The 57,296-nt window shown below is 64.1% G+C and carries 49 protein-coding genes and 1 pseudogene (1 of these 50 running past the window's edge); 36 read left to right on the forward strand and 14 right to left on the reverse strand.

The window, feature by feature from the left end; translation table 11 throughout:
• Window positions 1–427: 427 nt before the first annotated feature.
• On the reverse strand, window positions 428–3,364 hold the full coding sequence (locus U5A65_RS33450; protein WP_321948978.1) for a PAS domain S-box protein: 2,937 nt from the start codon (window positions 3,362–3,364) through the stop codon (window positions 428–430).
• Between the two features lie 515 nt (window positions 3,365–3,879).
• On the opposite strand from U5A65_RS33450, the gene U5A65_RS33455 reads away from it, so the two are divergent.
• Window positions 3,880–5,409 carry a methyl-accepting chemotaxis protein gene (locus tag U5A65_RS33455; protein WP_321913652.1) on the forward strand — a complete coding sequence of 510 codons (1,530 nt, stop codon included), beginning with the start codon at window positions 3,880–3,882 and terminating at the stop codon, window positions 5,407–5,409.
• A 184-nt stretch (window positions 5,410–5,593) separates the two neighbouring features.
• Complete coding sequence (locus tag U5A65_RS33460; RefSeq protein WP_415766074.1) at window positions 5,594–6,349, forward strand: helix-turn-helix domain-containing protein; 756 nt, start codon at window positions 5,594–5,596, stop codon at window positions 6,347–6,349.
• A gap of 71 nt (window positions 6,350–6,420) precedes the next feature.
• Here U5A65_RS33460 and U5A65_RS33465 read toward each other — a convergent pair whose 3' ends face one another.
• Window positions 6,421–8,070, reverse strand: coding sequence for an alkaline phosphatase family protein (locus U5A65_RS33465; RefSeq protein WP_321948979.1), 1,650 nt, complete (start codon window positions 8,068–8,070; stop codon window positions 6,421–6,423).
• A 285-nt stretch (window positions 8,071–8,355) separates the two neighbouring features.
• Between U5A65_RS33465 and U5A65_RS33470 the strand changes: the two genes are divergently transcribed.
• Entirely contained in the window at window positions 8,356–9,351 is a 996-nt protein-coding gene (locus U5A65_RS33470) for a Gfo/Idh/MocA family oxidoreductase (protein ID WP_321913649.1), read from the forward strand.
• Between the two features lie 22 nt (window positions 9,352–9,373).
• Here the strand turns inward: U5A65_RS33470 and U5A65_RS33475 are convergent, their stop codons facing one another.
• Window positions 9,374–10,309 (reverse strand): LysR family transcriptional regulator, encoded by a 936-nt coding sequence (locus U5A65_RS33475; RefSeq protein ID WP_321948980.1) that lies wholly within the window; start codon window positions 10,307–10,309, stop codon window positions 9,374–9,376.
• Window positions 10,310–10,396: 87 nt separating this feature from the next.
• Here U5A65_RS33475 and U5A65_RS33480 point away from each other — a divergent pair, with 87 nt between their 5' ends.
• From U5A65_RS33480 to U5A65_RS33520, 9 genes are all read left to right on the forward strand, one after another.
• Window positions 10,397–11,233 (forward strand): MFS transporter, encoded by an 837-nt coding sequence (locus U5A65_RS33480; RefSeq protein ID WP_321937981.1) that lies wholly within the window; start codon window positions 10,397–10,399, stop codon window positions 11,231–11,233.
• A 49-nt stretch (window positions 11,234–11,282) separates the two neighbouring features.
• The gene (locus U5A65_RS33485; RefSeq protein ID WP_321948981.1) at window positions 11,283–11,828 is read left to right on the forward strand and encodes a hypothetical protein; all 546 of its coding nucleotides are present in this window, start codon (window positions 11,283–11,285) and stop codon (window positions 11,826–11,828) included.
• 116 nt (window positions 11,829–11,944) lie between these two features.
• On the forward strand, window positions 11,945–12,373 hold the full coding sequence (locus tag U5A65_RS33490) for a YybH family protein (RefSeq protein ID WP_321948982.1): 429 nt from the start codon (window positions 11,945–11,947) through the stop codon (window positions 12,371–12,373).
• Between the two features lie 528 nt (window positions 12,374–12,901).
• Entirely contained in the window at window positions 12,902–13,870 is a 969-nt protein-coding gene (locus U5A65_RS33495) for an AraC family transcriptional regulator (protein WP_321948983.1), read from the forward strand.
• A 131-nt stretch (window positions 13,871–14,001) separates the two neighbouring features.
• Window positions 14,002–15,060 (forward strand): sugar ABC transporter substrate-binding protein, encoded by a 1,059-nt coding sequence (locus U5A65_RS33500; protein WP_321913643.1) that lies wholly within the window; start codon window positions 14,002–14,004, stop codon window positions 15,058–15,060.
• A gap of 60 nt (window positions 15,061–15,120) precedes the next feature.
• On the forward strand, window positions 15,121–15,951 hold the full coding sequence (locus U5A65_RS33505; RefSeq protein ID WP_321913642.1) for an ATP-binding cassette domain-containing protein: 831 nt from the start codon (window positions 15,121–15,123) through the stop codon (window positions 15,949–15,951).
• A gap of 11 nt (window positions 15,952–15,962) precedes the next feature.
• A complete protein-coding gene (locus U5A65_RS33510) occupies window positions 15,963–17,246 on the forward strand; it encodes an ABC transporter permease subunit (RefSeq protein ID WP_321948984.1) in 1,284 nt (427 codons plus the stop codon).
• 46 nt (window positions 17,247–17,292) lie between these two features.
• Window positions 17,293–18,021, forward strand: coding sequence for an SDR family oxidoreductase (locus tag U5A65_RS33515; RefSeq protein WP_321913640.1), 729 nt, complete (start codon window positions 17,293–17,295; stop codon window positions 18,019–18,021).
• Between the two features lie 18 nt (window positions 18,022–18,039).
• Entirely contained in the window at window positions 18,040–19,668 is a 1,629-nt protein-coding gene (locus U5A65_RS33520; protein ID WP_321948985.1) for an FGGY-family carbohydrate kinase, read from the forward strand.
• Window positions 19,669–19,684: 16 nt separating this feature from the next.
• On the opposite strand, the gene U5A65_RS33525 is transcribed toward U5A65_RS33520, so the two are convergent.
• Window positions 19,685–20,953: a multidrug effflux MFS transporter gene (locus U5A65_RS33525; RefSeq protein ID WP_321948986.1), complete on the reverse strand. Its 1,269-nt coding sequence runs from the start codon at window positions 20,951–20,953 to the stop codon at window positions 19,685–19,687.
• A 253-nt stretch (window positions 20,954–21,206) separates the two neighbouring features.
• On the opposite strand from U5A65_RS33525, the gene U5A65_RS33530 reads away from it, so the two are divergent.
• From U5A65_RS33530 to U5A65_RS33540, 3 genes and pseudogenes are all read left to right on the forward strand, one after another.
• On the forward strand, window positions 21,207–21,470 hold the full coding sequence (locus U5A65_RS33530) for a DUF6723 family protein (RefSeq protein ID WP_321948987.1): 264 nt from the start codon (window positions 21,207–21,209) through the stop codon (window positions 21,468–21,470).
• 210 nt (window positions 21,471–21,680) lie between these two features.
• A pseudogene (locus U5A65_RS33535) lies at window positions 21,681–22,850 on the forward strand (cysteine desulfurase family protein); the annotation flags it as partial.
• A gap of 52 nt (window positions 22,851–22,902) precedes the next feature.
• Window positions 22,903–23,709, forward strand: coding sequence for a sulfite exporter TauE/SafE family protein (locus U5A65_RS33540; protein WP_321948988.1), 807 nt, complete (start codon window positions 22,903–22,905; stop codon window positions 23,707–23,709).
• A gap of 18 nt (window positions 23,710–23,727) precedes the next feature.
• Here U5A65_RS33540 and gcvA read toward each other — a convergent pair whose 3' ends face one another.
• Complete coding sequence (gene gcvA, locus U5A65_RS33545) at window positions 23,728–24,636, reverse strand: transcriptional regulator GcvA (protein WP_321948989.1); 909 nt, start codon at window positions 24,634–24,636, stop codon at window positions 23,728–23,730.
• A 178-nt stretch (window positions 24,637–24,814) separates the two neighbouring features.
• Here gcvA and U5A65_RS33550 point away from each other — a divergent pair, with 178 nt between their 5' ends.
• From U5A65_RS33550 to U5A65_RS33605, 12 genes are all read left to right on the forward strand, one after another.
• Window positions 24,815–25,618, forward strand: coding sequence for a hypothetical protein (locus U5A65_RS33550; RefSeq protein ID WP_321948990.1), 804 nt, complete (start codon window positions 24,815–24,817; stop codon window positions 25,616–25,618).
• 158 nt (window positions 25,619–25,776) lie between these two features.
• Window positions 25,777–26,046, forward strand: coding sequence for a MoaD/ThiS family protein (locus tag U5A65_RS33555; RefSeq protein ID WP_321913633.1), 270 nt, complete (start codon window positions 25,777–25,779; stop codon window positions 26,044–26,046).
• A gap of 16 nt (window positions 26,047–26,062) precedes the next feature.
• Window positions 26,063–27,181, forward strand: a complete 1,119-nt coding sequence (locus U5A65_RS33560; protein ID WP_321948991.1) for an exo-alpha-sialidase — start codon at window positions 26,063–26,065, stop codon at window positions 27,179–27,181.
• Window positions 27,182–27,824: 643 nt separating this feature from the next.
• A complete protein-coding gene (locus U5A65_RS33565) occupies window positions 27,825–30,194 on the forward strand; it encodes a type VI secretion system tip protein VgrG (protein ID WP_321948992.1) in 2,370 nt (789 codons plus the stop codon).
• A 5-nt stretch (window positions 30,195–30,199) separates the two neighbouring features.
• A complete protein-coding gene (locus U5A65_RS33570) occupies window positions 30,200–32,503 on the forward strand; it encodes a peptidase M23 (RefSeq protein WP_321948993.1) in 2,304 nt (767 codons plus the stop codon).
• Window positions 32,500–32,976, forward strand: coding sequence for a hypothetical protein (locus tag U5A65_RS33575; RefSeq protein ID WP_321948994.1), 477 nt, complete (start codon window positions 32,500–32,502; stop codon window positions 32,974–32,976). Before U5A65_RS33570 ends, U5A65_RS33575 begins: the two co-directional genes overlap by 4 nt.
• 290 nt (window positions 32,977–33,266) lie before the next feature.
• Entirely contained in the window at window positions 33,267–33,530 is a 264-nt protein-coding gene (locus tag U5A65_RS33580; protein WP_321948995.1) for a PAAR domain-containing protein, read from the forward strand.
• Window positions 33,531–33,625: 95 nt separating this feature from the next.
• Window positions 33,626–34,858: a hypothetical protein gene (locus U5A65_RS33585; RefSeq protein WP_321948996.1), complete on the forward strand. Its 1,233-nt coding sequence runs from the start codon at window positions 33,626–33,628 to the stop codon at window positions 34,856–34,858.
• A complete protein-coding gene (locus U5A65_RS33590; protein WP_321948997.1) occupies window positions 34,824–38,429 on the forward strand; it encodes an ImcF-related family protein in 3,606 nt (1,201 codons plus the stop codon). The genes U5A65_RS33585 and U5A65_RS33590 overlap by 35 nt, the downstream gene beginning before the upstream one ends.
• Entirely contained in the window at window positions 38,426–40,285 is a 1,860-nt protein-coding gene (gene tssF, locus U5A65_RS33595) for a type VI secretion system baseplate subunit TssF (protein ID WP_321948998.1), read from the forward strand. The genes U5A65_RS33590 and tssF overlap by 4 nt, the downstream gene beginning before the upstream one ends.
• Window positions 40,285–40,803, forward strand: coding sequence for a type VI secretion system lipoprotein TssJ (tssJ, locus tag U5A65_RS33600; protein ID WP_321948999.1), 519 nt, complete (start codon window positions 40,285–40,287; stop codon window positions 40,801–40,803). Before tssF ends, tssJ begins: the two co-directional genes overlap by 1 nt.
• An 89-nt stretch (window positions 40,804–40,892) precedes the next feature.
• The gene (locus tag U5A65_RS33605) at window positions 40,893–41,180 is read left to right on the forward strand and encodes a PAAR domain-containing protein (RefSeq protein ID WP_321949000.1); all 288 of its coding nucleotides are present in this window, start codon (window positions 40,893–40,895) and stop codon (window positions 41,178–41,180) included.
• A gap of 50 nt (window positions 41,181–41,230) precedes the next feature.
• Here U5A65_RS33605 and U5A65_RS33610 read toward each other — a convergent pair whose 3' ends face one another.
• Entirely contained in the window at window positions 41,231–42,163 is a 933-nt protein-coding gene (locus U5A65_RS33610) for a LysR family transcriptional regulator (protein ID WP_321949001.1), read from the reverse strand.
• Between the two features lie 139 nt (window positions 42,164–42,302).
• On the opposite strand from U5A65_RS33610, the gene U5A65_RS33615 reads away from it, so the two are divergent.
• From U5A65_RS33615 to U5A65_RS33640, 6 genes are all read left to right on the forward strand, one after another.
• Window positions 42,303–43,592, forward strand: a complete 1,290-nt coding sequence (locus tag U5A65_RS33615; protein WP_321949002.1) for an MFS transporter — start codon at window positions 42,303–42,305, stop codon at window positions 43,590–43,592.
• Window positions 43,593–43,644: 52 nt separating this feature from the next.
• Entirely contained in the window at window positions 43,645–45,147 is a 1,503-nt protein-coding gene (locus U5A65_RS33620) for a M81 family metallopeptidase (RefSeq protein WP_321949003.1), read from the forward strand.
• Between the two features lie 220 nt (window positions 45,148–45,367).
• Window positions 45,368–45,688 carry a DUF4148 domain-containing protein gene (locus U5A65_RS33625; RefSeq protein WP_321949004.1) on the forward strand — a complete coding sequence of 107 codons (321 nt, stop codon included), beginning with the start codon at window positions 45,368–45,370 and terminating at the stop codon, window positions 45,686–45,688.
• A gap of 134 nt (window positions 45,689–45,822) precedes the next feature.
• Window positions 45,823–46,224, forward strand: coding sequence for a PPC domain-containing DNA-binding protein (locus tag U5A65_RS33630; RefSeq protein WP_321949005.1), 402 nt, complete (start codon window positions 45,823–45,825; stop codon window positions 46,222–46,224).
• A 175-nt stretch (window positions 46,225–46,399) separates the two neighbouring features.
• The gene (locus U5A65_RS33635) at window positions 46,400–46,843 is read left to right on the forward strand and encodes a hypothetical protein (RefSeq protein WP_321937951.1); all 444 of its coding nucleotides are present in this window, start codon (window positions 46,400–46,402) and stop codon (window positions 46,841–46,843) included.
• Window positions 46,844–46,932: 89 nt separating this feature from the next.
• On the forward strand, window positions 46,933–49,056 hold the full coding sequence (locus U5A65_RS33640) for a phosphocholine-specific phospholipase C (RefSeq protein WP_321949006.1): 2,124 nt from the start codon (window positions 46,933–46,935) through the stop codon (window positions 49,054–49,056).
• An 83-nt stretch (window positions 49,057–49,139) separates the two neighbouring features.
• On the opposite strand, the gene U5A65_RS33645 is transcribed toward U5A65_RS33640, so the two are convergent.
• Window positions 49,140–49,430 carry a hypothetical protein gene (locus U5A65_RS33645; RefSeq protein ID WP_321913624.1) on the reverse strand — a complete coding sequence of 97 codons (291 nt, stop codon included), beginning with the start codon at window positions 49,428–49,430 and terminating at the stop codon, window positions 49,140–49,142.
• 46 nt (window positions 49,431–49,476) lie between these two features.
• Window positions 49,477–49,959 (reverse strand): Spy/CpxP family protein refolding chaperone, encoded by a 483-nt coding sequence (locus U5A65_RS33650; RefSeq protein WP_321937946.1) that lies wholly within the window; start codon window positions 49,957–49,959, stop codon window positions 49,477–49,479.
• Between the two features lie 150 nt (window positions 49,960–50,109).
• On the opposite strand from U5A65_RS33650, the gene U5A65_RS33655 reads away from it, so the two are divergent.
• Complete coding sequence (locus U5A65_RS33655; protein WP_321949007.1) at window positions 50,110–51,498, forward strand: phospholipase A; 1,389 nt, start codon at window positions 50,110–50,112, stop codon at window positions 51,496–51,498.
• 43 nt (window positions 51,499–51,541) lie between these two features.
• Here the strand turns inward: U5A65_RS33655 and U5A65_RS33660 are convergent, their stop codons facing one another.
• Window positions 51,542–51,682 carry a hypothetical protein gene (locus U5A65_RS33660; protein WP_321937942.1) on the reverse strand — a complete coding sequence of 47 codons (141 nt, stop codon included), beginning with the start codon at window positions 51,680–51,682 and terminating at the stop codon, window positions 51,542–51,544.
• A 224-nt stretch (window positions 51,683–51,906) separates the two neighbouring features.
• Here U5A65_RS33660 and U5A65_RS33665 point away from each other — a divergent pair, with 224 nt between their 5' ends.
• Complete coding sequence (locus U5A65_RS33665) at window positions 51,907–52,167, forward strand: DUF2934 domain-containing protein (RefSeq protein WP_321913620.1); 261 nt, start codon at window positions 51,907–51,909, stop codon at window positions 52,165–52,167.
• A gap of 50 nt (window positions 52,168–52,217) precedes the next feature.
• Here U5A65_RS33665 and U5A65_RS33670 read toward each other — a convergent pair whose 3' ends face one another.
• Window positions 52,218–52,481 carry a hypothetical protein gene (locus U5A65_RS33670; RefSeq protein WP_321949008.1) on the reverse strand — a complete coding sequence of 88 codons (264 nt, stop codon included), beginning with the start codon at window positions 52,479–52,481 and terminating at the stop codon, window positions 52,218–52,220.
• Window positions 52,482–52,755: 274 nt separating this feature from the next.
• Between U5A65_RS33670 and U5A65_RS33675 the strand changes: the two genes are divergently transcribed.
• The gene (locus tag U5A65_RS33675; RefSeq protein ID WP_321913618.1) at window positions 52,756–53,544 is read left to right on the forward strand and encodes a hypothetical protein; all 789 of its coding nucleotides are present in this window, start codon (window positions 52,756–52,758) and stop codon (window positions 53,542–53,544) included.
• 33 nt (window positions 53,545–53,577) lie between these two features.
• On the opposite strand, the gene U5A65_RS33680 is transcribed toward U5A65_RS33675, so the two are convergent.
• The 4 genes from U5A65_RS33680 to U5A65_RS33695 all read right to left on the reverse strand — a co-directional run.
• Window positions 53,578–55,248, reverse strand: a complete 1,671-nt coding sequence (locus tag U5A65_RS33680; protein ID WP_321949009.1) for a tannase/feruloyl esterase family alpha/beta hydrolase — start codon at window positions 55,246–55,248, stop codon at window positions 53,578–53,580.
• Window positions 55,245–56,117 (reverse strand): OpgC domain-containing protein, encoded by an 873-nt coding sequence (gene opgC / locus U5A65_RS33685; RefSeq protein WP_321949037.1) that lies wholly within the window; start codon window positions 56,115–56,117, stop codon window positions 55,245–55,247. The genes U5A65_RS33680 and opgC overlap by 4 nt, the downstream gene beginning before the upstream one ends.
• A 53-nt stretch (window positions 56,118–56,170) precedes the next feature.
• Entirely contained in the window at window positions 56,171–56,647 is a 477-nt protein-coding gene (locus U5A65_RS33690; protein WP_321913616.1) for a VOC family protein, read from the reverse strand.
• 77 nt (window positions 56,648–56,724) lie between these two features.
• On the reverse strand, window positions 56,725–57,296 hold the 3' portion of the coding sequence (locus U5A65_RS33695) for an AraC family transcriptional regulator (RefSeq protein WP_321937991.1). The gene runs 346 nt beyond the window's last position; the window shows 572 of its 918 coding nt (coding positions 347–918); the start codon falls outside the window, past its right edge — the gene reads right to left on this strand; it ends in the stop codon at window positions 56,725–56,727.

Genomic DNA, 57,296 nt, shown 5'->3' on the forward strand with positions numbered 1-57,296 from the left:
GCGTCGTCGCGCCAGACCCGGGGCGTACGCGTCGAAGACTGTCGGGAAGAGAGGGTTCCGTCCCTGCCGTCGGGCCATCCCCATCGCGGCTTTCTGAGCGGGTAGGGCTTGATCCCGCTCGCTTGTTGACTCCAGACTGCGTCGCGGTACTGGCCACCCGGTACGAGCGTGCATTGCCACCCGTTCTCCAGTGGTACCTCGAGGGTGTTCCATCGTGGGAAAGGGATGGGCATGGCATGTCCGTCGTCCGTGTGGCACAAGGCCGGTATACGTAACACGCGTCCTGACGACTGACCTTGCGTCATGTCGACGGTTGCACGATGTTGAATTGGATGGCACTGAAGGTTATGCCCATCGTTGAATCAGACGGTCTCTCTCGTCAGCTACGGAACAGCCGGAAACATTCAGGAGAGGACCTCGGCGGTCTTCAGCGCGCCACCAGCAGCTCGATCAGCGTGCGGAAATCGACAGGCTTCGTGAGATGCGAGTCGATGCCGCTCATGCGCGAGCGCAGCCGGTCGGCGTGCTGGCCCCAACCCGTTAGCGCGATGATCTGCAGGCCCGCATAGCGCGGGCTTTGACGAATCTGCCGCGCGATTTCATAGCCGTCCATGCCAGGCATGCCGATGTCGAGCACGATTGCATGCGGCACCGACTGCTCCAGCGCGCCAAGTGCAGCGGCGCCGTCGTACACCACGCGCACCTGCGCGCCTTCGCCCGAAATCACCATGGCGAGCGAATCGGCGGCGTCGCGATTGTCGTCGACCACGAGAATGCGCTTGCCCGCGAGCGGCTTCGCGGCGCGCGCCGCGGCTGCGGGGGCCTCTCGTGCCTCGGCGCTCGTTTGCTGCGAGAGCGGCAGGCGCACTGTGAAAGTGCTGCCTTTGCCGGGGCCCGCGCTCGCAGCCTCGACCGTGCCGCCGTGCATGCGCACCAGATGCCGCACCATGGTGAGACCAATGCCCAGCCCGCCCTGGTTGCGCTCGGCCGGGCGGCTGCCCTGCGCAAACATTTCGAATACCTGATCAATCTGTCCAGCAGACATGCCAATGCCCGTATCGCTTAGCTTGACGACTGCGTTGTCGCCTTCGCGCGCAGCAAAGAGCCGGATCTGGCCGCCCGTGTCCGTGTAGCGCGCCGCGTTGTTGAGCATGTTCGCGAAGACCTGCGTGAGACGCACGCGATCGGCGTCGAGAACGAGCGGCGTGTCGGGCAGCGTGACGCTCAGTGCGTGGCGTGCCTGATCGATGGCGGGACGGCTTGTTTCAATGGCGTTGTCGATGATTTCCGCGAGCGCGACCGGCGCCTTCACGAGGCCGATCTTGCCGCGCGTGATGCGCGATACTTCCATCAGATCGTCGATCAGCCGCACCATGTGATGCACCTGTCGATCGAGCATGTCGAGTACCGGGGCGGACTCCGCCGGAAACCGGTTGCCCCGGACAAGATGCAGCGCATTGGCAATGGGCGCGAGCGGATTGCGCAGCTCGTGCGCGAGCGTCGCGAGGAATTCGTCCTTGCGGCGGTCGGCTTCCTTGAGCGCGTCTTCGGCGTTCACCGCTTCGGTCACGTCGATGGAGACACAGACGTGACCGCGAAACTCGCCGCTCGCGGAAAACCATGGTGCACAGCAGGTTTCGAACCAGTGCCAGCCAGCGTCCTTGAGCTTCACGCGCAAGCGGCTCTGGAACGCGCGATGATCATGCTGCGCGGTCTGTACACGCGTCAGGAAGCCGGGCAGGTCGCGCGGATGGATGGTGGTGTGCCAGCCGGTTTCAAGCAACTGGAGAGGCGTGAGGCCGATCGCCACGAGATAGCGCTGGTTCACATAAACCGTGTTGCCTTGCGGGTCGATTTGCCAGATCAACGCGGGTGACGCATCCGCTAGCGCGCGAAAGCGCGCCTCGCTTTCCCGCAGCGCTTCCTGGGCGACGCGGCGATCGTCCACGTCGATATTCATCCCCACCCACTTGCGCACGGTGCCGTCCGCATTCCAGATGGGCGCGGCGCGCACGTTCGTCCATCTCCAGCCGCCCGTGGCGACGTGCAGGCGGAATTCGGCGTTCACCACGCGTCGCGCCGCAATCGCGTCCTTCCATTGACGCAGCGCGTAGGCGCGGTCGTCGGGATGTACGGCGTTCGCCCAGCCTTCGCCGAGCCATTCTTTGCCGGACTGGCCGGTATAGTCCGACCAGCCCGGCGAAACCGAAGCGGCCTGGCCGTGCGCATCGGCTTCCCAAACGGCCTGCGCAAAGCCTTCCACCAATGCGCGAAAGCGCTCCTCGCTGTCCACGCATTCGGTTTCCACGCGCTTGCGTTCCGTAATGTCCAGCGCGAATTCGGCGCACTTCGAGGCCATGCCCGTGCCCGAAAGCCGGGTGGGCGCGAAAAGGCCCCACCAGCGCGTGCCGTCCTTGCGGATCAACTGCCGCTCGTAGGGCTGTGTGCGTCCCTTGGTGGCGAGGTCGGTGATCGCACGCGTCGTCACACCGAGAAATTCGAGCGGCACGAGCCGGTCCCAGTGCGTCGCGGCGCGCAGGTCCTCGCGGCTGTAGCCGCTCATCTGCTCGAATGCGCCGTTGGCGTCGGCCATGGTGCCGTCGAGGTCGAAGAACAGCACCCCCACCGTTTCGATGGAAATGGCGGCCTGCAGGCGTGTTTCGCTCTCGCGCAGCGCGTCTTCGACCTGCTTGCGCTGTGCGGCTTCGTGGTGGAGCTTCGTGTTGATGTTCTGCAGCGTGCGCGTACGTTCGGCGACCTGCTGCGCGAGATTGTGGCCCGCGTCCTGCGCGTCGGTCAGCGCGCAGGTCAACTGGTGCGCGGCACTCGCGCAGGAGGCGAGGCTTTGCAGAAGGCGCGCGTCCTCGGCGTCGAAATGTCTGTCCTGACTGTGTGTCACGGCCCAGACCGTGCCGACCACCGCGCCGTTGACGCGCCACGGCACGTGCAGCGCTTCGCGTATGGGCGGATCGATCGCGCGGTAGGAGGCAAAGCAGCGCGCGGGCTGGTCGAACAGGAGCATGGTGTTGCGCCCCTGCGTCACGCCGCAGGGGCAGTCGTCGCCGGGGAGCATCCGGTCCATGTCCGCAGCCAGCTCGCCGGCCAGCGCGCGCCAGCGAAACCGCGCCGTGGCGCCGTCGCGCTCGGGCACGCTCACGCCAGCCGACCCGGCGCGGCAAAGCGCGAGGGCGAGTCCCGCAAGCATCTGCAGTACACCTGATGGATTGCTCGCCATTTCCTGCGCGAGCGCAGCCAGTGCGCGGCTCTCGCCCTGGAAATCGGGCAGGCGGTTCGGGCGGTTCACCAGCGCCTCGGTGATCAGCGCTTCCTCGACCTTGAGCGCGGGTGCGCCGTTGTCTTGCATGCTGCCTCCACCGTAGTCGTCCGCTTCGTTAGCCGCGCCTTCATTCGCATCGTCGGTGCACGGTGCGAACACAGGCGGAGCCCGTTGTGTTCACAAGTGAGCATCGCGTATTCCCGTAGAGGAAATCCGCTGAATACATGTGAATTTTCTTGTGGCCCTTTGAGTGCCACGCAAGCGAGGGCGTGCCGCAAAGCTCGGCGGGCATTGTGTTTGCCTGAAAACTGCACGATGTGCAAGCCCGTCGGCGTCAAGTGAAAGCAAATTGTTGGATTCGCGAAATTTGTCAGGCAACAAGGCTTGACAGCGCAAGCTTGTCACACAAAAATTGCGCTCCATCCCTCAAGACGGGGCGCAATGCGCCGTTATCGGTGGGAGGAGAGACAGGCTGGCGCTCGCATCGCGCCAGCGAGCATCGGCGACACGTCAAGGCACGTTCAGGTTAGCCCCGGGGACAGGGCTGGCCGCGAGCGACGACGCGCGCAGCACATAAAACTGATAAGGCGTACGAACGTTTCATGCGAATTTCCACACGACTCCTTCTTCTGGTCATCACGGCGCTGATCGGTTTGATCGCCATTGGCGGCTATGGGCTCGTCAGCCTCAAGCGGGAAATGCTCGACGAAACGCGCGGCAAGATCACGAATCTGCTGCAAATGGCGGAGCATCTCGCCACCTTCTATCACGACCAGGAAGTCGCCGGGAAACTGACCCGCGAAGAGGCGCAGGCGGCCACGCGGCAAGCGCTCAACCAGCTCAACTATTCAGACCGAAGCTACTTCTGGGCGCGTCTGCCCGACGGCACCACGCTGGTTCACCGCAATCTGGCTTCGATCGGCAAGGTCAACGTGGGCAAGGCGCCGGACGGCCGCCCCGACACGGATCTCTACCGCGAAATGCTCGCGCGCGAGCACATTCCCGTCATGATGACGATGGCCAAACATCCCACCACGGGCCAGCTCACGGCGAAGATGAACGGCATCGTCGAGTTTGCGCCGTGGGGCTGGTGGATCGGCACAGGCTTCTTTCTCGACGATATCGACGCCACGTTCTGGCGCACCGGGCGTGTGTTGCTTGCGCTCATCATCGCGGCCGTGGCGGGTATCGGCGTGCTGTCGTGGCAGATCATCCGCAATCTCGTGGGCACGCTCGGGGGCGAGCCGCACTACGCGGTGGCCGTCACGCACCGTATCGCCACGGGTGATCTGACCGGCAACGTCGCGTTGCGGCCCGGCGACGAACGCAGCCTGCTGGCGTCGATTGCGCGCATGCAAACGAGCCTCGTCACGATGATCAGCGAGATCCGCGCGGGCGCGGAGTCCGTGACCACGGGCGCGGGCGAGATTGCCGCGGGCAATACGGACCTCTCTTCGCGCACCGAAGAGCAGGCTGCCTCGCTGCAGCAAACCGCGGCCAGCATGGAACAGCTCACCTCGACGGTGCAGAACAACGAGGCCAACGCCAACCAGGCTAGGCAGCTCGTTTCCACGGCCAGCACGGCGGCGGCCGATGGTGGCGCAGCGGTGGCGGCGGTGGTGAATACGATGTCGGCCATTCAGACCTCTTCGGAGAAGATGGTCGAGATCACGGGCGTGATCGAGGGCATTGCGTTCCAGACGAACATTCTCGCGCTCAACGCCGCCGTGGAAGCGGCGCGCGCCGGCGAGGAGGGACGCGGCTTCGCCGTGGTCGCCTCCGAAGTACGATCGCTCGCGCAGCGCAGCGCGAGCGCGGCGCGCGAAATCAAGGTGTTGATCGACGCATCGGTCGGGCAGGTTCGCGAAGGGGCGGAGCGCGTGCGCGCGGCTGGCGCGACGATGGACAGCATCGTGCGCTCGGTGGAGAACGTCACCGGGATCATCGCGGGCATTTCCGAGGCCTCGTCCGAGCAGCGCCTTGGCATCGAGCAGATCAGCCGCGCCGTGACGCAGATGGACGAGGTGACGCAGCAGAACGCCGCGCTCGTGGAAGAAGCCGCTGCCGCCGCCGATTCGCTCTCGGGGCAAGCCCACCGGCTTTCGCAGGCGGTGTCGATTTTCCGGACGTGATTCGGGCTTGCGCAGGTGTTGCTTTTCGGTCGCTTGCGCTTGCTCAATATCGCGTGAAACCGTTGCCTGACAAGGCTCAAAGGCCCGCGGTTCTGGTGCGCGGCATTTTGCCACCACATTGACGCACATGCATGGTGTGACAATGCGTCGAACTCTTAAAAAATGTTAAAGAAGGAGTGGTTCGATGCTGTCACCCGTCGCAGGATCCGCTATCGTCGTGCGCCAAAGCAGTCGTGCTCCTCAAGCTGGAACGCAGCCCAGTGCGCGCTGCTCGGGGTGCGCCATGCGCCATCTTTGCATGCCGCAAGGCCTGCCGGCCGAAGACCTGCCGAGGCTAGAGGCCCTGATCTGCGGGGCGCGCAAGGTGCGCCGCGGCGAGGCGCTCTATCGCTCGGGCGATCGCTTCGACAGCCTGTACGCCGTGCGTTCCGGCTCCCTCAAAACGCTCATTGTCAACCGCGACGGTCGCGAGCAGATCACGGGGCTGCGTCTCGCGGGCGACGCGCTGGGTCTGGACGGCATCGCCACCGACGTGCATGCCTTCAGCGCGGTCGCGCTCGAAGACAGTTCGATTTGCACGCTTCCTTACGCCGCGCTCAAGACCTTGTGCCGCGAAAGCGGCACGATGCAGGACCGGCTGCATCGGCTCATGGGCGACCAGTTCAATCAGGAAGCTTCGCAGATGATGGTGCTGGGTTCGCTCACCGCCGAAGAACGCGTGGCCGCTTTCCTGCTCGACGTGTCGTCGCGCAACTGGCAGCGCGGGTATTCGCAGGCGGAGTTCCGCCTGCGCATGTCGCGCGAAGACATGGGCAGCTACCTCGGCATCACGCTCGAAACCGTGAGCCGGATCTTGTCGCGCTTCCAGAAGCGTGGCCTCATCGACGCGCAAGGCAAGCTGATCCGCATCTGCGATATCGAAGGGCTGCAAACGGTTTGAGCGGGCCGCTGACGCGGCAGCCATCGAAGCCCCGATGACCGCCGCAGTCAGCCGCTCCTTACTGCTTCTTCTTACTTCTCGTCAAGCCCCAGCCCCGGCAGGCGGTGCGTTCCCTCGAGTTGAACCGCGTGCAGCAGATGCGGGTCCACGTCGAGCGCGCTCAGGATCGTCGGCGCGACCTGGGTCGTGAAGACGTAGTGGTCGTCCGTGCGTCCGGCGTGATGAATGCCGGGGAACGACACCACGAGACCCAGATGGCTGTCGTCGGGCGCGTTGCCGCCGTGCTCCTCATCCTTCGCCGTGCTCGACGTGTAGATCACGCCCGGATTCGGCTGCACGATGATGTCCGGCGTGCGGCCGTTCGACGGATTGCCGAACCAGTCGGCAAGGCGGTCGCCCGTGAGGATGTACGCTTGCGGGCCGTCGGCGCAAATGCCCGGCGCGTTACAGCTCAGGTTGGCCTGCAGCGTCTTCACCACGGCGTCCTTCTGGCTCTGATCGCGCAGCCAGATCAGGCCCACGTCGTCGGTCTGCACCATGCCGGTGCCCGAAAGGCCCGTGCCGTCGTTCAGGTTGCCCGACTTCGTATTGTTCTGGCCGAAGTTGCCGGTCGAGTCCAGATAGTTGTTGGCCTCGAGCAGCTTCGTGAGCGTGTCGCCGTTCTTCACGAGCTTCGAGTGATCGGTCGGCGACTGGCCGTGCTTGGCCGTCACGATGATGAGCGTAGTGGCGTAGAGGTTGCGCTGCTTCAACTCCTGCACGACGCGGCCAAGCGAGTTGTCCAGATACGTGATGGCGGCCGCGACCTGCGGGCCCGGCGTGAAGTCGGCGTCGAGATACCCGCCATGGTTTGCGACGGTCGACTTCTGCGCGACGCTGAGCGTCTGGAAGTTCGTGCCGAACATCGTGGGCACCGGCGCGCTCGTCTTGCCCGTCGAATCGAGGCCGTCGATTTCGTTGATCAGCGCCTGCACGTGGAGGTTGTCGAAGACTTCGGTATGTGTGTAGGTGTCCAGATAATTCGTGCCCGTCTTCGGGTCGATCGAATTGATCTCGGTGCGCGCCAGATCGTCCACGCCCTTGCCTGAAGGGCCGTTCACCCAGTCGTAGCCCCATGCATGCTTGTCGGCCCACGCGGTGCGCGAGCCGTGGATATTCTGCTTGATGACTTCGAAGACCGTGTTCGTCTTGATGTAGTTGTGCGGGTACACGGGCGTGCAAACACCGTTGACCTTCGCGTACGGAATGGCTTGCGGATTGAACGCGCCGCCGCCGTCGAGGTGGACCAGCGCGCCGCCGTTTTCCCCGTCGATGCCGGTCGTTTCGTCGAACACGACATTCCAGCCTTGCGCGCCCTTGCATTGCGAGTCGAGCGGGGCGTAGAGCGTACGGTCATATGACACGTCATAGAAGAGGCCCGCGCTCTTCGGCGAGCCGCCCGTCACCAGCGCCGTGAGACCCGGGAACGAGTCGGACAGATGCGGCGTGTGCGCATTCGTGTACGTCACGCCCGACTTCGCGAGCAGCGCGAGGTTGGGGCAGGCATTGCTGCCGATGCAACGCGCCACGTCCTGTTCGTGCAGGCCGTCGAAACTGATGAGGAGGACGTGCTTCACGTCCTTCATGTCGCCTGCATAAGCCGTTGCTTGCATGCCTGCGAGCGCCACGGCGCCCGCTCCAACGACTGCGCCTAAGCGCGACCACCGGGTCGTATTCTCCATATTTCACCTCGTTTTTCTATTGCGTTGTGGGGAACTGCGAGGGACCTGTGCACAGCCCGAGCAATGTGGAGGTGCAAGGCGAATCTCTCGTGACGTTGCGCTTTCAACTTGCCGTCAGTTGTAGTCAGTTGTTACGCGCGCCGATTGCGGGCGCAATGGAGAGGGTTATCGCGGGTGTAAACTCACGCAGTCGAGCACGCTGCAGTTCGGGTTTGCGGTTTTCTTGATAGTGAGTTGTATTCAGTCCATTGCAGGCATCACACAATCAAATTCAAAGGGAACGTCATGGCAAAGGATGAAATCGTCTGGGGCATCATGGGTACGTCGAAGATCAACGACAAGGTTGTCGTGCCCATCCACCACGCGCCGAAGTGCCGTGTAAAAGCGATTGCTTCGCGTTCAATTCAGAAGGCTCAGGCCGCCGCCGCGAAATACGGTCTCGCGCATGCATACGACAGTTACGAGGCGCTGCTGGCAGATCCTGAAATCGATGCGGTGTATATCCCGTTGCCCAATCACCTTCATGTGGAGTGGACGATCAAGGCGGTCGAGGCGGGCAAACACGTGTTATGCGAAAAGCCGATCGGACTCGATGCGCAGCAAGCCGAACGTTTGATCGCCGCACGCGACAAGAGCGGCCGGTATATCCAGGAAGCCTTCATGGTGCGCACGCATCCGCAGTGGCTCAAGGTGCGCGCGTTGATCGAAGAAGGCGCAATTGGCGAATTACGCGCGGTGACCGGCGGCTTTACTTACTACAACACCAACGCACATGACATTCGCAACCAGAGCGAACTGGGCGGCGGCGGCTTGCTGGATATCGGTTGTTATCCCATCACGACGTCGCGCCTCATTCTCGGGCGTGAGCCCAAACGCGTGGTCGCGCTCATGGAGCGCGACCCGTCGTTCGAGGTGGACCGCCTTGGCTCCGTGCTGATGGATTTCGACGGCGTGCAAGCGAGTTTCTTTTACTCCACCCAGGTTTATCCGTACCAGCGCATGCAGTTTCATGGCACTACGGGGCGAATAGAAGTCGAGATTCCGTTCAATGCGCCGAATGACCGTCCCACGCGTCTGCTGGTGAGCAAGCAAGGGGAGGCGGATCGCTGGCTGGAGCTTCCGGTGTGCGATCAATACGGCGTGGCAGCGGCGGTTTTCGCCGAGGCGATTTTGAGTGGAACGCCCCAGGCCATTCCACTGGAAGACGCGCGCGCGAACATGCGCGTGATCGACGCGGTGTTCCGCTCGGCCCGGTCGGGCGCCTGGGAGAACATGGCTTGATGTTGAAGCGCCGCGGGCGGGTTCAACGGCCCTTGGTCTGACCCGCGCCCGCCTTGCGGCTCTTCACATGGTCGATGAATGCGCGCAGCTTCGGCATGATCTGCCTGCGGCTGGGATAGCAGAGGAACACGCCGGGCAGCATGGGTGCATACGCGTCGAGCACGCGCACGAGTTTTCCCGCTTTCACTGCATCGGAAACCATCGGCTCGGGTAGCTGGGCGAGGCCTATGCCTTCCAGCGCCGCGCCCATCATGGTCGGAAAATCGCTCGCGATCAGCGGTCCGGAGACAGCGATCTCCAGGGAGTGGCCGTTGTCGTCGAATGACCATGAGGCCAGCGCGCCGGTGGAGCGGCGCCAGCGCAAGCAGGCGTGCTGACGCAGATCGTCCGTGTGGCGAGGCTTTTTTCTTCCGGAAAAATAGGCAGGGCTGCCGACCACAACGAGGCGAAACGGCGGTGTGAGCGGCACGGCCACCATGTCGGCGGCAACGAGCTGGCCTAGCCGGATGCCGGCGTCGAAGCCCTCCGCCGCGAGATCCACCACTTCCTTGCTCACGGCGATTTCCACCTCGACCTCGGGATAAGCCTGGCAGAACGAAGCGAGCAGGGGTTCCAGCAGCAGCGGGACGACCGCGCGCGGCACGGAAAGCCGCAATAAACCCGTGGGGCGCTGGCCGAGTTCGCGCGCCACTTCGCTTGCGGCGACCAGTTCTTCGAAGGCGGGCTTGGCGCGCGAAAGAAACCGTTCACCGGCCTCCGTCAGGCCGACGCTGCGGGTGGTGCGCACGAAAAGCGCCGCGCCAATGCGTTCTTCGAGTACGCGCACCGCCTGGCTGATGGCCGAAGGCGTCACCCCGAGGTCGGCCGCCGCCTTGCGAAAGCTGCGATGCCGGGCAACGCTCAGGAACGCCTCCACGCCATCGAGCGCACCCTGCCTGACTGTGAAGTTCTGCTTCATGGCGCATCAACATTGTGATGAATAGTCGCTCGCGGGAAACGATGGTACACCTAACGTGAAGCTCCCTCTTCATCTGGAGAACCGTTGATGAGTACACCCGCCGTTCCCGTTGGCATGACTCCACCGCGCCCGGCCTGGCGCAGCCTGCGCTGGATCGCACCGTTCACGCTCCTGTGGATTGCGGTGATTTACTGGTTGCCCGTGATCCCCGGTAGCGGCTTTCAAACCACCGCGCACCAGCTTGTCGCGCAACTGTTCATGGCGGTCGGCTTGTGGCTCGGACTCGAACGTACGGACCTGACGCTTCGTCAGCGCCGCGCGACCTGGCTGGCGATGCTCGGTACGCATGCGCTTTGGTTTGCAGTCGTCTGGAGCGCGGCGATCCACGGCGTATTTCGGCTGAGTGCCTCACCGCCGCCGTTGCCGTGGCTGCCGTTGGCGATCTTCCTTCCGGTGATCGCTGGCGCGCCGCTATTGCTGCTGTCGCGGCGGGTGGGGCTTGTGCTCGACGCGATGCCCGCCGCCTGGCTCATCGCGCTGCAGTTCTACCGCGTGTTCGGCAGCTGGGCGATCGCGGCGTGGCTGCACGGCGCGATGGCCGGCGTCGACGCGTTGCCCGCGGGAACGGGCGATTTGCTGACCGGCCTGTTCGCCGTTCCCGCGGCCATTGCAGTGGCGAGCGGCACGGCGCAGGGGCGCAAGGCCGCCATCGCCTGGAACGTTTTCGGGCTCGCCGATTTCGCCGTCGCGGTGACGTTGGGGATGATCACGGCGCCAGGCCGATTCCAGTTGATTGCTCCGGAGATGCCGAGCCTCAACGCAGGCACCTATCCCTATGTGCTGACGCCCGCGTTCGTCGTGCCCAGTTCGATCTTGCTGCACGCGTTGTCGCTGCGCCAGTTGTTCCGGCGTCGCGCCGGGTGAACGCTATTCATTCCATCCACACGTTGGAAAACACCTTGCAGGAGGCAACATGTCGCCGGAATCGATCTTCCGTTTGCATCTCGTTCTCGGGTATGTCGCGTGGCTTCTTTGTTTCACCGTGTACATCTGGCCCAGGCTCAAGGCGATGGACCCCTTCGACGCGCAACGCGCCATCGCCACGCTGCATAGCTTCCGCTTCTTCGGGCTGGTCTTCGTGCTGCCGGGCGTCGTGAGTCCCGACTTGCCCGCAAGTTTCGCCGTGCCTACGGCCTATGGCGACCTCGCCACCGGCGTGCTGGCCATGCTGGCGCTGCTCACAGCAAGAAAACGTCCGGTTTTCTGGTTCTTCGTCGTGGCGTTCAATCTCGTGGGCGCGGTGGACCTGGTTCTCGCCTACTACCACGCTATCCAGGCCGGCGTTCCCGTGCATGCGGGAGAACTGGGGGCGACGTACGTGATTCCCGTGATCTATGTGCCGCTATTGGCGATTACGCACGGCGCCGCTTTCTATCTGTTGCTGCGTGCGCAGCGCAAGGTTGCCGCGCATAGCGATCGTGCCGCGAGCGACGCATTGTTTCGAAGGAGCGCCCGCTAAACCTTCGTTCACCTGAAAGGCATTTCGGGGCAATTTCACTGGACAGGGGCCGAGAGACGTTGCTTTAATAAGCAGCCGTTCATCCGCCAACGCAACCTGATTCGGGAGACAACACAGTGGACAAAGCCGCCGATCCGATCCTGCAGGTCTTGCACGACTATCAAGCCGCGGTATATGCGAAAGACGTCGATGCATTCGTCGCGCTATACGCCCCGGACATATTGGCTTTCGACATGTGGGGCGCCTGGACGTACGAGGGCATTGCGTCCTGGCGCAACATGGTGGAGGGCTGGTTCGGATCGCTGGGCGCCGAGCGCGTGGTGGTCGAATTCAGCGAAGCGCAGACTGCCATGTCACAGGACCTTGCTGTGCTGCACGCCTTTGTGACGTACAAAGCGGTGACGGTGGACGGCGAGGAATTACGCTCGATGGACAATCGTATTACCGCAACGCTCAAACAAACGGGCGAGGGGTGGAAGATCTTCCACCAGCATTCTTCGTCGCCGATCGATCCTGCCACGACGAAGGTCATTTTCAAACGTTAGTCGCGGCAACGAAACATGAAGGGCCATCCAGGCCCTTCATGCCGTTACCGTTGGGCTTTCCCTGGCACCTGTTGCCCGCGCAACGAACATGCCATCGCGCTCGAGCGATCAAGTTGCTTCCGTCAATTTCCGGTTCCGACGTCATAGAACGCTTTCGCATCGGGACTTTCCCTGCATACGCATCGCGGCTGGCCGTGTTGGTGGCCGGCTTTGGCCGCTTTGACCGTTATTGGGCTGCGTGGCTGTGCGGTCGTCGGCAACATTTGCCGTTTTCCCTGCGCTCCAGGTGTCTCGGGGCTCGCTCACGAAAACTGTTGCTATGCACAAAAGTTGACTTCTGGCACGCAGGAATGCGCCCAGGACTAACCCGAATGCAAGAAAGTATCAGTCTGCGGTCTGATTTTCAGTGGTGGATCCGTGCCGCGCCTGGTACTTTTCAGTCATGGCGGCGCGGCCGTTGAGCCAGGTGCAGCGTAGGCGCGAGCAGCCGTCGCAGAACAAGAAAAGATCCGTGCAGGAGGAGTCGAGATGCAAACCCTTGGGGCAGCCACGGCGCGCGCAGGTGCGCCACGCGCCACACATTCCCAGCCTGACCTCGAACTGGTCGCCGTACCGCGCGACGAGTCGTTCAAGGTCTGGTCGCACGGCTATCCCTATCGGACGGTGCGCTGGCACTTCCATCCCGAGTACGAAATCCACCTCATCACCGCGACCACGGGCAAGTATTTCGTGGGCGATTTCATTGGCAGCTTCGCGCCCGGCAATCTCGTGATGATCGGCCCGAACCTGCCGCACAACTGGGTGAGCAGTGTGCCGCACGACGAACCGGTGGACGAGCGCTGCCTCGTTCTGCAGTTCGATGCGGATTTCATCGCGCGCGCGATCGAGGCGTTTCCCGAATTCCGGCGTGTGGAGCCGCTGCTCGACGCGTCGCGCTGGGGGCTGCTGTTCACGCCGGAAACTGGCGCGGCGGCCGAGCCGATCCTGCGCGAGATGCTGGGCGCGCAAGGCATGCGCCGAGTCACGCTCTTTATCGACTTGCTCGACCTGCTCGTGCAAAGCGACGAACCTGCGGCGCTCGCGAGCGAGGCGTACCGCGCCGATCCCGCCCGCTATGCGGGCACGCGGATCAACCATGTGCTGGCCTTCATCGGCAAGAATCTCTCGCAGGAACTGCGCGAAACGGAGCTGGCGGAACTGGCCGGGCAGAGCGTGAGCGCGTTCTCGCGCTACTTCCGCCGTCATACGGGCGTGTCGTTCGTGCGCTACGTGAACCAGCTGCGCATCAATCTGGCGTGCCAGCTGCTGATGTCAGGTGAACTGAATATCACGGACATCTGCTATCAGGTGGGCTTCAACAACCTCTCGAATTTCAACCGCCAGTTCCTGCTGCTCAAGGAAATGTCGCCTTCGCGCTGGCGGTCGTATCAACGGCTCAATGCCGCGAGCGCGGCCAGCAAGAGCGAAGCCGTGTACGGCGTGCCGGCGATCGGCTAGCGGATCGTTCCCGAATGGAATCAAACGCAGTGCTCGTAGCGGGTGTTGCGAAGGCAGAACTCGCACTTTCACAAGGCATCACGGCAGCACCGGCAACCACCAGGCATTCAACCAAAAAGCGGAGACACGCAATGACCCGAGTTCACACCCAACTGATCGGCGCCGCCGCACTCAGCCTCGCCCTCGCGGGCATCACGTCGGCGCATGCCGCGCCGAGCGGCACGGTCGCGTTCCTGATGCCCGACCAGGCCTCTACGCGCTACGAGCAGCACGACTTCCCCGGCTTCAAGGCCGAAATGAGCAAGCTCTGCCCCGACTGCAAGGTGCTCTACCAGAATGCGAACGCCGATGCTTCGCAGCAGCAGCAACAGTTCAACTCGGTGATCGCGCAGGGCGCGAAGGTCATCGTGCTCGACCCGGTGGATTCCACGGCGGCGGCTTCGCTCGTGCATATGGCGCAGAGCCAGGGCATCAAGGTCATTGCGTATGACCGGCCCGTGCCTTCCACGCCCGCCGACTACTACGTCTCGTTCGACAACGAGGAAATCGGCAAGTCCATCGCGCAATCGCTCGTCGAGCACCTGAAGGCGTCGGGCGTTGCCGGGAGCAAGGGCGGCGTGCTCGAAGTGAACGGCTCGCCGACCGACGCCGCCGCCGGGCTCATCAAGAAGGGCATTCACGAAGGGTTGCAGGGCAGCGGCTACAAGACGCTCTCCGAGTTCGACACGCCCGAGTGGGCGCCGCCGAAGGCGCAGCAGTGGGTGAGCGGGCAGATCACGCGCTTCGGGCCGCAGATCGTCGGCGTCGTGGCCGCCAACGACGGCACGGCCGGCGGCACCATCGCGGCCTTCAAGGCGGCGGGCGTGAACCCGGTTCCGCCGGTGACGGGCAACGACGCGACGACTGCGGGCCTGCAGCTCATCATCGCGGGCGACCAGTACAACACGATCCTCAAGCCGAGCGAGATCGTGGCGGGCGCGGCGGCGAAGGTGGCCGTGGGCTTCCTCGACGGCAAGCCCGTGAAGGGCGAGACGACGCTCTTCAAGACGCCCTCGCAACTCTTCAAGCCGGCCGTCATCACGCAGCAGAACATCAAGGCCGAAGTGGTGGACAAGGGCTTCGCGAACGCGAAGGACCTGTGCACGGGCCGTTACGCCGACGGCTGCAAGAAGCTCGGCATTGGCGGCTGATAGCGGTGGTCGGGCCCGGCACGCGCCGGGCCCCGAGCGTAACGAAGAGGTACCCATTTCATGACTGACGAATTGACGAACCGCGCTACGGACCACGCGACGACACGCAGCGCGCCCGGCGAGCTGGTGCTGAGCCTGCGCGGCATCTCGAAGCACTTCGGCGCGGTGTCGGCGCTCACGGATATCGAACTCGACGTGCATGCGGGCGAGGTGGTCGCCCTCGTTGGCGACAACGGCGCGGGCAAATCGACGCTCGTGAAGATTCTTGCGGGCGTGCACCAGCCGAGCGCCGGGACGATCACGTTCCGCGGCCAGCCGGTGAATCTGTCCGATCCGGGCACGGCGCTCGATCTGGGCATCGCGACGGTGTTCCAGGACCTCGCGCTGTGCGAGAACCTCGACGTCGTGGCGAACATCTTCCTTGGCCGCGAGTTGAGCCCGTACCGGCTCGACGAGGTCACGATGGAAGTGAAGGCCTGGACGCTGCTCAACGAGCTTTCGGCGCGCATTCCGAGCGTGCGCGACGTGGTCGCCTCGCTCTCGGGCGGCCAGCGCCAGACGGTGGCGATCGCACGCTCGCTGCTGCTCGACCCGAAGCTCATCATGCTCGACGAGCCCACCGCCGCACTCGGCGTGGCGCAGACGGCCGAGGTGCTGAACCTGATCGAGCGCGTGCGCGACCGCGGGCACGCGGTCATCATGATCAGCCACAACATGGAAGACGTGCGCGCGGTGGCGGACCGCATTGTCGTGCTGCGTCTGGGCCGCAACAACGGGATCTTCTATCCCGACTCGTCCAATGCCGAACTCGTGGCGGCGATCACCGGCGCAACGGAAAACGCGGTGTCGCGCCGCGCCGGCCGCCGCCAGGCGCAACAGGACGTCCAATGAAAGGAACGATCATGAGCAAGACTATCCATGGCGCTCCGCAGCCTGAAAGCAACGACGCCTCCAAGCCCGCCACCTTGCTCGACCGCAGCGACGTGCGCGTGAAGCATGCGAGCGGCATCGGCGAAAGCGTTTCGGCCTTCGTCGATCGCGTGCGTTCGGGCGACCTGGGGTCGCTGCCGGTCATCGCAGGGCTCGTCATCATCTGGACGGTGTTCACGAGCCTGAACCCGGTGTTTCTCTCCGCCGACAACCTCGTGAACATGCTGTTCGACTGCTCGACGGTCGGCGTGATTTCGCTGGGCATCGTCTGCGTGTTGATGCTCGGGCAGATCGATCTCTCGGTCGGTTCGATGAGCGGCTTCGCTTCGGCGCTCGTCGGCACGCTGTGGGTCAACGACGGCTGGCCGGTGCTGCTCGCCATCGTCGCCGCCATTGCGGTGGGCGCGGTGATCGGCGCGCTGTATGCGCTGCTGCTGAACTGGATCGGCATGCCCAGTTTCGTTTCCACGCTCGCGGGCCTGCTCGCCATTCTCGGCATGCAGCTCTACGTGCTCGGTTCGACGGGTTCGATCAATTTGCCCTACGGCTCGACGATGGTGAATTTCGGACAGCTGATGGTCATCCCGCCGATCGTCTCGCATGGGATCGCGTTGCTGCCCGGTGTCGTGCTCCTGCTGCTCGGCATGCGCACGCGCACGCGCCGCCATGCGGCCAGGCTTTCCGCACCGTCGATGGCAAGCCTGCTCGTACGTGCGGTGGCGCTGACCGTGTTCCTCGAAATCGTCGTGGCCTATCTGAACCGCGGGCGCGGCGTGCCGCTGATGTTCGGCCTCTTTCTCGGGCTCGCGGTCGTCATGCAATACGCGCTCACGCGCACGCGCTGGGGCCGCTCGATGCATGCCGTGGGCGGCAACCATGAGGCCGCCAGGCGCGCGGGCATCAAGGTCGGCGCGATCTATACGAGCGCTTTCGTGCTGTGCGCGAGCCTCGCCGCCATTGGCGGCGTGCTGACTGCGGCGCGCCTCGCCTCGGCGAGCCAGCAGGCCGGCACAGGCGACGTGAACCTCAACGCCATCGCGGCAGCCGTGATCGGCGGCACGAGCCTGTTCGGCGGGCGCGGCAGCGCATGGTCGGCAGTGCTTGGCATTATCGTGATCCAGTCGATTGCGAGCGGCCTCACGCTGCTGAACCTGTCGTCGTCGCTGCGCTTCATGATTACCGGCGCCGTGCTGGCCATTGCGGTGATCGTCGATTCGCTCGCCCGCCAGTCGCGCGTTTCGCATGGCCGCGCTTAAGGCCACACTTAGGGCGCTGGAACTCGACTCAAGGAGAAAGTCACCCATGTCTGAATCGATCAAGGGAAAGGTCGCCGCCATTACGGGCGCGGCGTCCGGCATCGGCTTCGCGTGTGCGCGCGCGTTCGTGGAGGAAGGCGCGAAAGTCGTGCTGATCGACCGTGCGCAGGACCGGCTCGCGAAATGTTGCGCGGAACTCGGCCCCAATGCGCTACCGCTCGCGATGGATCTGCTCAACCCCGCGGACTATGCGGGCATGTTGCCCAGAATTCTCGATCTCGCGGGCGGGCTCGACATCTTTCACGCCAATGCGGGCGCCTATATCGGCGGCGAGGTGGCGAACGGCAATCCCGACGAGTGGGACCGCATGCTCAACCTGAACATCAACGCCGCGTTTCGCTCCGTGCATGCGGTGCTGCCGCACATGATCGCGCAGAAGTCGGGCGATATCATTTTCACGAGCTCGGTGGCGGGCGTCGTGCCGGTGGTGTGGGAGCCCATTTATACGGCTTCGAAGTTCGCGGTGCAGGCCTTCGCGCATACCGTGCGCCGCCAGGTCGCGAAGCACGGTGTGCGCGTGGGTGCGGTGCTGCCGGGCCCCGTGGTCACGGCGTTGCTGGACGACTGGCCCAAGGCGAAGATGGACGAAGCACTGGCCCAGGGCAGTCTCATGCAGCCGAAGGAAGTGGCCGATTCCGTGGTATTCATGCTTACGCGGCCGCGCAATGTCACCATACGCGACCTCGTGATCCTGCCTAACAGTGTCGATCTGTAAATCCACAGTCAACGAGCCATGACTTCAAATCAGCAGGCTGGCGGCGCGCGCCATACCGTCGGCGTCGATGTGGGCACGGGCAGCGCCCGCGCCGGTATTTTCGATTCCACCGGACGCATGGTGGCGTCGGCAAAACACGACATCACCGTGTTTCATGAGAGCGGCGCGATTGTCGAGCAATCGAGCACGCAGATCTGGAACGCCGTGTGCCACGCCGTGAAGGAAGCGCTGGCGCAGGCCGCGATCTCGCCGGAGAGCATCGCGGGCATCGGCTTCGACGCCACCTGTTCGCTCGTCGTGCTGGGCGAGGGCGGCGAGCCGCTGCCCGTCGGGCCGTCTGAAGTGGCGGAGCGCGACATCATCGTATGGATGGATCATCGTGCCGTGGAGCAGGCCGAGCGCATCAACGCCACGGGCCACGACGTGCTGCGCTTCGTGGGCGGCAAGATCTCGCCCGAGATGGAAACGCCCAAGCTGCTGTGGCTGCTCGAAAACCGGCCGAAGGTGTTTGCCGCGGCCTGGCAGTTCTTCGACCTGACCGACTTCCTCACGTGGCGCGCCACGGGCGACCTGGCGCGCTCCACCTGTACCGTCACCTGCAAGTGGACCTATCTCGCCCACGAGCAGCGCTGGGACGAGAGCTACTTCCGCACCGTGGGCCTGGGCGTACTCGCCGACGAAGGCTTCGCGCGCATCGGTCAGACGATCGTCGAGCCGGGCACGCCGCTTGGCAACGGGCTCACGCCGCAGGCCGCCGCGCAGCTCGACCTGCGCGCGGGCACGCCGGTGGCGACCGGCGTGATCGACGCGCACGCGGGCGGCATCGGCACGGTGGGCGCGCAAGGGCAGCCCGAGGCGTGCCTCGCGTACGTGTTCGGCACCTCGTCATGCACGATGACGACCACGCGCGACCCCGTGTTCGTGCCGGGTGTGTGGGGCCCGTACTACTCGGCGATGGTGCCCGAGGCCTGGCTCAACGAGGGTGGGCAGTCGGTGGCGGGCGCGGCGATCGAGCGCCTCCTCACGCTGCATCCGCTTGGCACGGAAGCCGCGAGCCGCGCGGCGAGCGAGGGCCAGTCGCTGCCGACGATGCTCGCCGCTCTGGCGGCCCAGGCTTCGGACGGCCTCTCCGGCGCGGTGCGCCTCGCGCACGATCAGGGTCTGCACGTCGTGCCGGAATTTCTCGGCAACCGCGCGCCGTTTGCCGATCCGCACGCGCGGGCGGTCATCGCGGGACTCGGCATGGAGACGGACATGGAGAGCCTGGTCGCGCTCTATGTCGCGGGCATTTGCAGCATCGGCTATGGGCTGCGGCAGATTATCGAGGTGCAGGCCCAGGCGGGCGCGCCGATCGAGCAGGTCGTGATCAGCGGCGGCGCGGGGAGGCTTGACCTCGTGCGCCAATTGCTTGCGGACGCAACGGGTAAGCCGGTGCTCGCCACCCACGCGGACGAGCCCGTATTGCTGGGCGCAGCGATGCTGGGCGCCGTGGCAGGCGGCTTATACGAAAACGCGCGCGAGGCGATGGCCGCGATGTCGCAGGTCAGCAAGGTCTACGCACCGGCCACGGGCGAGATCGCAGCGCTGCACGAGGCGCGTTACCGCGCCTTCACGCAGTTGCAGGAGGTGGCGCGCGCGATCAGGTAGTCGCGGCGGCAGCGGTTCAGGCCGCCTCGCCGCTGCGCTGCGCGAGCGCGGCAGCGGCCGCCTGACTCTGTGCGAGGTGGCGCAGCAGCTTCGTCACCATCAATACAACGGTGAACGCGAGCACCACGAAGAACACCGCGAGCGGCGTGAGCACGTGCACGGAGACAAAGCCGGCCAGCCCCATCATTGCCGACGAAACGAGCAGCAGCGCGCAGCCCAGAATCGCGCTCGTCAAACCCGCAATGTGCGGGAACAGCGAATTGCCCTTCGCCATCAGCGTGGGGTACATCGCCCCCGCGCACAGACCCATCACGAGCACAGGAATGGCGAGCGTCCACACGCGCAGGCCCACCGTGAGCGCGAGCACGAGCATGACGATCGACGCCCCAGCCATCACCCGCGCGCCAATGCGCAGCCGTTGTTCCGGAGTGGGCAGGCGCGGGCCGTGCACCCGGTTCGAGAGGCCGCCGAGGAAATACATCAAGCCAATGCCGAGCGCGAGGTAGCCGAAGAACGTAGGCGGCTTGTGCAGCGTGTTCTGCACCATGAACGGCCCGACGATGTTGAACACCAGCAAGATGCTGTAGCACAGGCCCTGGGCGAGAAAGCAGCTCTGGAACACGGGGCTCGCGAGCACCTTGCCCGCGTTCGCGATGAGCGTGCGCGGCTCCAGATGCACTGGCTGCCGCAAGGTCTCGCGAAAGCGCCACAACAGCGCCCACATCACCCCCGAATAGACGAGCAGGAACACGAGGCACGACTTCCAGCCGAACAACTCCTGCAAGTGCGCGCCGATCACGGGCGCGACGATCGGTGCGAGCCCCCAGGTGATCGACATATAGGTGAACGCGTGCATGAGCGCGGTGCCCACGAACGTGTCGGTGATGATCGCCTTGGCGAGCAGGTTGGTGGCGGCAATGCCGAAGCCCTGCAGGCAGCGCGCGAGCACGAACGTTTCCAGATTCGGCGCGGCCAGCGAAAGCAGGCAGCCGATCGTGTACACGACGAGGCCGAAGCCCAGCACGGGTTTGCGTCCGAGGGCGTCGGAGATCGGCCCGAAGATGAGCTGGCCGAGCGCGTACGCCGCCATATAGACCGACACGCTCGACTGGATCGCTTGCGGCGAGGTCGCGAAGTAGCGCGCCATGGCAGGCAGCGCCGGCACGTAGATGTCGATGGCGAGCTGTCCGGCGGAGGCGAACAGGCAGATCAGGAACAGCAGGAAGCGCGGCGAGTTCGCCGGGCGTGCGGCGAGGGCTGGACGTTCGGGCAGATCGTGGGTCATGACAGCGTGAAAAGGGCGGATTGCGGTGCGGCGGCGCGGGGGCGTTCGAGCAAAGCATGTTCCAACAGCGCGTTCGAATCACGAACACAACGTCCGGCGCTCAGGCGTAGGCGCGTATTGTGCCCGTTATCGCCGGTTTCCGTGCGACGCCGCATCGAGCGCGCGCGGCAGGCGCTTGGAGGCAGTGGCGTGCCAGGCGCGGCGTTTGCTGGATCTCCGCCTATCTCGCACCGGATATTCGCGGAGTGCCGACATGCCAGAGAGAAGGCCGAAACCGGCCATGCGCCGCCCGACCACCGCGCAGGACTATGAAGTCTTCTGCGGCGAGCAGATCGACGGCGCGGGCCGCTACTACGGGCTGCTGCGTATTCGCCGCAAGACCGATGGGCGGCTCATCTATCCGTTCGACGGCTGCCCGCGTCCGGGGCCCTGCGCAACGGGTCCGCTGGCGCGGCAACAGGCGCTCACGCTTGCTGACGAGCTGATCCGCGCGGACATCGCAACCCCCGAAGAGTGACGACGCCGTACCTCGTGTGTCGCGGCCACCCATGCAGACGAACTGCCCGCGCCATGCCGCCTGATCGGGCGCGCCGAGAATTTCATTTTGCGAGAGGCCCGTCGGGTAGAAATGAATACTCCTCCCTTTGGAGAATCCGCTTAATTTTGGAATCATTTTTTAGTGCCCGACGCGTAGCATTCTCGAAATTCCGTTGTGCGAGAAACGAAGATGAGCGAGAAGGGCGATTTGCGTTACTTTGACTATGCCGCGACCACCCCGGCGGACCCGCGGGTGATTGAGGCGATGTTCGGCTGTCTGGGCATGGAAGGCGACTTCGGCAACCCGGCGTCCAGCTCGCATGGCGCGGGCCAGCGGGCGCGCCGGCTGGTCGAGCAGGCGCGCAAGGGCGTGGCGGCGCTGATCGGCGCCGATGCCGAAGAGATCGTCTGGACTTCCGGCGCGACCGAGTCGAACAATCTCGCGCTCAAGGGCTATGCGGATCGCGCGACACAAAAGCGCCACCTCATCACGAGCCAGCTCGAGCACAAGGCCATTCTCGACACAATGACGAGCCTCGAAGCGCGCGGCATGGCCGTCACGCGCCTCGCACCGAACGCGCACGGCGAGATCACGGCCGAAGCCGTGGCCGCTGCGCTGACGCCCGACACCGGGCTTGTCTCGCTCATGCTGGTCAACAACGAACTGGGCACGCTCACCGACGTCGCGGCGATTGCGCGCGTGGTGCATGCCGCGGGCGCACTGCTGCACGTCGATGCGGCGCAGGCGCTCGGCAAGACGCCCATCGACGTGAAAGCGATGGGCATCGACCTGCTCTCGATGTCGGCGCACAAGGTGTATGGGCCGAAGGGCATTGGCGCCATCTACGTGAGCCGCGACGCGTTCGAGCGCATCGCACCGCAAATGCACGGCGGCGGTCACGAGCGCGGTTTGCGCTCGGGCACGCTCGCCACACACCAGATCGTCGGCATGGGCGTGGCGTGTGTGATTGCGCGAGAGGCGCTGCAAGCGGACAGCGAGCGCATTGCCGGGCTCGGCGAGCGTCTTTTGGCCGAAGTGCTCGCGCTGCCGGGCGTCACGCTCAATGCGGCGCGCGCGAAGCGCATTCCGCACACACTGAGCCTCACGATCGATCTGCCTGGCTTCTTCCCCTTTCTGCTGACCGGCGACCTCGCGATCTCCTCGACCTCGGCCTGCAACTCGGCTGCGGGCACGCCTTCGCATGTGCTCACGGCCATCGGGGTGGGCGAGGAAGCGGCGAACCGCACGGTGCGTTTGAGCTTCGGGCGCTTTACGAAGCCGGAAGACGTCGACTTCGCGGTGGACTGCATACGCCGCGCGGTGGCGCCGTGCCTGCCGGCCGCGGTGACCGAGGCGACCGAAGCGACCGCTTGACCTTGCCGTTCAACGTCACGCTGACCATCGACCCGCGATGATCGTTTCACTCGTTCTCGGCGCCATGATCGGCGCACTGCTGGGACTCACGGGCGCCGGCGGCGGCATTCTCGCCGTGCCGGCCATCGTGGTGGGCATGGGCTGGCCCATGCAGCAGGCCACGCCGGTCGCCTTGATCGCCGTGGCGAGCAGCGCGGGAATCGGCGCGCTCGAAGCGTTCAGAAAGCGCCTCGTGCGCTATCGCGCGGCGTTCTGCATGGCGCTGGCGGGCGTGCCGACCACGTGGCTCGGCGTGCGCCTCGCGCAAGCCATGCCGCAACGCCTGCTGCTCGCGCTCTTCGCCGGCGTGATGCTGTTCGTGGCCGTGCGGCTGCTGCGCCAAACCATCGGGAAAAAGCGCGCGCTGCAGGAAGCGTCGCCGCTTTGCGTGGGTCGCATCAATCCCGACACGGGCCGCCTCGTCTGGTCGAGAACCACAGCGCTTGCGCTCGCCTCGACCGGCGCGTTGACGGGCCTGATGACGGGGCTGCTCGGCGTGGGCGGCGGCTTCATCATCGTGCCGATGCTGCGCAAGCTCACCAACATCTCCATGCACGGCATCGTTGCGACGTCGCTGATGGTCATCGCGCTCGTGGGCTCCGGCGGTGTGGTGGCCACAGTGCTGCACGGCGTGCCGCTGCGGCTCGACCTCACGCTCTGGTTCAGCGTCGCGACCGTCGCGGGCATGATGCTGGGCCGTCACGTTTCGCATCGCGTCTCGGCGCGCCATACGCAGATGGGTTTTGCCGCCATCCTCGTGTGCGTGGCGTGCGGCATGCTCGCCAAGGTGGCGCTCGGCTACTGACCGGAGCGCTGTTTGGCTTTAGCCAGCCTCAGCCAGGAAGATCGAGATTTCGTCGGCGAGCCAGTCGCGCACGGCGCGCACTTTGGGATCGTCGCGGCTGCCAATGCGATAGACGAGGTCATGGCCGCGCTCGGACTCGAGCCGCAATTGCGGGAACGGCGCGACCAGGCGACCCGCCGCAATGTCGTCCGCCACGATCACGCTGCGCCCAAGCGCCACACCTTCGCCGCGTATTGCCGCTTCGATGGCGAGACTCCCATGGCTGTACGCCGTGCCGCGATCGCTGCGCACGCCGCTCAAGCCTGCCAGCGCCAGCCATTGTTCCCAGTTCGCGAGCATGCCGCCTTCGTGCAGCAAGGTGCAGCGCGCGAGGCTTTCAACCGAGGTCATGCCGCCCATCTTCGCCCGATAATCAGCACTGCAAACTGGCGTCACGGTCTCGTCGAGAATACGCTCGGCCAGCACGCGCGGGTAGCGCCCGCTGCCGTAGCGAATCGCGACATCGACGTCCGAGTCGTTGAGATCGACGTATTTGTCGGTCACGTCGAGGTGCACGTCCAGTTCCGGATGGCGGGCCTTGAGGCGATAAAGGCGCGGCGCGAGCCAACGGTTCGCGAAGGACACGCTGGCGTTGATCTTCAGGCGCGTGACGCTGTCGTGCGTGCGCAGGCGCTCGGACTCCTTGGTCAATTCAGCCAGCGCGCGGTTCACAGCCAGCAGAAATTCCGCGCCCGCCTCGGTCAGGACGATGCGCCGCGTGAGGCGCTGGAACAGCGCCACGCCCAGATGGCTTTCGAGCGTCTTGATGTGGCGGCTCACGGCGCCATGCGTGACGTGCAGTTCCTGCGCCGCCAGCGTCATGCTGAGCAGCCGCCCGGTGGCTTCGAAGGCGCGCAGGGTTTGCAGCGGGGGAAGGCGGTCGAACATGGAGCGGGATGCGTGCGGTATGTGTGAGTTTTGCTCACGCATTATATGACGACAAATGGTTTGTCAGCCACGTTGGCGCCCTTCAATATGGGCGCAAAGCCGCCGGACGTAAGCGAACTCGTGCTACCCCGGCCGCGCATTCCTGAAGGTTGGCATTCTCCGCTTTGCGTCGCTCATCATGGATCTTCTGCTTTTCAAGCTCGTCGTTACGCCGTTGTTGCTGTTGGCCGCCAGTCTTGCCGCTCGCCGCTGGGGCGAAGCGGTTGGCGGGTTGCTCGTGGGGCTGCCGCTCACCTCGGGGCCGGTTTCGGTTTTTCTCGCGCTGGAGCACGGACCGGCGTTTGCGGCGCAAGCGACGTCGGGCTCGCTCGTCGCAACGGCTGCTCAGGCGGCGTTCTGCGTCGCCTATTGCAAGGTTGCCGCGCGCGGGTGGAAGGTGGCCCTCGCGGCGGGCGGCGCGACGTTTTCCCTCGTGGCCCTCGTGCTGCAATGGAGCGAACTGCCGGCCCACGGTCTTTATCTCTTCGCCATTCTGGCCATCGCCCTTGCGCTGAACCTGATCCCCAACAAGCCGGCAAGAACCGCGCGGCTCACGCCGCCGTGGTGGGATTTGCCTTCGCGCATGATGCTCATTGCCGGTCTCGTGGTGAGCGTCACGCTGATCGCGCCTTACGTCGGCCCCGAGGCGAGCGGCGTGCTCGCGTCGCTGCCGTTCATGGCGATCATCCTCGCCGTGTTCGCGCATCGCATGATCGGCCATGAAGCGGCGCAGCAACTCATGCGCGGCATGACCACGGGACTGCTGGGCTTCGCCTCGTTCTTCTTCGTGCTGAGCCTCACGCTCACGCACTGGAACCTGCTGGCCGCCTACGGCACTGCGATTCTTTGCGTGCTCACGATCCAGGCGATTTCCCTGTATCGCATGCGCTTGCCGGCGCCTTGCCTGCACGCCAAATCCAAACCGGAAGGCAGCGCGCCGTAAGGACGGGTATTGCAACCGGCGGGCTCGGGCGCGTGTGCTGCGCTGCATCGCGGGAAAGGGGCTTCGGGCGACGGCAACGGCAACGCCTCGAAGCTCATGGCGGATGACCTACACTACAGAACCAGCGGACGCGGCCACTTCCGCGCCGCCGGCCCGCCATGGCGCACCTCTTCTTCGCAGCTTCCATTCAGCGGCACGTCGCGACGCCCGAGCGCGAGATCGACGCGCGCACGCTGCGCGAAGCGTTCGATGCCGTGTTTGCCGAACAGCCGCGATTGCGCGGCTATATCCTCGACGATCAGGGCGCGCTGCGAAAGCATCTGGCGGTGTTCGTGGACGGCGTGCGGCTACGCGATCGCGAGCATCTGAGCGATGTGCTTGGCGATGCGAGTCGGGTGTATGTCGTGCAGGCGCTGTCGGGCGGATGACCAGAGGGCACGCGAGATGAGCGATCGATTGCTAGTCGCAACCCGCAAGGGGCTGTTCGTTATGCAAGCCGATGGAGAGGGCGGCTGGACAATCGGCGAACCCGAGTTCTTCGGCGAGCCGGTGAGCATGGTGATGCGCGACGCGCGCGACGGGTCGCTCTATGCTGCGCTCAATCTCGGCCACTTCGGCGTGAAACTGCATCGCAGGCGCGCAGGCAGGGCGGACTGGGAAGAGTGCGCGGTGCCCGTCTATCCGCCTCAACCTGCCGGGGACATTCAGGCCAACGAACCAGACGCATTGGGGCGTTTGCCCGCGCCGTGGTCGCTGCAACAGATCTGGTCGCTCGAGCCTGGCGGCGCGGACGAGCCTGGCGTGCTGTGGGCGGGCACGATACCGGGCGGCCTGTTCCGTTCCGCCGACGGCGGCGACACCTGGGAACTGAACCGCCCGTTATGGGACTGCCCGGAGCGGCGCGAATGGGCTGGCGGCGGCTACGACGCGCCGGGCATCCACTCGGTCATGGTCGATCCGCGCGACAGCCAGCACGTCACGGTGGGCGTGTCGTGTGGCGGCGTCTGGCAAACGGGCGATGGCGGCGCGACCTGGCGCCTCACCGCCGAGGGCATGGAAGCCGACTACATGCCGCCCGAACGCCGCGGCGAGCCCAACGCGCAGGACCCGCACCGCGTGGTGCAATGCGCGGCGAATCCGGACGTGCTGTGGACGCAGCATCACTGCGCGATCTTCCGCTCGACCGATGGCGCGGCGCACTGGCGGCGTATCGAAGCGCAGCCGTCGAGCTTCGGTTTCGCGGTCGTGGTGCATCCGCGCGAGCCCGACACGGCGTGGTTCGTGCCGGCTCAAAAAGACCAGTATCGCGTTCCCGTGGATGGCCAGTTCGTCGTGACGCGCACGCGCGATGGCGGGCGCACGTTCGAACAATTCTCGAGCGGGCTGCCGGCTGCGCCCGCGTACGACATCGTGTACCGGCATGGGCTCGACATCGACGACTCTGGCGAGCGGCTTGCGATGGGGTCGACCACGGGCGCGCTATGGACTTCGGACGACGGCGGCGAACACTGGCGGCTCGTTTCGGCGCACTTGCCGCCGGTGTATTGCGTGCGGTTTGGGTGAGGGCGCGGGGCCGCGAGCATCGAGCTCGACTTGGATGCGCTCTAGCGGGCTGCGCAACTTTGAAAGGGTGTAGACGGGCGCTGCGAGCGGCGGGTTAGGTATAGCGTGTTCGCGATCAAGGGAGTCGACCGATCCTCGGGAGGCGTGTTTTAGGCGTTGGGCACTAACTTCAGCGGAGTTTTCTGCTGTTGACCGCAGGTGGAGCAATCGTAGCGGCTGTCACGCCGCGCGACCAGGGAGTCCGCAGGAGACGGCGCTATCAGTTGTGGCTCGTAGAGCAAGTGCTATGCATGAAGGTGTTGAGGCGTGCGACGATATCTATGCCGAATCATTACCTCGCCGCTGGCAACGTTCGGGGGTGATAGCAGCCGTCAGATAGTCCGCCCAAACCATCGCAACGACGTCCCTCCCAGCACTTAAGCCCGGGCATTCCTGCACAGTCAGTCGCCACATACCGGCTATCACGTAACTCTCTCTCAAAAAACTAAGTCGTCTCTATTGGCTGTTCTTTAATAAGCATATCGAACATTCACGGAAACTACACGCCCCGTCCGATTGACGCGTTGTTGTTGTAGCCCTAGATTTCCGCAAAGAAAGCTGTGAACGCAACGATTTCAACGTTTCAACCGGACAGGGACGGCGAATGAATGCTGTGACGAAGAGCTTCACGGACGCGCTGAGCCACCCGAGCGTGCGCCTGACCCAGCATCTGAGGATCTGGATCGGCAAGCAAGCGCATGATCTCGATGTGGTCGACTTCAAGGTGCGCGGCGGCCTCTGCAAGGATTACAGGGCGCAGATCACGGTTGCCTCGCCGCGGCTGGATATCGATGGCAAGGAGTATGTGGGGCTGCGCGCGGGCCTGCAGGTCGACGAACGGGCGTCGGTGCCCTCGGCGAGCTGGACCGAACCTGTAGACCACGCGGCGGCGACATTCAATGGCGTGGTGACGCGCTGGAAGCGCATCCGTGTGAGCCGCGACGAGGCCACTTATGAGGCGCGTATTGAGCCGCGCTTTGCCGCGCTGTACAAGCGCATCATCAAATCCGACGTATTGAAGGATGTCACATTCGAGGAGCTGGTCCGCCAGACTTTGATCGACGGGCAGAACCTGGACGCCTTCGACATCGAGTTCCATCTCGAAGGCCCGCAGGAGAAGATGGAGCAGGTCGTGATGTATGAAGAGTCAGTTTGGAACTTCATCACACGGCATGCGAAACGCAAGGGCATTTTCTGGTTCTACCGGCAGGAGCGCGGCGAGAACGGACTGCTCGATATCCTTGTTTTTGCTGACAACCCGCGCGCCTATATCCGGTCAATCAACCTGCCGCTGCTGGCTGACTCCGGCCTGCACAGCAACTGGCACGAAGCCGCGCAGGCGGTCCACGAGCGGCGCGAGCTGGTCCCGGCGACGATCGAGCTGTGGGAGCGCAACTACCGCACGCCGGAGGACCCGTTGCGAGCCACGGCGGACGTCTCCAGCGAGGCGGACGACCGGTCGGTGTTCGGCCGGATCAGCCGCAGCGCGGAGTTTCAACTGACAACAGCGCAGAGCAAGACGATCGCACAGACGCGACGCGACGAGCAGGCTGCCCGTCAGGTGACGTTTGCGGGCCGCACGGATGCGAAAGGCATTGCGTCGGGTGTGGTGGTCAAGCTGACCAATACGACGATGCCCAATGCGAAATACGGCTTCGTGGTGACGTCGTTCAGGATGAAGGGCAGCCGCACGAAGCCCGCCTATACCCGCTTCAAGGCAATGCCCGCGCACCTGTGCTACCGGCCTCGCTTCGACTATGAGCGGGACTGGCGTTTTCTCGGCGGTTCCATTGTCGGCGTCGTCACGACACTAGACTCGGCCCCCTACGCCTACGTGGACGACTTCGGGCGCTATCCCGTCCTGCCGAAGTTCCTCCAGGGCTCCGGCAATACTGATAACAAGCTGCTGCACCTGCGTCTGCTGCGTCCCTCGTCGTCGTACCAGGGGGGCTTCCACTCGCCACTGCTGCCGACTACCGAGGTGCTGCTTGATGGCGCCCACGGGGATGTAGACCGGCTCCATATCAGCGGCGCGCTGCACGATTTTTCGCATCCCGACGTGGTTCGGGCCACCGACGCGTTGTTTAGTTATGCCATCTGGCGCTCGCCGCTGCTCGGTGCGGAAATCGTGTTCAACGATCTGCAGCAAAAGGAAAGCGCGCGCATCGCGACGGTCTACAGTCAGACGGCGATGAACCAGGGCTACCTACTCAACAGTAAAAAGCTGCCGCGCGGGACCGGGTTCGAAATTACGACCCAAGCTTGGGGCACGATGCGTGCGGCGAAGGGCCTGTTCTTCACGGCGGACGCCGCAGCCGGAGCCGATACGCCGCACCTGGAAATGCCAGTAGCGGTTGCGCAACTCAAGGCCGCGCTGGAGCGCGTGACGGAACTGGCAAGAGCGACCACGCAGGCCAGGGCGGAACCGGCAGACAGTGCCATACAGTCGGCGCTTCTGGACGGGCTGAACCAGCTTCGCGACGCGGGGCTGCTCGCCAGCGCCCCGGGCGGCATGGCGTTCGTAACGCCGAAGTCGGCCCAGCATTCGGCGGGCGGGAACGTGATCGTCACCGCAGGCCAGGACATGGACGTGAGTGTCGTCAAGCGCCTGCGCATGGCGGCGGGCGAACTGATCTCGCTGTGCGCGCACAAGCTCGGCATCAAGATTTTCTCGAAGGGCAAGATCGAGCTGCAGGCGCAAGGCGCGGCTATGGACCTCTTTGCCGACCAGCAACTGCATGTATCGAGCGCCAGCGCGAACGTGCTCGTGGACGCCAAGACGAAGGCGATGATGGCCAGCGGCGGCGCATCCATGACCATCGAGAACGGCAATGTCGTGTTCAACTGCCCGGGCGAGTTCCGCATCAAGGCGGCCTCGTTCACCTTCGAGGGGCCGGGCAATGCGGTGGTCAACCTGCCGCAACTGCCCGTGAGCAACTATCAGCCCAACTCCCGATACAGCCACACGCAATAACGATCATGATCATCAGCCCACCGTTTCTGCCCGATGCAGGTCTTGCGGTCCCGTCCGGAGCGAATCCCGATCCGATGATGGACGCGGTAGACAGGTTCGAATGCGAGCACGGCATCTATCCGGTCGCCTTCGACCGGCGCTGGCATTGTGGCGTGCATCTTCAGCCGGACACGAAATGCCAGGTGCGCGCGATTGCGGATGGCGAGGTTGTCGCCTACCGGGTCTGCCAGCATGCAATCGACGATGGTGCGAGCCATACGGGCTTTGTGCTGCTCAGGCATACGACCGAGACTGGTGATTGCCGTACGCTGACGTTCTACTCGCTCTACATGCATCTGCTGCCGCTGGTGGAATACCTGCAGCACGGCGCGAATGCCAATGAGCTGCCGGAATTCCTGCGCATGCCGACGGGCGAGCCCGCTGCGCAGGTGCCTCCTGCCGTTTCAGGAGGAGGCAGGAAGGTCCGGCGCAAGCAGGTGCTGGGGTGGCTCGGGCAGTATGAGGGCATGCCGCATCTGCATTTCGAAATCTTCATGATGCAGGCAGATTTCGAGGCGTACTTCGGGCATACGCAGCTTGGCAATACGACGCCTGCCCAGCCTTCAGGGACCGACTGGTGGGGGCATGCGTATTTCGTTATCCCGGCGGGCAGCAACTTTTCAAGCCTGCCGACGGGAACCGTCACCGACGCCCACCACAAGCACAAGCTGCAGGGTATTGAATTCGAGCCAGGCCAGGCGGGCCACAACGTGTTGCCGCTGCTTGTGGAGACGTACTTCAGCAAAGGCTCGAAATATACGAACGTCTGGAGCCTTGCGCAGGACGGCACCCGCACGCTGCTCACGCCGCAGCCTGTTGAGGAAAAGGACTACGAATACGATCTGTACAGGCGCGCCACGGCGCTTTATCCGGCGTGCCCGAGCGACGGGTATGAACTCCTGCGCTTCGGGCGGATCTTGTCAATCCCCGCCACGCTGAGGGACCGCCCGGCCAACTCGCCAACATCGGCCGATGCGGCATTGCCTGGTAACCCTCATCCGGTGAATCTGCCTGGTCAGCGCGAGACGTGGATGCGTGTACCTTACGCGACTGGCGTGTCCGGTTACATCGACATCAACGCTGCGAAAATCGAAAAGTTCTCGGACGCGGATTTCCTGTCCTTCATGGGCTGGCAGAAGGTCAGTGATGCCAATACCCCGTTTAGCGGCGATGGGCTGTGCGATGTGGGTGCCCTGAAGAAACTGCTGAAGGATGCCTGGGATAATCATGAAACTGTGGAGCAATCACAAACCACAGAAGGCGCGAAGGTTGATGCGATTTTCAGCTTGAAGAGCAACGCCCAGGTACGCCAGCAGTTGCGCGGTTTTGTTTGTCAGGCGCCCAGCGAATGGGACAGCACGCACAACGAACAGCGCTACGCGAAGCTGCTCGACGAGGGCGAGTTCTACCACGGCAACATGCAGGGCTATAACGATTTCCTCAAGTATCTGAAGGAGATCCAGTTCTGGGGCAAGACCGGCCTGCCGGCCGGGCAGAAGCTCTGGTTTTTTCATCCGCTCTCGTTCATTCGGCATTTCAGGAGGTGCGGGTGGTTAAGCAAGGATGAATTGTCGCAAATCTATTCCGAATCGAAATATGCTGCGCTGGGTAAGGCTGGCGATGAATATCGGGAGAAATATCGCACTGCCATTAATCAGGTTTTTAGGAAATATGCTATTGGCAATCAAGTTCGTGGTGCTCATTTTTTTGGGCAAATCGCTGTTGAAACGTATTATATGATGGTGGTTCGTGAGAGTTCTATTGAAATTGCTACTGCGATTAGAACTGATCACGCTTCGGTTGTGCCTGAGTCGGACGGCTATCTTCGCTCTCCGGCTTCTGTTGTTTCATATTTTAGTCGGTATGAAAATAAGAGCGGGCTGGGTAATACGGACGCCGGGGATGGGGCCAAATTTCGAGGAAGGGGATTCAAGCAGCTTACCGGTCGATATAACTACTCCGAGTATTGGGTATTTAGAGGTTGGCTTGATAGTCGCTCATACAATCATGCATGGTTTCACGGAAATCACCCCAGAACTGGGCCAGTCATAGATAACCCTGAATTTGCTGGAAACGATACCTATTCTTGTGTTGATACGGCAGGATTCTTTTGCGCGCGCTACTTAGTGGAGAAGGCGGCGGATGCTGGAATATCGGATGTAGCGTCGCGTGCAGTAACTAGAATCATCAATCGGTATGATGCAACGAGCCCACCATTGCGTTGGGTTGAAACTCAAAACGCGTATCGCGTATTGGGAGATCGGTCGTGAAAAAATATCTCATTCTTTCGCTGTTGATGGCTTTCTTGGTTAATGCGCATGCGCAAATTGTTAAATCCTGTGATGGGAATTATTCAGCGAAGATTGTTTCTAAAAATGAAATAGTTATCGAGCATGCGGGGAGAGAAGTAGGCTCATCTAAAATCAATCACAGTATCGCGGGAGGTGTCTTTGATTCGAGGTCTGAGTTGCTGGTTGTGTATGGCCTTCCAAACAAAGTGGATCTCCAGAGTCCCCAGGCAGAATATCTTTCAATTTATCTTATGAGGCCAGTACTGCATAAGATCATGAAACGAAAATACGGAGGGGGTGTGTATGATGCTGCGATTGGAATTAATCCAGATCTGATACTTGTTTCCAGTAGGTTTGGATTCGATATTGTCAATATCAAGACCATGGAAACTAAATCATTTGATCCGAGCTCTGAGCCGCAATTTCCGAGGCAGCGGTGTAAAAATGATTAAAGATTTCCGATTGATTATGGTGGGAGATATTGCGATGAATATATTTATAGGTTAACTGAGAGCGCGAAAAACGGAGCTGTATTCGTAGGATTGCAGAGCGATGCCAGTGCGCCTTTCTAAATCAATGTGAATGTGGTTTTCGAGATGGCCGTTCTACGCATGCGCAGTATAAGGATGGTGAGTCGATTCGAAAGGCACTTGCAAAGAGATATTCTGTTGCGCCTAAACCGAAATGAAGGTTTGCGGCAGCTGAGTCTGATGTGAAGTGAGTAAATAATTCTAAGGCTGTTATGAAATCCCCCATCCGAAAAGGCGACAAACTCGAACATGGCGGCGAAGTGACCGGAAATTGCTCGCCCTGGACTGTCTTCATGGGCAAGCCACTGGCTCGCAAGGGCGATGAGGCATTCTGCGAACAGCATGGCCCGACTGTTATTGGAGAGGGCGCTCCCAAGTTTCCCGACCGCGACCACAAACTCTTCGCGCTGCACGACCATCACTGTGCGTGCGGCTGCCGGTTGATCTCGTCGCTGAAGAACGTCAACTTCGAGTAATGCCCGTCGATCTTTCTCCGGCGGGACGCCCGAGTGAGTTTCCGCGCCGGCCTCGCTTCTGGCCATGGTGGTTCTGCATCTGGCTGGCGTGCGCCGTGATCGGGGCCGCCATTGCTTTGCAGCTATGGCCAAAGGGCGAACGGGCGAGCGGCGCCTGGTTCTGGTTTTGTGTCGTCTGGATTCCGAACGGAGTTTTCGGGCTGCTCTATGCTGTCGATCGCGTAGGCTATGAGGCTATGTGGTATCGCGCACACCAGCGCAATGGCCATCGCGACCAGTGGCTGGCGCAGCGTATCCGTGTGGCGCAGAGGCCGCTTCAGGTGCTGGGTGTCGGCTACTGTCTCCCGCTGAATGGCCAGACGCTTGCGCGCGCGATTCATGCTCGCGAGCCGTTGCCACGCCAGCAGCAGCCCCGCTCAGGCGCGGGTGTCATCGAGCATTGCCGCTTCGATGATCCGCCGCAGGCCTTCGGCGAAGACGATGTGAGCGATGTCGCTGCGGAGAGCGGGCCCGATTCCGTCGTGGAGGCGGTTCCAGAGAAACCTGCCGGCCCACTCGTACCGAGGATCGCATACGCGCTCGGACAGATTGCCGCGAGCCTGTACGCACTCACACCCTACGAGCGCGAGCACTGGCCACAGGTGCGCGTGCTGGCCGAACCGGGCGAGGAGGCGTCGCGTGAACAGCAGGTAGCCGATGCACTGCGCCTGGCTGGCCTGCCGCCGCTTGCCGTGCAGGCGGTACCCGCTTCGCAGGGGCTGCTTGTGGCCGACGCCTGGCTCGATGCCCGCGAGGCGCGGCCTCTGCTCGTCGTCGCAGCCGCCTGGCACGACGGGCAGCCGCTTGCAGGCAGCACGGAGGGGTGTCTCGCCGTGCTGCTCGACGCGGGTTTCTATCGCCTGCCCGATGCCGTATCCGTGCTGGCGAGGCTCCATCGGCCCGTCGAGGGTAACACCGACGAGATCGAGTACGGCCTCGCCAATTCCGTGATATGGGGCCGCGCCGACTCCACCGCTGTGACGCGTGCGTGGATCACGCGCGCCGTCCAGCGCTGCAACCGAGGGCTGCGTATCGCGAACCTGGATGCCGTCGCGACGAGCGAGGCTCAGTGCGAGCCCACTCGCATCGTCGGCGAACTCGGTGGCGCGGGTGGCTGGCTGTCCGTTGCCGCCGCCATCGAATGCGGCGCTGCAGATGGGCCGCAACTGATCATTGATGGCGTTCAGTCCGCCATTCTTCACGTCCTGCCTGGTGCACCCGGGAAGGATTCTTCGTTGCTTGAACACTCCCTGCATGATCGATCCGAAACTGAACCTGCGATCGCTTGACCCGGCTCCCGCCGCGGAGTCTGCGCCATCCGGACGCCTCGCGCTATGGGGGCTGATGGTCGCGGCCCTGATCGTCGCCGTCATCGCAGCTGGCCTTGTGTGGTTACGGGGGGACCTCTTCGGTCTTGCGCCCGGCGAGGCGCGGTTGCGGGTGATCATCGCCATCCTCATCGCCTTGATTGTTGTCGTCGCCTTTCACTTTGCTCTGTTTTTTATCGGCGCGTACTCCATAGCTGGCCGATTATTTCGCCGGGAAACCGGCGACGTGACGAAGCCGCAGAAGGCACTGCGGCGCGACGTTCGTCTGCAGCGCATGTATGAGGAACTGCGCGTCTCGCATGGCTGGTTCTGGCGCCGCCGTCTGCGCTGGCTGCTGCTGAACGGTACGGACGAACGGGTTGATCAGGTCGCACCAGGCCTCAGGCAGGTGGGCATCATGCACGTGGACGAAACCATCCTCGTGCATGCGTCGCCCGACGGGATCGAGGCGGCGAAGTGGCTCGCACAGATACGGCACTTGCGGCGCAGTCGTCCGGTCGACGGCGTCGTGCATGTCGCCCGCGCCGACGATCCCGATCGCGAACTGGCTCGCACGCTCTCGGGAATTGCTACCGCGCTGGGCTGGGCGGCACCCGTCACCTTCGTGCATCCGGTCGCGGCGAACGGCAGCCAGCCGGAATGCTTCGAAGCGGTGGGCGCGTTCCTGCCGGACGGTCCGCGCGGCTTTGAGCGGGCGAGTACCGCCACACTTCCGGAAATACTGAACGAGCTGGAACAGAAAACAGCAGGCGAGGGGGTGCGCCGGTGCGGCGAGCCGCACTGGATGACCTGGATGATGGAGGTCTCGAAGTACGTTGGCGATCACGCTGAACGGATTGCGGGGAGCCTGCGTACGCTGCGTTCGTCGAACTGGCTGCGCGCACCGCTGGCGGGCGTCTTGTTCGCGCCGGTCTTTCCGGGTTCCACCAACGTGCCAGTACCAGTCGCAGACGGAGGTGGTACGCTCGGCCAGCCTGCCGAAGCGCCGCCGATGCTGACCGTGACGCGCGACCAGCCCGCCGCCCTGCTGCCGGTGTGGCGGGAGATCGCGGCGGGTTCGCCCAACTATCGCGGCCGCCGCGCCGGTATTTACTGGCCCGACGTACTGGCGAAGTTAGCCCTTGTCGGTGTGTTGGCCTGGACGGCAACGCTGATGGTGTCCGGACTCGGCAACCGGTCGCTCATTCGGGAGGCCGAAACAACGGCAGCAGCGGCGCTTGCCGCGCCGCCCGCTACCCCACAGGCACTGCGTGCGCAGCTCGCCCTGCAGCAGCAGATCGCCATGCTCGAATACCGCCAACAGCACGGCGCACCGTGGTACCTGCGCGCGGGTCTTTCGCGCAACGACGAACTGCTCGATGCGCTATGGCGGCCCTACGGAATCGTGGCCGCACGCAACCTGCGCCAACCGGTCGTCCAGGCGCTCGAAGGCCAGCTCGCGCAGCTCTCGCAGGTGCGCGCCGACGAGCAGCAGAGCCACGACGCGCAGCAGCAGGCGTACAACCGGCTCAAGGCGTACCTCATGCTCGCCACTTCATCGCGTGTCGATGCCCCGCTATTGAAGGCGCAGATGCTGGAGGTCTGGCCCGCTGTGGCCAGCATGCGCCCAGGCGAATGGCTCGACACCTCGCAGCGCCTCGCGGGCTTCTGGTCCGACCACCTCAAGACACATCCGGAATGGCGCATCGTCGCGTCGCAGCCGCTCGTCATGCAGATGCGCTCGACGCTCGTGAACCAGATTGGCCTCGCGGCCAGCGACGACGTGCTGTACCAGCGCATCCTTGACGAAGCGCGCGGCAAGTACGCAGACATCTCCCTCGCAACACTGCTTGCCGGGGCGGACGCACATGGTCTTTTCAAGACCACGCAAACGGTGCCAGGCATCTTCACGCGCGCCGCATGGGATGGCGTGATCGAGAAAGCGATCGACGACGCCGCGAAGGGACAGCGCGTCGAGGCAGACTGGGTGCTGAGCGGTGACCCGCCAGCCGCACGGGCCGGCGCATCAGCCGTGGAAGGCGCGGTGGACGCAACACGCGCGGCGCTCGATGCGAAGCACGAGACCGACGACCTCAGGCAGCGGTTGCGTGACCGGTACTTCACGGACTACACGTCGGCCTGGGCAACCATGCTCAACAGCTTCCAGTGGATTCACGCGACGAGTTTTTCCGGCGTGATCGACCAGCTCACGCGCATGACCGACGCCCAGACGTCGCCGCTGCTGGCGGTCATGAAGTCGGTGCAGTACCAGGGCGAGGCGGGCCGACCCTCGCAGGCGCTCACCGACACGCTGGTGCGCAAGGCGCAGGGGCTGCTCGGCGGGGGCGACAGCGACGCGACGCAGGCCCCGGTCATCAATCCGCTGGACCGTACGTTTGGTCCGCTACTGGCGCTGATGGGCGAGCCGAATGCTGCACCGGCCAGCGGCAAACCGGGTAACGGCAGTCCGGCGAATGCTGCCGCATTCAGCGGCGTAAGCCTGTCGCGTGTGCTGACTGCCGACACGACCGTGCGCTTGAAGCTGCAGCAGATCCAGGCGAGCCCGGACGCGCAGTCGATGGCCCGCGCGCTCGCGCAGGCAATTTTCCAGGGCAAGCTGTCGGACCTGTCGCAGGCGCGTGACGACGCAGCGCTGACTGCCGCGAGCCTCGGCGCGCAGTGGGCGGGGTTCGGCCAGACCCTGTTCGTGCAGCCGCTCGACGCGGCCTGGCTGGCCGTGCTGCAGCCCGCCGCCGCGAGCCTGAACGACGCGTGGCGTTCTGCGGTCGCCGCGCCCTTCCAGGCGTCATTTGCCTCGCGCTATCCGTTCTCGCCGACGAGCGCCGACGCGTCCTTTGCCGATTTCGGGCGCTTCATACGGCCCGACACGGGGCTCATCAGCCGCTTCATCGAGGTCGAGCTGGCGGGCGTGCTCAAGCGTCAGGGCGACGAATGGGTGCCGAATGAACTCGCGCCACAGTCTTTGCAGTTCGATCCGAAATTCCTCGCCATGCTTCACCTCATGGGGCCGATGGGCGCGCACCTCTTCGTGCAGGGCCAAGCGGCTTACCACTTCTCGCTCATGCCGCAGCCGACGCCGGGCGTCACGCGCACGGAACTGACGGTAGACGGGCAGCAGGTCGTCTACTTCAACCAGCGCGAAACCTGGTCGGCGCTCGTGTGGCCGGGCAATGGCCTGAGCGGTCGTGCGTCGCTGACCTGGCAGACCCTCGACGGGGGCCTTCGTCTCGCGTTCGACGCACCGGGTGACTGGGCGTTCCTGCGGATGCTGGAGAAAGCCCAGGCGAAGCCGCTCGACGACTCGCGAGTGGATCTGGTCTGGAACGCCGGGCCAAGCAGCGACGATCCCAAGGCGACCGGCGACACGGCACCGCTGCATTACCTGTTGCGTGTACAGACAGGCGCCGGGCCGCTGGAACTGCTCAAGCTGCGCGACTTCCAGATGCCGGAGCGCATCTTTGTAACGAGCCGTGCCGGCGTGATATCCGGACTGCCCTCCCTGCCACCGTTGCCCCCGGAGTTGCAGCCATGACGGCACCGTGGAAACTGTTCCAGCAGGAAGGTGGCAATCCCTTCCTGAGATATTTTGACGCCGAGATGCGCTATCTGCGTGAGGCTGGCCGTGAGTTCGCCTGCAACCAGCCCGACGCTGCGCGCCGCCTCGGCATGTTCTACGGTCAGGAAAACGACCAGGTCCGGGCGGTCTATGAAGGCTTCGCAATGCTCATGGCACGGCTGCGCCAAAAGCTTGACGACGGCATGCCGGAGCTCACCGAAGGGTTGCTCGACAATATCTATGAGCACATGGCGCGGGCGATCCCGTCGCTGTCGATCATCGAATGTATGCCCCTGAACCGCAGAAGTTCGGTCACGGTGCAGATTCCCGCCGGGGCGGTTGTGCGCTCCGCGCCTGTTGGCCCCGCTGGAGTGCGGTGCCCGTTTCGTACGACGCAAGCGGTCGATCTGTTGCCGCTGTCGGTCGAGAATGCGGAACTGGCTACGCGCGCAGACGGGCGCACCGTCATTCGCCTCACCCTGGGCCTCTGGTTCGCGGACCAGCGCGAGCATGCGGACCTGTCGCGCATCCGCTTCTACCTGCATGGCGACCGGCCCGCCGCCGCCGCGCTGTACGCGGCGCTCACGCGCCAGGTGGCCGCGATCGGGCTGCGCCTGCCATCGGTTCGCGACGGTGCGGTGCAGCCGCTCGCCGGGGTGCGCTTCGAGTCGACGGGTTTCGGTCCGTCAACGCGGCTGTGGCCGGTCACGGACCCCAGACGCAACGAATCGGTCGACCGCGAACAGACGCTGCTGGAGTATTTCGTGTTCCCGCAGAAGTTCCAGTTCATCGACCTGTGCGGCTTCGACAGCGCGATGGTGCCGGCGGGGGAAACGCGGATGACCTTCGAGATCGAGCTGGATGACCGCATGCCTGGCGACCAGCCGGTGGGGCGCGAGAGCTTTCGCCTCTTCTGCACGCCCGTGATCAACCTGTTCGAGGTCGATGCGCAGCCGCTGCAGCCCAATGACTGGCATGACACAGGGCACCGCGTGCGCGTGCAGGCGGCTGTGGAAGATCACGTCGAACCCTTTGACGTGCTGTCGGTGACCGCCGCCGATCCGGAGGGCAGCGCGCGGCATGGCTACCAGGCGTTCACGAGCTTCCGGCATCGCGGCTGGATGCTGCGCTATGAGCAACCGGAGCGGTACTTCCATACGGCGACGCGCTACGGGGTGGTGGGCCGGGAACTGTGGGTGACGCTCGCGGGACAGCTCTGGGCAGGTACGTATCGGGACGCACAGGATGACGGGGGGCGCCCTGAGCCTGATCGCCATCTCACCGTGCGCGCGCTGGCGAACAACGGACGTCTGCCACGCCTGGCGCTCACGGTGGCGAGGATCACCGAGACGGTGTCGGGCTTTACCGGCATAGCGTCGGTACGCAACCTGACGGGACCGAGCCTGCCGCAGTATCCGCCGCGTTATTTCCCGGGCTACGATTTTCGCGTGCTTGGCCACTTCTCCGCGAACGGCATGAACGAATTTAACCGGATGCTAGCGGAAGGCGCGCCGGTATTGCGCGAGGTGCTCGAACTCTACGACTGGACGGCGGACGACGCCGTTCCCCAGCGCATCGACGCGATCCGGTCAGTACGCTTCTCACGCGACCAGGTCCTGCAGCGCGGCTATGTACTCATGGTCCTGCGCATGGAGGTTGACCTTGACGCAGGCACTTTTGCCGGGCCGGGTGACGCCGTGTTGTTCGGCGACGTGCTGAACCACTTCATCGGGCGCTACGCAAGCCTGCAGTGTTCCGTGCAACTGGTACTGTCGATCGACGGCAACAAGACCGTCTATCCGCGTATCGACTTCGAGGGAGCGCCTTTCTGATGCGTACGAGGATCAGGCGGGGCGCGCTCGGCGTGGGGCTCGCGCTGACTCTCAGCGCGTGCGGGGTGTGGCAGTCGGTGAGGGATGGTGCCGCGGACGCCACGCGCGCGATCTTCGAGACGAAGGTCAGGCAGATGAATCTCGTCGTCACGGCACGCGGCGCGCTGAACCAGGATGCGCGCGGCGCATCGCTGCCGGTGGTGCTGCGCATCTACCAGCTCAGAGATGACGGGCCGTTCGCCACCGCGACGTACGCGCAACTGCTCGATGGCAGCGACGCGCTCAAGGTGGCAACGCTCTGGAGCAGGGATGTGACGCTGGGTCCGGGGCAGACGCTGAAGGTCTCGGAGCCGATCGGCGATGACGCCAACTACGTCGGAGTGGTGGCGTTCTTCCGTGACACATCTGAAGCCGAGTGGTCGGTACTGGTGCCGAAGGCGCAGTGGAAAAAAACGGACCCGGTCAAGCTGGTCGCAGCAGAACGCAATCTCGTTCTCGATACGGAGCAGAAAAAATGAGGAAGCCGCACTTCGTCGCGGTAGTTCTGGCGCTCCCCGCTCTGCGCCAACCAGATTGACATGACGGAGCTTATCCAGGGAGCAAAGAGATGAAACGCTACGATATTCGCGATGACGATACGACAACGGCGGGCGGGCGCGTTCAGGCAAGCGGTCGCGATGATCCGATTGACGGCCTGCCCGTCGCCTACGAGAGCGATCCTGTCTGGTGCAAAAAATGCCAATCAATCGGGCATATTGCGTGCGTCGGGCCGCGTGTTTCCTCAACAGGGCCGGACGGAAGGCAGCAGGCGTTGAGCGATGACCTGTGCCGCTGTCAATGCACGCCCGCACCTCGTCTGGTGGCTTCGCAGACCCGTTCGTACTGCGATGCGTAAGCAACCCAACGGCGCGTTCACCAGTTCGGCGCAGCCTTCAATGCGCGGGACTATTCAATGGCCTGGTACGCCGCCACCTGAAACATCGTCATCCGTCGCAGGATCCACTCAAGCAACTCATGCGCCGCCGCAACCAGCGGCCGCCCTGACTTCACGAGCACGCGCGCTTTCGTGCCTTGAAAGAGCGCATGATCGATCGGCAAGGTCACGAGCTCGCCCGCTTCGATCTCGCGCGAGGCGGCGAACTCGCCAATCAGCGTCGCGAAATTTTCGGCGGCGACAAAACGCTTGAGGGCGGTAAGCGAATTCGTGGTGAGCGTCGCGCGTATCTCGACGTTCTCCGCGAATGCCAGCATTTTCGCGAGATGCCCGATGCCGAACGTGCTGGGCATCAATGCGAGCGGCCACGCCAGCAGGTCGTCGATCGTGACGGGTGTGCCGCGCAGCGCGAGTGGATGGTCGCGGCGCACGAGCAACACGACGGGCTGCGCCGAACTCGCGCGATATTCGATGCGCTCATGCGGCGGCGGGTTGAAGGCAAGCCCGATATGCGCACGGCTTTCGGCAACCTCGCCCAGCACGTCGTCCACGGGCAGCATCGTGAGGCTCACATCGAGCTTCGGATAGCGCGCGCAGAACGGCGTGATGACCTCGGCAACGAGCGCATCCACGTAGCCTTCGCTCACGGCCAGATCCACGCGGCCTTGCTGGAGCCCGCGCAACGCGTGCAACTGGTCCTCGAACTTCTCTTGCTGCGCGCGATAGCCGCGCCAGAACTCCAGCAGATGCGCCGCCGCCTCGGTGGGCTTCACGCCGCGCGCCTGGCGCTCGAACAGTTGCGCGCCCAGTTCGTCTTCCAGCAGCTTGATTTGCCGCGTGATGACCGAGGGCGAGGTGTTCAGGCTGTCCGCGGCGCCGCGGATCGTGCCGTGCGTGAGCACCTCGTGGAAATAACGCAGCCGCTGCTGATTGATCTCGCGCATCGCGCCCTCGTTCGCATAGGTAAAGTAAGGGGACTGTTGCCTGAAAAAGAACGATGTGTGAACTTTGTTGCTCTTGCTGGCGAATTATGCCCTGGCCAGGATGGTATTGCGCACGACGCCCACCACCAGGAGACAGGACATGGCCGCCATTCTTCCCCGCCCGAGAAGCCTTGACGCTTCCGCGCTCTACAGCAGGATCAACGCGCGATTGCTGCCGTTTCTGCTGATCTGCTACTTGTTTGCTTACCTCGACCGCGTGAACGTCGGATTCGCAAAGCTGCAGATGCAGACCGACCTCGGCTTCTCCGATGCCGCCTATGGCGTGGGTGCGGGCATTTTCTTCATCGGCTATGTGCTGTTCGAATTGCCGAGCAACCTGTTGCTGCCCAAAATCGGCGCGCGCAAGACCTTCGGGCGCATTCTCGTGCTGTGGGGCATCACGTCGGCGTGCATGCTGTTCGTGCGCAGCGTTCCCGCGTTCTACGCCATGCGCTTTTTGCTAGGCGTGTTCGAGGCCGGTTTCGCGCCGGGCATGATCTTCTATCTTTCGCGCTGGTATGGTCCCTCGCGCATGGCGCGTGCCATTGCGATGGTGTTCCTCGCCGGTCCGATTGGCGGCATTGTCGGCGGGCCCGTTTCGGCGGCCATCATGAGTACGCTGGCGGGGAAGGCGGGGCTCGCAGGCTGGCAATGGATGTTTCTCGTGGAAGGTTTGCCGTGCATCGTGCTCGGCATTGCGACCTTCCTCTATCTGCCCGACCGCCCGGCCGACGCCGCCTGGCTGAGCGACGACGAAAAGCGCCAGATCGAAGCCGATGTCGGCGCGCCCGAGGCGCACGCGACTTCGTTTAGAAGCGTGCTGCGCGATCGCAAGGTCTATGTGCTGGCATTCGCGTACTTCTGCATCATTGCGTCGATTTACGCCATCAGCTTCTGGCTGCCCGCCATTCTCAAGGCGCAGGGCGTGAGCAGTCTGATCACGCTGGGTTGGTACACGTCGATCCCGTATGTCGCGGCGGCGGTGGGCATGCTCTATATGGGCCGCCGTTCCGACCGGCTCGGCGAGCGGCGTTTTCACTGCGCGGTGCCCGCAGCGGCCGCCGCGCTGCTGTTTGCGCTGTGCGCGGCCACCGGCAATCATCTGGCGCCCACGCTTGCGCTGCTCACGCTCGTGACGATGGCGCTGTGGATGGCCTACACGGTCTTCTGGGCGATTCCGCCCGAGTACATCAAGGGGCCGGCTGCTGCGGGCGGCATTGCGCTCATCAACACCATCGGGCTTTCCGGCGGATTCTGGGGGCCTGCTGCGATCGGCTGGATCAAGACGGCGGCGGGCAGTTTGCAGCCAGCGCTGCTCGCCATGGCGGGCGTGTCGCTCGTCGGCGCGCTGCTGATCTTTTCCGTCCGGCTCGCGAGCGCGAAGCACTGAACGCGAGTAGCCGGTTTGCTAAGTCATCCTATGCAACTGAGGTAAAGGTAAAATGAAGATTCTCATCGCGGGCTTCCAGCACGAAACCAATACGTTCGCCCCAACGAAAGCCAGCTATCAAAGTTTCGTTCAGGGGGAGGGCTTTCCGCCGCTCACGCGCGGCGCCGACGTGCTCTCGCTGCGCGACGTAAACGTGCCCGCTGGCGGCTTCATCCAGGCGGCGGAAGCGGCGGGCCACACGCTCATGCCGGTCATCTGGGCGGGGGCAAGCGCCTCCGCACACGTGACCGAAGAGGCATTCGAGCGCATTGCCGGCGAAATTGTCGATGCCGTGCGGCGCGGCGGCTTCGACGCCATCTATCTCGACCTGCACGGCGCGATGGTCACCGAGCATCTGGACGACGGCGAAGGCGCGCTGCTCGCGCGTGTGCGGGCCGTCGTGGGTAGCGACCTGCCCTTGGTGGTCTCGCTCGATCTGCACGCCAACGTGACCGAGCAGATGTTCACGCACGCCGACGCCATGGTCGCGTATCGCACCTATCCGCACGTCGACATGGCCGAAACCGGCGCGCGCGCCGCGCACATCCTCATGCGCCTCATGGCGCAACCCGAGCGCAGGCTCAAGCGCTACGTGCGCCGCATTCCGTTCCTGATTCCCGTGAACGGCATGTGCACGCTCGCGGAGCCGGCGCGCGGCACGTATGCGCATCTCGCGCAGCTGGAGGACGATTCGGTCGTATCGCTTTCGTTCGCGCCGGGTTTTCCGGCCTCCGATTTCCCCGAATGCGGCGCGGCCGTGTGGGGTTACGGCTTCGACGAAGCCGCCGTGGTGACGGCGGTGAACACGCTGGCTTCGGCCATCGTGGCGCAGGAGCGAGACTGGGAAGTGCGCTTTCTCGACCCCGACGCCGCCGTGCGCGAAGCCATGCGTCTGGCCGAGCACGCCACGCAGCCGGTCGTCATCGCCGACACGCAGGACAACCCGGGCGTGGGCGGCGACTCGAACACCATGGGCCTCGTGCGTGCGCTGCTGCGCCAGGGCGCGCGCGACGCGGCCGTAGGCCTGATCTGGGACCCGCAGGCGGCGGCCAAGGCGCACGAGGCGGGCGTGGGCGCGACGATCGAACTGGCGCTCGCGGGAGGCACGGGCGTGCCCGGCGACGCGCCGCTCGCCGGGCGCTTCGTCGTGGAGCATCTCGCCGATGGGCGGGTGCGCTTCGACGGCCCGATGATGAACGGCATGTGGACCGAGATCGGGCCGGTGGCGTGCCTGCGCATCGACGGCGTGAGGATCGCGGTCAGCTCGGTGAAGATGCAGATATTCGACCGTAATCTGTATCGCGCGGCGGGTATCGAGCCGGAGCGTATGAAGATTCTCGTCAACAAGAGTTCGGTCCACTATCGCGCCGATTTCGACGCCATCGCCTCCGCGCATCTCGTGGCGAAGGCGCCTGGCCCCATGGCCGCCGACCCTGCCGATTTGCCGTGGCAGCGCATCGATACGCGCTTGCGTCTGCGCCCGAACGGCGTGTCGCTGAGCGAGCTGCGGGAATAGGGCGGCAGTACGGCGGGGTTTTCGTATCGTTGTGTATCCACCGCGGCAATGGACAAGGAGGCTTGCAAAAGCAGGGGTTCGTGGAAACAAGCGGGATACGTGCGGGCGTTCAAATACACCCATGCCAGTCAGCGACGTCGCCAGGCAGACATCGAAAGGACTGGACGCACGCGCCACGCCAACGTGGACCGAACCAACTCATTGCTTACAGGTGGATACCATGAACCTCATCAAGTCGCTGATCGTTGCCGCTGTGGTCGCTGTTCCCGTTGTCTCCTTCGCGCAGTCGGCCGAGCCGCTCACGCGCGCTCAGGTTCGCGCCGAACTGGTGCAACTCGAAAAGGCGGGCTATAACCCGGCCGCCGACTACAACGACTATCCGCAGCACATCGAGGCGGCCGAAGCGAAGGTGAGTGCGCAGAACGGCGCGGTGGCATCGGCGTTCGGCGGCGTGGCGAATGGTTCGTCGGCAGCGGGTGCGGCTGTGGCTTCGGCGCCTCACGACATTCCCGGCCTGGGTCCGATCTACGCGCATCAGTGATGGGCGATTGAAGGTGCGAGTGCAAATGCGGCCCGCTTTGAGCGGGCCGTTGCACATCGTGCGACTTGCCTCATTCGCCGACCCGGCCTAACCTGTGCCGAATGCGACAAACCGGCGGCAACCCCGAGCCCAGCATGCAAATCCATCCCGTACGACTGTCTCCCGGCGACGACCTGCGCGGCGCGGTCGAGGGCCTGCTCAGCCAGCACGCCTCGCATGCGGCGTTCGTCATCCAGGGCATCGGCAGCTTGAGCGTCGCGCAGTTGCGATTCGCTGGGATCGAAACGCCGACCGAATTGCGCGGCGACCTCGAAATCCTCACGCTCGCGGGCTCCGTATCGCCCGATGGCGCGCATCTGCACATGTCCGTATCCGACGCGCAAGGCCGCGTGTTCGGTGGCCACGTCGCGCACGGCTGCACGGTACGCACCACGGCCGAACTGCTGCTGGTGCTGTTGCCCGGCCACCGCTTCTCGCGCGAACTCGATTCGTCGACCGGATACGCGGAACTGCAGATCCGCAACGCGCGAGACTAATCCGCCTGCGCCGCCATTCGAGCGGCCTCACGCACCGTCACAAAACTTAAAAGCGGCTTCGCTATGCTTCGGCGTTGCCTTGCCGCTGCCTGCGCTGTTGCGTGAGTGATGCGCGAGGCCCCGCTCGGGCCGCTCCTCGAGCCGTTGTTGTGCCTCTATCTGGACGGAGACTTCGATGACGGTCGAATCCGCGCCGGCGCGCTTGCTTTTGCCAGGCGCGTCGCGCAAACGTTTGAGCCTGCCCGCTGCATTCACCACAATGCGCGCGCCCGCCATGCTGCTTGCATGCGCAGCCGCGCTCGCGACGTTAAGCGCATGCAGCGCACGCGATAGCGACACGCGCGCCGCGCTCACTGCGAACGCCGCGCGCGAACTCGCGCAAGCGCAGCCAGGCAGCCATTCGCAAAGCCCGCAGCTTGCCAACGCATTCACGCTGGCGTCGGACGCGCCTGCAGCGAATCTCCCAGATAGTGCAAACCATGCGGCAAACGCAGGCGTAGCCTTGCCCGCGAACGCCGTACGCTCGCCGGCCAGGCCACCCGCTGGCGGGAGCGCGCAAGACGCGCAGTCTGCGCAAATCGAACCGCTTGTCACACCTGTCATTCACACCGCCGATTGACGTACCCGGCCGCGCGGCCTTGCCGCCTGCCGCCCGTCAAGGCGGCGTGCCGTGCGTGCCTTTCTCAACCTGAAGATGGAAACCACAAGATGACATCGAGAAGCCGCCGTGACTTTCTCCGCACCGCCGCGATGAGCGCCGGTTCGGCCACCGCCCTGACGATGCTGCCGCAGGGCATCCGCAACGCGCTCGCGATTCCCGCGAACAATCGCACGGGGAGCCTCCACGATGTCGAGCACATCGTGATCCTCATGCAGGAGAACCGTTCGTTCGACCATTACTTCGGCACGCTGCGCGGGGTGCGCGGCTTCGGCGACACGCGCACGATCACGCTGCCCACCGGCAAGCCTGTATGGAACCAGCCGCTCGCAGCCGGTGCGGGCGAAGTGCTGCCGTTCCATCCCACGGCGGCCAACCTGGGCCTGCAGTTCATCCAGGATCTGCCGCACGACTGGACCACGACGCACGCGGCCTGGAACGGCGGCCGTTACGACCAGTGGGTGCCCGCCAAGGGCACGACGACGATGGCGTACCTCACGCGCGACGACATCCCGTTTCACTACCAGCTCGCCGACGCCTTCACGATTTGCGACGCGTACCACTGCTCGACGATGACCGCGACCGACCCGAACCGCTACTACATGTGGACCGGCTGGGTGGGCAACGACGGCAGCGGCGGCGGCCCGGTCATCGACAACGCGGAAGCGGGCTATGGCTGGTCCACGTATCCCGAAGTGCTGCAAAGCGCGGGGATTACGTGGAAGATCTATCAGGACGTGGGCGAAGGCCTCGACGCCAAGGGCTCATGGGGCTGGACGGGCGACAACGCGTACATCGGCAATTACGGCGACAACTCGCTGCTGTACTTCCATCAGTACCAGAACGCGCAGCCCGGCAATCCGCTGTACGACCGCGCCCGCACGGGCACGAACGTGCTCGCCGGCGGCGGCTATTTCGATGTGCTGAAGCAGGACGTGGCGAACAACGCACTGCCGCAGGTCTCGTGGATCGTTGCGCCCGAAGCGTATTCGGAACATCCGAACTGGCCCGCGAACTACGGTGCGTGGTACGTCGACCAGGTGCTGCAGATTCTCACGTCGAACCCGGACCTGTGGAGCAAGACCGTGCTGCTCGTGAACTACGACGAGAACGACGGCTTCTTCGATCACCTCGCGCCTCCGTTTCCGCCGGCTTCGAGCGCGAACGGCCTCTCGACCGTCGACACCACTAACGAAATTTTTCCGGGCAGCAGCAAGTACGCCTCGGGGCCGTATGGCCTCGGGCCGCGCGTGCCGATGCTCGTGGTCTCGCCGTGGTCGCGCGGCGGCTGGGTGTGCTCGGAAACGTTCGACCATACCTCTGTGATCCGCTTCATCGAGAAGCGCTTCGGTCTGCATCACGATCTGCGCGAGCCGAATATCACGCCGTGGCGCCGCGCCGTGTGCGGCGACCTCACGTCGGCATTCAACTTCGCCACGCCTAACGCGGCGATTCCCGCGCTGCCTTCCACGACGGGCTATGCCCCGCCCGACAAGCTGCGTCACCCCGACTACGTGCCGGTCCCGCCGGTCGTGGGCAGCGTGCCGAAGCAGGAGGCGGGCGTGCGCAACGCGCGCGCGCTGCCGTATGAGTTGTTTGTGCGCCTCGATGCGAACGCCGGCTCGGGCGACGTTGCGGCGCGCTTCGTCAATTCGGGCCGTGCCGGCGCGGTATTTCTCGTCTATACGGCGGGCAGCACCGACGCGCCGCGCACCTATACGGTCGAAGCGGGCAAGCATCTGGAGGACAAGTTCGCGATTGGCGCGAGCGGCGCGTACGACTTCAGCGTGCATGGACCGAACGGCTTTCTGCGCCGCTTCGCGGGCACGCAGGTCAAGCCGGGCGGATTGGGCTGGCTGGGCGGCAAAGAAACGGCGCGCCCCGAAGTGTCCGAGGGCTACGATGTGGCGAACGGCAACCTGCAACTGCGCCTGGAAAACAAGGGCGGCGCGCGTTGCCAGTTCACGATCGTCAACGCGTATGACCCGGGTGCGAAGATCCAGCGCACCGTGCCCGGCGGCGACACCGAGCCGCTCTATCTCGACCTGCGCAACGCGTACGGCTGGTACGACCTGACGATTACGGTCGATAGCGATGCGACCTTCGTGCGCCGCATTGCGGGCCACGTCGAAACGGGGCGCCCGAGCTATAGCGATCCCGCGCTCGGCGCCTGATTGCAGGCTTGAGACGTAAGTTGAGCCACGGCTATCGCTAGCCGTGGTTTTTTTGTTTACCGAAAATTACTGCACGTCCGCCTCTAGCGCCAGCGCGGTGGCGGCGGTCCCCAGCCCGGATGCCGGACGTGTCTCGGGCCCCTGAAATGCGGGGGATGGTGCCACGGAGAAAAGCCGTGGCGCGAATACACGACCGGCGGCGGCCACATGGGCGCGGGATGCATGAAGACAACGGGCGGCGGCGGCGCGTAGAACGCCCCCGGAATACCGATGCCCACGCCCACATTGACGTTCACGCGCGCCTGTGCGGTTTGCATCGCGCACAGCGTTGGCGCGATACAAAGGAATGCAAACTTCAACACACGGAGTTTCATCGTCGATCCTCCGTCGCGAGCGCGCATTGCCGGCGCTCGCGGCTGGTTATTTCGTGTGCGCTTGCTCGGGCCGGAAAGCGGCGTCCGCAAGCTTCTTCTGCGCATCGGGCATGTCCGCGTATAGCGCCGAGAAGGCATCGAGCATCGCCTTGCTGCCATCGGCATTCGCCTGGGCGATCTCATTCCACGATTGAAGGTTCTCCACCGCGGTTTGCTGCTGCGCGTTATCGTGCCGCTGCTGGATTAGATCGTCGACCGTTTTGGCGTTATTACGCATGACGTCGGCCACTTTCGCCCACTTGTCCTCTTCGGCGGGAGTAATCTTCAGTTCGGCATGCAATTCTTTCACGCGGTCGTCGACGGTTTCAGTGTGATGCTGATGCGACGATGCAGCCGGAGCGCTGGCCTGCGCCCAGCATGTGGAAGCGCCGAGCAGGGCTAGTGCAAGCAGGACAGGTTTCATTGTCAGTCCTCGCAAAAAGCGTTCGCTGGTCATTGCCGGCGACCCGGAACGAACCTTTTCGATCATAGCAGCGCAGGCAAACAATTCAATTTTGGCGGCCTGTCTGTAACACAAGGGAATAGGGCACGATTCCCGAAAGCACCACGCTTCACTCGTAGAACAGCATCGACTGGATTCGCTGCGCGGCGAATCGTTCTGCCGATACAAGGAGGCAACGTGGCGAATCGAATGGCAATTTGCAGGGAATCCGCTTTCCGTTCCGTACAGCGCGTCCGGCAGCCATGGGGAAGGCTGGGGTGCCTCGCGCTGGCCGCGGCCACGCTCGCGGGCTATGTGCCGGCGAGCCACGCCGCTGTGTCCATCACGCGGCCGCCGCGCGAAGCCAGGTCCGACGAGCCGCTCGTGGTGACGATCGTCTATACCGGCGATGCGCCCTCCGGCACCTCGGTCGACGTGCCGCGCACGTTGAGCATTGCGCTCACCAATGGCGAGCAATTGCCGCGAGCGGTGCTGCTCACGCGCGATGCTGGCGCGCCCGAGCACGTGCGGCTCGCAGCCGGCGAAATGAAGGCGGTGAGCTATAGCGCGCCGTGGCCCGAGTGGGCGCGCGGCGCCGTGAGAGTGGACGTGCCAGGCGTGGACGTGTCGCCTTCGGTCGTTATTCTCACGCGCAAGCCGCGCGAGGCCACCGCGAATGCGGCCGCACCGGCACCAGCATCGGCACCGGCGGCGCCAGCGACGGCAGCGGTTGCGCCCGCATCGACCCCGCTCGCCATCGTGCCAGCCGAAGGGCCGATGGCGGGCAACGCGTCGCTCGCCGCGCAAATGCCGCCCTCCACAGTGAAGCCTTCGAATTCGCTCGTGCCCGATCTGACCACCATGATCTTGGGCCGCTTCTCGTTTTACCAGCCGAACTATTTCGCGGACGGCTTTGCCTCGAACGACTCGGATCTCGCGAAATTCCAGGTCAGCTTCAAATTCCGCTTTGTACTGCCGGATGACCCGCGCTCGCGAGGTTTCGTCGACAACCTTTATTTCGCGTATACGCAAACCTCACTGTGGGACATCAACGAGTATTCCGCGCCGTTCCGCGATACGAGCTACATGCCAGCGCTGTTCTATTACCTCGAAGACACCGGGTGGCGGTCGAAATGGTTCACCCGCATGGGGATCGAAGTGGGCTACGAGCACGATTCGAACGGCGAAGACGGACCGGAGTCGCGCGGCCTCGATTATTTCTACCTGAAGCCGATCTGGGACTTCGGCGATATCAATGCGAACCACCTGACCATCGCGCCGAAGATCTATGGCTACACGCACATTGCAGGGGAAAATTCGAATATTGCCGACTATCGCGGCTACGTCGATTTGCTGATCAAGTACGGCAGCCCGGATGGCTGGCAACTCGCCACTACGCTGAGAAAGGGCACGAAATCGTGGTACGGCAGCGTCGATGCGCAATTCACATACCCGCTTGCCAAGCTGTTCGGCAATGCCTGGGGCGGGTACTTCTGGATCGGCTATTTCAACGGCTATGGCGAGGATCTTCTCGATTACAACCAGCACCGCTGGGCTGCGCGCATGGGTTTCGCCCTGTCGCGCTGAGTGAACGTGCGGATGTTATGAAACGCCTGCCATCGTGCGTGGCTCAGTCAATGGACTGACCCACGACGAACCGGTGGCCTTCCGGCTTGGCCACGGTGCATTCGCGCATCCTGTACGGTCGGTCACCCGGCGGCTGCAGGCCGATGGCCTCTTTCTGCGCGATTTCTTCGTGCAGCGCGTTCACGTCGTCGACTTCCAGATAGCCGAAATAGCTGTGATCGCCCGTCGCGCCGTAGCGTGCTCGTGCCGGTCATGAACGATCTTCCTCAACAGGGATTCGACGATGGTGGCGTGAGTATGATGCACGCAACGGGCACTGTGTTTGCTCGTTGCACAGGCAGCGCGTCAATCGCAGCCGGGGCTAGCCGGTTGCGACGCCGCTCGTGCGCGCACATCGGAGGAACGACCATGAATGACGAACGGGAAGAGCGCATCCGCAAACGCGCCTATCAACTTTGGCAAGACGACGGCGCGCCCGAAGGACGGGCGGACGAATACTGGAGCCGCGCAGAGAAACAGATCGCCGCCGAATACGATGTGGAAGGAGACAGGCCGAATAACGCCAGCGATCAGGCCGGCAAGCGCCGGCTTGCCGGTGAACCTCTGCAGGAAAGCGACAGCTTGCCGCCGAACGAACTGGCGCGGGACAAGCGGCGCGGCGGAGTGTGAAAAACGCGAGTGCGCCGCGCTTCAGGCCATCGTGGCGATCTGTTCACGCATCAATGATGCGTGAACAGATCGTTGCGATCTTCGTGTGACATGAGTGCGGCATGGCGCGAGGTTTGCGCGAGAGAGGCGTTCGAGGTGCCTGAACTTTCCGTGCCGTAGCCGGAGTCGTCGGTGCGTTGCGTGCTGGCGTGCTGCGGAGCGGTCTGTTGCTGGATCTGCGGGCGTTGTATCGGATAGTCGCCACCCTGTGCGAAGGCGACGGGGGACAGGACAACGCCGAGCGAGAGAATGGCGGAAGCAATGGCAAGTTTCATGATGCTGACTCCAGACGGTAAGAAAAGATTTGGATTACTGAAGAATGGACGGAATTTTCAAAACCCGTTTGTGCAACCGCTCATTCAACATTGCGCCGTCCGATTATCACGACGCATGCCAGCAGACTACGCAGCGAACCTTAGAACTTGCTTATGCGCAAGCCATGGTGCGCGCTTTGCGCATATTGAGTCGTAGTTAAGGCTTAGTTAAGCAACGGCAGCATATAGTCCGAGGCTATATCGTTCCGCCCCTCATGCGGCGCAAGGAGTATTCATGTCTACCGTCACTCGAAGTTTCGTCGAAGAAGCGCTCAGCAAGGTTCCCGCCGTGACATTCGGCTTCTGGATCATCAAGATTGCTTGCACCACGCTCGGCGAAACCGGCGGCGACTGGGTGACGATGTCGCTGAATCTGGGCTATCTGGCCGGCACGCTGATTTTCTTCGCGTGCTTCGTCGTGCTGGTGTCGGCGCAGATCCGCGCACAGCGCTTCTATCCGTGGCTCTATTGGGCGACCATCGTCGCCACGACCACGCTCGGCACGACGCTTGCCGACTTCTGCGACCGTTCGCTCGGCGTGGGCTATCCCGGCGGCGTGTCGATCATTCTGCTGCTGCTCGTGGCGAGCCTCGCGATCTGGTATCGCGTAGAAGGCTCCGTGTCGATCGAGAGCGTCGCGACGCCGCGCGTCGAGTGGTTTTACTGGATTACGATCCTGTTTTCGCAAACGCTCGGCACGGCGCTGGGCGACTGGGTGGCGGGCGAGGACCGTGGCGGCCTCGGTGTGGGCTACGAAGTCGGCGCCGCGATCTTTGGCGCGAGCCTCGTGATCGTGGGCCTGATGTGGTTGTGGCCGCGCGTTTCGCGCACGGCGCTCTTCTGGTTCGCGTTCGTGCTTACGCGTCCGCTCGGCGCGACGCTGGGCGACCTGCTCGACAAGCCGCTAGCCGATGGCGGCCTGCAGTTCAGCCGGCTTTATGCATCCGTGCTGCTGATGATCTTTATCGTCGGCTGCATCGTGGTGCTGCCGCAACGTGCCGCGCGCCGGGAGCAGAACGCGTAGTGTGGGCCGTTGTGCGCCGTTGCATGTTTCCGGCTACGGCATCACGCACGTGAAATTGGCCGCGAGATTCGCGTTGCCCTTGCCCAAATAGCGCGGGAATGCCGGGTAACGGCACAGTGGCCGCGTGCGGCCGTTCGTGGCTTGCGCAATGTCGGTCGCGAACAGCGTTTCCGGCGCGCTGCCGTGCGTGACCCAGTCGTCGAGCGCGCCGAGCAGATCCACCGAGGGAATGAACGCGCCATTGCCGTGCTGGTAACCCGGCACCATGTAAAGGCGCATGAAACTGTCCACGCGCGCTTCGCCGTAACGCCCGATCAACGCCTGGTAATACGCGATCGTCTGGTTCGGGCTGATTACCTCGTCGGCGAGTCCCTGCAAGGTGATGAGTTTGCCGCCGCGCGCGAGGTAGCGCGAGACGTCCGGATTCATCGCGCCGATCGTGGCCGACAGCGTGAAAAGCTGTTCCCGGTAGCGGCCGGGATGCATCACGTCGAAATTCGTCGCATCGAACGTCGGGTCGTGCGTGATGAAATACTTGAGGTACGCGTCGCCCTGCGCGTACAGGTAGCCATTGGTGACGAACCCCGGTTGAGGCAACCGCTGCGGCGAATGCGCGAGGCCCAGCATGCTCGTGAAGCGCGTACCCTGGAAGACGTTGTAGCCGCGATAGCTGTCCGCCCCCCAGGCCAGCGCATAGGGCAGGCGCAGGCCGTCGCGCAGGCTCTCCAGCGTCGCGACCTGTGGCGGCGTGAGGCAGTCGTCTGCAGCGGCATGCTGGCGATCTGGCTGGTCCTGCGAGGAGCAACGCAGCGCGTCGATGATCGCGGGCTCTTTCTCGCGGCAACTCTCGACGTCGCTGACGAGGCCGTCCGCAGCGCCGTCGAGCGCATCGCACGCCTGCATCACGCGCGCGTACACGTGCTCCAGCAGTTGCGGCGAAAGATAGCCGCCCGGCGTGCGGTATTCGTGCTGGCCCACCACAACGCCTGTCAAGCGCACGCCCGAAAAGTTCAGTGCGGGCGAATTTGCGATCACGCCGTCGTAGTCGTCGGGATAGCGCTGGATCACGGTGTAGCCTTCGCGGCCGCCTGTCGAGCCGCCTGCGAAATATATGTGTTCCGGCGGCCGCCCGTAGCCGAGCGTGATCAGTGCGAGCGCAACGTCATGCGCCTTCTTCAAATGCGCGTAACCAAAGTTGGTCACGGCTTCTTCGAGCAGTCCGAAGTTCCCTTCCGACGACGTGCCGTTGTGGCCGGAGTCGTCGCCGAAGGTCGCATAGCCGCGCGCGAGCGGCGCGCGCTCCGGCGAGAAGGGCATCGGGCCGGTTCCCGTCACCACGACGCCGCTGTAGCCGCCACCGCCGAACTGCAGCGCGCGGCCGTTCCAGCGGCTCGGCAGGTTCACTTCGAAGCGGATGTCCGGCGTGCCGGCGCTCTGGGCGCGTATCACGCCGGTCAAGCGGCAGAAGTCGCCGTTGAGATTGCCCGTGGCGGTCGCGGGGATCATCGCGGCGCTTTGCACGAGCGCACCGTTGGTGGGCAAGCCGATGCTCGCGGCCGGCAACAGCGCGCCGGCAAGGTCGACGCAATGCAGCGGCAGCGCAGGCGTGTGCTGGGCGAAAGCGTGAGCGCTGGCGATGAGCGTGAGCGTGGCGACGGCGATCGCCTTGAGGGATTCAAGTGCGCGCTTGCCCCGTCGCATCATCCGCAGCGGGCTCCGTTGACCCTCGCGCGGACCTTCTCCTTCTGGCGGCCGAGCGTGCCGCACCAAGCCTTGGCGAGCATGAGCATTGCGCCGATCGAGACAATGTCGCCGGCCAGTGCGGCGCCGAGTGCCGCCACGCCGTGCAGCGCGTGCGGCGTGGCGGTGTCGACGATCACCGGGATCAGCGTGCCGCCGACGAAGCACACGAGCCCCGTGCGGCCCACGGTCACGACGGCGGGCAAGCGCGCGGCGATCCGAGCGACGGTCCCGCGATGAACGAAATACGCCGCCACCATGGCAATGCCGATAAAGTTGACGACGCGCGCGAAGGCGAGATGCTGTTTCATGTCTCCTGGCATGGGTTGAACCAGAACGAACCATTTAACCGCCGCGAACAGCGCCACGGCGGCGAACGCGAATCGCACCAGCCAGCGTGCGGTTTCCGAGGTCTTGAAAGCGGGCGGAACCGGGTGCAGCCGGCAGAGCATGCCGAATACGAACATCAACTGCCACGCAAACGGGTCGAACGGCCAGTTCGCGAACGTGCGCGCGCCGATGAGCGCGGCGAGCAGCGGCGCGAAGGCCCAGAGCAGCAAGCTGCAGACCAGCGTGCAGAGCGGCGCGCGGCGGGCGAAGGGCACCGCAGCGGGCACGCACAGCGCAAATATGACATACATCGGCAGCACGCTCGACAGCCAGGGCTGGCGCGCGAGCAACACGACGTGCAATGTCTCGCGCACGGGATGCGAGGCGAACGACGCCCAGCCGCTCAAATCGGCGGCGGCAGGGTTCAGGTGCAACAGCGCGAGTAGCGCGCCAGAAACGAGCGTGAGCAGGGCGGTCAGCAGATAGGCACGTAGATTTCCCAGCTGCGCCGCAGGAAGCGCCCTTGCGCCGCGCTCACGCCACGGTGCGCGGCCGCTTACTTCGCGGCAGCGGCGCGCTCGATCGCGGCGATGTCGATCTTGCGCATTTGCATCATCGCCTCCATGGCGCGCTTGCCGGCTTCACGATCGGCGCCGAAGACGCATTCGAGCAGGCGCTTTGGCGTGATCTGCCACGAAAACCCCCAGCGGTCCTTGCACCAGCCGCAGTCCGATTCCTCCCCGCCGTTGCCGACGATGGCGTTCCAGTAGCGGTCGGTTTCTTCCTGGCTATGGGTCTCGACCATGAAACTCACCGCTTGATTCGCCTGGAAGTTGGGGCCGCCGTTCAGCCCCACGAAGCGCCGGCCGAGCACCGTGAATTCGACTATCAGCTCAGCCCCCGCGCCAATGCCCGGTATGGGGGAAACATGCGCCGCTTCGACATGGCTGTCCGGAAAAGTCGCGGCGTAGAATTGCGCCGCTTCGCGCGCTCTGCCTTCATCGAACCACAGACAAGTCACAAGCTCCGCCATCACGCTCTCCTTCGGGAAATGCGCCTCGTTGCAGGCGCGCACCGATCATTGTGACAAAGCCTCGGCGGCGCGGGTGACTACTTCAGGAATGCTTGACGATAGACGTTCGGCGCGGCGCTGAACGCGTCGCGAAAGCGATGGCTGAAGTGGCTCGCGTTCGCGTACCCGCACTGCGCTGCAATCTGGGCGAGCGGCAGCGCGGTCGTGCGCAGCAGCAGGCGGGCGCGTTCGAGGCGCTGAGCCGCAATCCATGCATGCGGCGGTTGCCCGAACGAGGCGCGGAACATGCGCGCGAGATGGTATTCGGAAAGGCACGCCACATCGGCCAGCGCGCCGAGCGTGAGTGTCTCGCCCAAATGGGCTTCGATATAGTCGCGCAGGCGTCGCCTCGTCGACACGGCGAGACCGCCCTTGAGGGCCGCGCCCGGACGCCGCACGCCCTGACTGCGCAGCAGCAGGCTCAGCACGTCGTGCGCCGTTTCGTTGCTGCGCAGGAGTCCCTCCGGATCGGCCCAGTTCTCGTTGGCGAGCGCCTGGCAGAGAACGGCGATCCGCTCGTCTTCGAAATACGTGCGGTCGGCCAGCGTGAGTTCGCGCGGTTCCTGGTCGAGTTCGCGCACCGCCCGCCGTGTGAAGTGATCGGGCAGGA

This window comes from Paraburkholderia sp. J10-1 (assembly GCF_905220165.1).
Taxonomy (GTDB): domain Bacteria; phylum Pseudomonadota; class Gammaproteobacteria; order Burkholderiales; family Burkholderiaceae; genus Paraburkholderia.

What these genes read in the sequence shown, in the direction of transcription:
- U5A65_RS33630 (WP_321949005.1), top strand. Translation starts at nt 45,823, where the DNA reads ATGCAAATCCATCCCGTACGACTGTCTCCCGGCGACGACCTGCGCGGC.
- U5A65_RS33640 (WP_321949006.1), top strand. Translation starts at nt 46,933, where the DNA reads ATGACATCGAGAAGCCGCCGTGACTTTCTCCGCACCGCCGCGATGAGC.
- U5A65_RS33555 (WP_321913633.1), top strand. Translation starts at nt 25,777, where the DNA reads ATGGCGCACCTCTTCTTCGCAGCTTCCATTCAGCGGCACGTCGCGACG.
- U5A65_RS33590 (WP_321948997.1), top strand. Translation starts at nt 34,824, where the DNA reads ATGATCGATCCGAAACTGAACCTGCGATCGCTTGACCCGGCTCCCGCC.
- U5A65_RS33635 (WP_321937951.1), top strand. Translation starts at nt 46,400, where the DNA reads ATGACGGTCGAATCCGCGCCGGCGCGCTTGCTTTTGCCAGGCGCGTCG.
- U5A65_RS33665 (WP_321913620.1), top strand. Translation starts at nt 51,907, where the DNA reads ATGAATGACGAACGGGAAGAGCGCATCCGCAAACGCGCCTATCAACTT.
- U5A65_RS33450 (WP_321948978.1), bottom strand. Translation starts at nt 3,364, where the DNA reads ATGCAAGACAACGGCGCACCCGCGCTCAAGGTCGAGGAAGCGCTGATC.
- U5A65_RS33605 (WP_321949000.1), top strand. Translation starts at nt 40,893, where the DNA reads ATGAAACGCTACGATATTCGCGATGACGATACGACAACGGCGGGCGGG.
- U5A65_RS33455 (WP_321913652.1), top strand. Translation starts at nt 3,880, where the DNA reads ATGCGAATTTCCACACGACTCCTTCTTCTGGTCATCACGGCGCTGATC.
- U5A65_RS33670 (WP_321949008.1), bottom strand. Translation starts at nt 52,481, where the DNA reads ATGAAACTTGCCATTGCTTCCGCCATTCTCTCGCTCGGCGTTGTCCTG.
- U5A65_RS33675 (WP_321913618.1), top strand. Translation starts at nt 52,756, where the DNA reads ATGTCTACCGTCACTCGAAGTTTCGTCGAAGAAGCGCTCAGCAAGGTT.
- tssJ (WP_321948999.1), top strand. Translation starts at nt 40,285, where the DNA reads ATGCGTACGAGGATCAGGCGGGGCGCGCTCGGCGTGGGGCTCGCGCTG.
- U5A65_RS33625 (WP_321949004.1), top strand. Translation starts at nt 45,368, where the DNA reads ATGAACCTCATCAAGTCGCTGATCGTTGCCGCTGTGGTCGCTGTTCCC.
- U5A65_RS33505 (WP_321913642.1), top strand. Translation starts at nt 15,121, where the DNA reads ATGACTGACGAATTGACGAACCGCGCTACGGACCACGCGACGACACGC.
- U5A65_RS33500 (WP_321913643.1), top strand. Translation starts at nt 14,002, where the DNA reads ATGACCCGAGTTCACACCCAACTGATCGGCGCCGCCGCACTCAGCCTC.
- U5A65_RS33645 (WP_321913624.1), bottom strand. Translation starts at nt 49,430, where the DNA reads ATGAAACTCCGTGTGTTGAAGTTTGCATTCCTTTGTATCGCGCCAACG.
- U5A65_RS33510 (WP_321948984.1), top strand. Translation starts at nt 15,963, where the DNA reads ATGAGCAAGACTATCCATGGCGCTCCGCAGCCTGAAAGCAACGACGCC.
- U5A65_RS33475 (WP_321948980.1), bottom strand. Translation starts at nt 10,309, where the DNA reads ATGAAGCAGAACTTCACAGTCAGGCAGGGTGCGCTCGATGGCGTGGAG.
- U5A65_RS33615 (WP_321949002.1), top strand. Translation starts at nt 42,303, where the DNA reads ATGGCCGCCATTCTTCCCCGCCCGAGAAGCCTTGACGCTTCCGCGCTC.
- U5A65_RS33610 (WP_321949001.1), bottom strand. Translation starts at nt 42,163, where the DNA reads ATGCGCGAGATCAATCAGCAGCGGCTGCGTTATTTCCACGAGGTGCTC.
- U5A65_RS33570 (WP_321948993.1), top strand. Translation starts at nt 30,200, where the DNA reads ATGATCATCAGCCCACCGTTTCTGCCCGATGCAGGTCTTGCGGTCCCG.
- U5A65_RS33480 (WP_321937981.1), top strand. Translation starts at nt 10,397, where the DNA reads ATGAGTACACCCGCCGTTCCCGTTGGCATGACTCCACCGCGCCCGGCC.
- tssF (WP_321948998.1), top strand. Translation starts at nt 38,426, where the DNA reads ATGACGGCACCGTGGAAACTGTTCCAGCAGGAAGGTGGCAATCCCTTC.
- U5A65_RS33530 (WP_321948987.1), top strand. Translation starts at nt 21,207, where the DNA reads ATGCCAGAGAGAAGGCCGAAACCGGCCATGCGCCGCCCGACCACCGCG.
- U5A65_RS33620 (WP_321949003.1), top strand. Translation starts at nt 43,645, where the DNA reads ATGAAGATTCTCATCGCGGGCTTCCAGCACGAAACCAATACGTTCGCC.
- U5A65_RS33525 (WP_321948986.1), bottom strand. Translation starts at nt 20,953, where the DNA reads ATGACCCACGATCTGCCCGAACGTCCAGCCCTCGCCGCACGCCCGGCG.
- U5A65_RS33650 (WP_321937946.1), bottom strand. Translation starts at nt 49,959, where the DNA reads ATGATCGAAAAGGTTCGTTCCGGGTCGCCGGCAATGACCAGCGAACGC.
- U5A65_RS33470 (WP_321913649.1), top strand. Translation starts at nt 8,356, where the DNA reads ATGGCAAAGGATGAAATCGTCTGGGGCATCATGGGTACGTCGAAGATC.
- U5A65_RS33485 (WP_321948981.1), top strand. Translation starts at nt 11,283, where the DNA reads ATGTCGCCGGAATCGATCTTCCGTTTGCATCTCGTTCTCGGGTATGTC.
- U5A65_RS33680 (WP_321949009.1), bottom strand. Translation starts at nt 55,248, where the DNA reads ATGATGCGACGGGGCAAGCGCGCACTTGAATCCCTCAAGGCGATCGCC.
- U5A65_RS33465 (WP_321948979.1), bottom strand. Translation starts at nt 8,070, where the DNA reads ATGGAGAATACGACCCGGTGGTCGCGCTTAGGCGCAGTCGTTGGAGCG.
- U5A65_RS33560 (WP_321948991.1), top strand. Translation starts at nt 26,063, where the DNA reads ATGAGCGATCGATTGCTAGTCGCAACCCGCAAGGGGCTGTTCGTTATG.
- U5A65_RS33540 (WP_321948988.1), top strand. Translation starts at nt 22,903, where the DNA reads ATGATCGTTTCACTCGTTCTCGGCGCCATGATCGGCGCACTGCTGGGA.
- U5A65_RS33565 (WP_321948992.1), top strand. Translation starts at nt 27,825, where the DNA reads ATGAATGCTGTGACGAAGAGCTTCACGGACGCGCTGAGCCACCCGAGC.
- U5A65_RS33495 (WP_321948983.1), top strand. Translation starts at nt 12,902, where the DNA reads ATGCAAACCCTTGGGGCAGCCACGGCGCGCGCAGGTGCGCCACGCGCC.
- U5A65_RS33460 (WP_415766074.1), top strand. Translation starts at nt 5,594, where the DNA reads ATGCTGTCACCCGTCGCAGGATCCGCTATCGTCGTGCGCCAAAGCAGT.
- U5A65_RS33580 (WP_321948995.1), top strand. Translation starts at nt 33,267, where the DNA reads ATGAAATCCCCCATCCGAAAAGGCGACAAACTCGAACATGGCGGCGAA.
- U5A65_RS33690 (WP_321913616.1), bottom strand. Translation starts at nt 56,647, where the DNA reads ATGGCGGAGCTTGTGACTTGTCTGTGGTTCGATGAAGGCAGAGCGCGC.
- U5A65_RS33515 (WP_321913640.1), top strand. Translation starts at nt 17,293, where the DNA reads ATGTCTGAATCGATCAAGGGAAAGGTCGCCGCCATTACGGGCGCGGCG.
- U5A65_RS33520 (WP_321948985.1), top strand. Translation starts at nt 18,040, where the DNA reads ATGACTTCAAATCAGCAGGCTGGCGGCGCGCGCCATACCGTCGGCGTC.
- U5A65_RS33550 (WP_321948990.1), top strand. Translation starts at nt 24,815, where the DNA reads ATGGATCTTCTGCTTTTCAAGCTCGTCGTTACGCCGTTGTTGCTGTTG.
- gcvA (WP_321948989.1), bottom strand. Translation starts at nt 24,636, where the DNA reads ATGTTCGACCGCCTTCCCCCGCTGCAAACCCTGCGCGCCTTCGAAGCC.